The 56,027-nt window shown below is 71.3% G+C and carries 55 protein-coding genes (1 of these 55 cut by a window edge); 30 read left to right on the top strand and 25 right to left on the bottom strand.

Going from position 1 to position 56,027, the window contains the following annotated elements:
* The 9 genes in view from ABH920_RS28930 to ABH920_RS28890 are tightly spaced (at most 10 nt apart) and all read left to right on the top strand, a layout consistent with a single transcriptional unit that may run on beyond the window.
* A protein-coding gene (locus ABH920_RS28930; protein WP_370352322.1) for a cobalt-precorrin-5B (C(1))-methyltransferase crosses the window boundary here: on the top strand, positions 1-548 show its 3' end. The gene continues 673 nt to the left of window position 1, outside the view; 548 of the gene's 1,221 nt are visible here — the last part of the coding sequence; its start codon lies beyond the left edge, outside the window; it ends in the stop codon at positions 546-548.
* Positions 545-1,720: a precorrin-6y C5,15-methyltransferase (decarboxylating) subunit CbiE gene (cbiE, locus tag ABH920_RS28925; protein ID WP_370352321.1), complete on the top strand. Its 1,176-nt coding sequence runs from the start codon at positions 545-547 to the stop codon at positions 1,718-1,720. The genes ABH920_RS28930 and cbiE overlap by 4 nt, the downstream gene beginning before the upstream one ends.
* Positions 1,717-3,720, top strand: a complete 2,004-nt coding sequence (gene cobJ, locus ABH920_RS28920; RefSeq protein ID WP_370352320.1) for a precorrin-3B C(17)-methyltransferase — start codon at positions 1,717-1,719, stop codon at positions 3,718-3,720. The genes cbiE and cobJ overlap by 4 nt, the downstream gene beginning before the upstream one ends.
* Positions 3,717-3,911, top strand: a complete 195-nt coding sequence (locus tag ABH920_RS28915; RefSeq protein ID WP_370352319.1) for an indolepyruvate ferredoxin oxidoreductase subunit alpha — start codon at positions 3,717-3,719, stop codon at positions 3,909-3,911. Before cobJ ends, ABH920_RS28915 begins: the two co-directional genes overlap by 4 nt.
* Positions 3,908-4,522: a precorrin-8X methylmutase gene (locus ABH920_RS28910; RefSeq protein ID WP_370352317.1), complete on the top strand. Its 615-nt coding sequence runs from the start codon at positions 3,908-3,910 to the stop codon at positions 4,520-4,522. Before ABH920_RS28915 ends, ABH920_RS28910 begins: the two co-directional genes overlap by 4 nt.
* Positions 4,519-5,385, top strand: a complete 867-nt coding sequence (locus ABH920_RS28905) for a sirohydrochlorin chelatase (RefSeq protein ID WP_370352316.1) — start codon at positions 4,519-4,521, stop codon at positions 5,383-5,385. The genes ABH920_RS28910 and ABH920_RS28905 overlap by 4 nt, the downstream gene beginning before the upstream one ends.
* Complete coding sequence (gene cobC, locus ABH920_RS28900; protein ID WP_370352315.1) at positions 5,378-6,415, top strand: Rv2231c family pyridoxal phosphate-dependent protein CobC; 1,038 nt, start codon at positions 5,378-5,380, stop codon at positions 6,413-6,415. The genes ABH920_RS28905 and cobC overlap by 8 nt, the downstream gene beginning before the upstream one ends.
* A 10-nt stretch (positions 6,416-6,425) precedes the next feature.
* Positions 6,426-7,862, top strand: a complete 1,437-nt coding sequence (locus ABH920_RS28895; protein ID WP_370352314.1) for a TldD/PmbA family protein — start codon at positions 6,426-6,428, stop codon at positions 7,860-7,862.
* Positions 7,859-9,262 carry a TldD/PmbA family protein gene (locus tag ABH920_RS28890; RefSeq protein ID WP_370352313.1) on the top strand — a complete coding sequence of 468 codons (1,404 nt, stop codon included), beginning with the start codon at positions 7,859-7,861 and terminating at the stop codon, positions 9,260-9,262. Before ABH920_RS28895 ends, ABH920_RS28890 begins: the two co-directional genes overlap by 4 nt.
* A gap of 52 nt (positions 9,263-9,314) precedes the next feature.
* On the opposite strand, the gene ABH920_RS28885 is transcribed toward ABH920_RS28890, so the two are convergent.
* From ABH920_RS28885 to ABH920_RS28870, 4 genes are read right to left on the bottom strand one after another with little or no spacing between them, the layout of a single operon-like run.
* Positions 9,315-10,448 carry an NADAR family protein gene (locus ABH920_RS28885; RefSeq protein ID WP_370352312.1) on the bottom strand — a complete coding sequence of 378 codons (1,134 nt, stop codon included), beginning with the start codon at positions 10,446-10,448 and terminating at the stop codon, positions 9,315-9,317.
* 33 nt (positions 10,449-10,481) lie between these two features.
* A complete protein-coding gene (locus ABH920_RS28880) occupies positions 10,482-11,261 on the bottom strand; it encodes a 1-aminocyclopropane-1-carboxylate deaminase/D-cysteine desulfhydrase (RefSeq protein ID WP_370352311.1) in 780 nt (259 codons plus the stop codon).
* Positions 11,258-13,489 carry an ATP-dependent RecD-like DNA helicase gene (locus tag ABH920_RS28875; protein ID WP_370352310.1) on the bottom strand — a complete coding sequence of 744 codons (2,232 nt, stop codon included), beginning with the start codon at positions 13,487-13,489 and terminating at the stop codon, positions 11,258-11,260. Before ABH920_RS28875 ends, ABH920_RS28880 begins: the two co-directional genes overlap by 4 nt.
* A gap of 16 nt (positions 13,490-13,505) precedes the next feature.
* Complete coding sequence (locus ABH920_RS28870; protein WP_370352309.1) at positions 13,506-14,438, bottom strand: EamA family transporter; 933 nt, start codon at positions 14,436-14,438, stop codon at positions 13,506-13,508.
* A 90-nt stretch (positions 14,439-14,528) separates the two neighbouring features.
* On the opposite strand from ABH920_RS28870, the gene ABH920_RS28865 reads away from it, so the two are divergent.
* Both ABH920_RS28865 and ABH920_RS28860 read left to right on the top strand, forming a co-directional pair.
* On the top strand, positions 14,529-15,425 hold the full coding sequence (locus tag ABH920_RS28865) for a LysR family transcriptional regulator (protein WP_370352308.1): 897 nt from the start codon (positions 14,529-14,531) through the stop codon (positions 15,423-15,425).
* Positions 15,422-16,987: a cobyric acid synthase gene (locus ABH920_RS28860; RefSeq protein WP_370352307.1), complete on the top strand. Its 1,566-nt coding sequence runs from the start codon at positions 15,422-15,424 to the stop codon at positions 16,985-16,987. Before ABH920_RS28865 ends, ABH920_RS28860 begins: the two co-directional genes overlap by 4 nt.
* Positions 16,988-17,232: 245 nt before the next feature.
* Here the strand turns inward: ABH920_RS28860 and ABH920_RS28855 are convergent, their stop codons facing one another.
* Entirely contained in the window at positions 17,233-18,192 is a 960-nt protein-coding gene (locus tag ABH920_RS28855; RefSeq protein WP_370352306.1) for an ArsR/SmtB family transcription factor, read from the bottom strand.
* A gap of 130 nt (positions 18,193-18,322) precedes the next feature.
* Between ABH920_RS28855 and ABH920_RS28850 the strand changes: the two genes are divergently transcribed.
* A complete protein-coding gene (locus tag ABH920_RS28850) occupies positions 18,323-18,850 on the top strand; it encodes a hypothetical protein (RefSeq protein WP_370352305.1) in 528 nt (175 codons plus the stop codon).
* Between the two features lie 76 nt (positions 18,851-18,926).
* Here ABH920_RS28850 and ABH920_RS28845 read toward each other — a convergent pair whose 3' ends face one another.
* From ABH920_RS28845 to ABH920_RS28825, 5 genes are all read right to left on the bottom strand, one after another.
* On the bottom strand, positions 18,927-19,946 hold the full coding sequence (locus ABH920_RS28845) for an acetamidase/formamidase family protein (protein ID WP_370352304.1): 1,020 nt from the start codon (positions 19,944-19,946) through the stop codon (positions 18,927-18,929).
* A 44-nt stretch (positions 19,947-19,990) separates the two neighbouring features.
* On the bottom strand, positions 19,991-21,142 hold the full coding sequence (locus ABH920_RS28840) for an MFS transporter (RefSeq protein WP_370352480.1): 1,152 nt from the start codon (positions 21,140-21,142) through the stop codon (positions 19,991-19,993).
* Positions 21,143-21,467: 325 nt separating this feature from the next.
* Complete coding sequence (locus ABH920_RS28835; RefSeq protein ID WP_370352303.1) at positions 21,468-21,917, bottom strand: MarR family winged helix-turn-helix transcriptional regulator; 450 nt, start codon at positions 21,915-21,917, stop codon at positions 21,468-21,470.
* A gap of 143 nt (positions 21,918-22,060) precedes the next feature.
* Positions 22,061-22,402 carry a hypothetical protein gene (locus ABH920_RS28830; protein WP_194919537.1) on the bottom strand — a complete coding sequence of 114 codons (342 nt, stop codon included), beginning with the start codon at positions 22,400-22,402 and terminating at the stop codon, positions 22,061-22,063.
* A 16-nt stretch (positions 22,403-22,418) separates the two neighbouring features.
* On the bottom strand, positions 22,419-23,183 hold the full coding sequence (locus ABH920_RS28825) for a hypothetical protein (RefSeq protein ID WP_370352302.1): 765 nt from the start codon (positions 23,181-23,183) through the stop codon (positions 22,419-22,421).
* 97 nt (positions 23,184-23,280) lie between these two features.
* Here ABH920_RS28825 and ABH920_RS28820 point away from each other — a divergent pair, with 97 nt between their 5' ends.
* From ABH920_RS28820 to ABH920_RS28810, 3 genes are all read left to right on the top strand, one after another.
* Entirely contained in the window at positions 23,281-24,081 is an 801-nt protein-coding gene (locus tag ABH920_RS28820) for a DNA alkylation repair protein (RefSeq protein WP_370352301.1), read from the top strand.
* Between the two features lie 106 nt (positions 24,082-24,187).
* The gene (locus ABH920_RS28815) at positions 24,188-24,577 is read left to right on the top strand and encodes a hypothetical protein (protein ID WP_370352300.1); all 390 of its coding nucleotides are present in this window, start codon (positions 24,188-24,190) and stop codon (positions 24,575-24,577) included.
* A gap of 59 nt (positions 24,578-24,636) precedes the next feature.
* Positions 24,637-25,794, top strand: a complete 1,158-nt coding sequence (locus ABH920_RS28810; protein ID WP_370352299.1) for a winged helix DNA-binding domain-containing protein — start codon at positions 24,637-24,639, stop codon at positions 25,792-25,794.
* Between the two features lie 112 nt (positions 25,795-25,906).
* Here ABH920_RS28810 and ABH920_RS28805 read toward each other — a convergent pair whose 3' ends face one another.
* Entirely contained in the window at positions 25,907-26,992 is a 1,086-nt protein-coding gene (locus ABH920_RS28805) for a phosphodiester glycosidase family protein (RefSeq protein ID WP_370352298.1), read from the bottom strand.
* Positions 26,993-27,112: 120 nt separating this feature from the next.
* Between ABH920_RS28805 and ABH920_RS28800 the strand changes: the two genes are divergently transcribed.
* Together ABH920_RS28800 and ABH920_RS28795 are read left to right on the top strand one after the other, a co-directional pair.
* The gene (locus tag ABH920_RS28800) at positions 27,113-27,694 is read left to right on the top strand and encodes a DUF4365 domain-containing protein (protein WP_194906525.1); all 582 of its coding nucleotides are present in this window, start codon (positions 27,113-27,115) and stop codon (positions 27,692-27,694) included.
* Positions 27,691-28,503, top strand: a complete 813-nt coding sequence (locus tag ABH920_RS28795) for a hypothetical protein (RefSeq protein ID WP_370352297.1) — start codon at positions 27,691-27,693, stop codon at positions 28,501-28,503. Before ABH920_RS28800 ends, ABH920_RS28795 begins: the two co-directional genes overlap by 4 nt.
* 332 nt (positions 28,504-28,835) lie before the next feature.
* Here ABH920_RS28795 and ABH920_RS28790 read toward each other — a convergent pair whose 3' ends face one another.
* Positions 28,836-30,197 (bottom strand): MFS transporter, encoded by a 1,362-nt coding sequence (locus ABH920_RS28790; RefSeq protein ID WP_370352296.1) that lies wholly within the window; start codon positions 30,195-30,197, stop codon positions 28,836-28,838.
* 115 nt (positions 30,198-30,312) lie between these two features.
* Between ABH920_RS28790 and ABH920_RS28785 the strand changes: the two genes are divergently transcribed.
* The 3 genes from ABH920_RS28785 to ABH920_RS28775 all read left to right on the top strand — a co-directional run bounded on the left by ABH920_RS28785 (position 30,313) and on the right by ABH920_RS28775 (position 32,099).
* Positions 30,313-30,846 (top strand): MarR family winged helix-turn-helix transcriptional regulator, encoded by a 534-nt coding sequence (locus tag ABH920_RS28785; protein ID WP_370352295.1) that lies wholly within the window; start codon positions 30,313-30,315, stop codon positions 30,844-30,846.
* Positions 30,847-30,961: 115 nt separating this feature from the next.
* Positions 30,962-31,528, top strand: coding sequence for a YbjN domain-containing protein (locus ABH920_RS28780; protein ID WP_370352294.1), 567 nt, complete (start codon positions 30,962-30,964; stop codon positions 31,526-31,528).
* A 181-nt stretch (positions 31,529-31,709) separates the two neighbouring features.
* Entirely contained in the window at positions 31,710-32,099 is a 390-nt protein-coding gene (locus tag ABH920_RS28775) for a hypothetical protein (RefSeq protein ID WP_370352293.1), read from the top strand.
* A 255-nt stretch (positions 32,100-32,354) separates the two neighbouring features.
* Here the strand turns inward: ABH920_RS28775 and ABH920_RS28770 are convergent, their stop codons facing one another.
* On the bottom strand, positions 32,355-33,380 hold the full coding sequence (locus tag ABH920_RS28770; protein WP_370352292.1) for a DMT family transporter: 1,026 nt from the start codon (positions 33,378-33,380) through the stop codon (positions 32,355-32,357).
* A gap of 95 nt (positions 33,381-33,475) precedes the next feature.
* Between ABH920_RS28770 and ABH920_RS28765 the strand changes: the two genes are divergently transcribed.
* Complete coding sequence (locus tag ABH920_RS28765) at positions 33,476-34,456, top strand: hypothetical protein (RefSeq protein WP_370352290.1); 981 nt, start codon at positions 33,476-33,478, stop codon at positions 34,454-34,456.
* 98 nt (positions 34,457-34,554) lie between these two features.
* On the opposite strand, the gene ABH920_RS28760 is transcribed toward ABH920_RS28765, so the two are convergent.
* From ABH920_RS28760 to ABH920_RS28730, 7 genes are all read right to left on the bottom strand, one after another.
* Positions 34,555-36,393 (bottom strand): SpoIIE family protein phosphatase, encoded by a 1,839-nt coding sequence (locus ABH920_RS28760; protein ID WP_370352289.1) that lies wholly within the window; start codon positions 36,391-36,393, stop codon positions 34,555-34,557.
* 270 nt (positions 36,394-36,663) lie between these two features.
* Complete coding sequence (pknB, locus tag ABH920_RS28755) at positions 36,664-38,487, bottom strand: Stk1 family PASTA domain-containing Ser/Thr kinase (protein WP_370352288.1); 1,824 nt, start codon at positions 38,485-38,487, stop codon at positions 36,664-36,666.
* An 86-nt stretch (positions 38,488-38,573) separates the two neighbouring features.
* Positions 38,574-39,851: a DUF4157 domain-containing protein gene (locus ABH920_RS28750; RefSeq protein WP_370352287.1), complete on the bottom strand. Its 1,278-nt coding sequence runs from the start codon at positions 39,849-39,851 to the stop codon at positions 38,574-38,576.
* A 206-nt stretch (positions 39,852-40,057) separates the two neighbouring features.
* Positions 40,058-40,873, bottom strand: coding sequence for a thiazole synthase (locus ABH920_RS28745; RefSeq protein ID WP_370352479.1), 816 nt, complete (start codon positions 40,871-40,873; stop codon positions 40,058-40,060).
* 16 nt (positions 40,874-40,889) lie between these two features.
* Positions 40,890-41,123: a sulfur carrier protein ThiS gene (thiS, locus tag ABH920_RS28740; RefSeq protein ID WP_370352286.1), complete on the bottom strand. Its 234-nt coding sequence runs from the start codon at positions 41,121-41,123 to the stop codon at positions 40,890-40,892.
* A complete protein-coding gene (thiO, locus tag ABH920_RS28735; RefSeq protein WP_370352285.1) occupies positions 41,120-42,295 on the bottom strand; it encodes a glycine oxidase ThiO in 1,176 nt (391 codons plus the stop codon). Before thiO ends, thiS begins: the two co-directional genes overlap by 4 nt.
* A gap of 102 nt (positions 42,296-42,397) precedes the next feature.
* Positions 42,398-43,633, bottom strand: a complete 1,236-nt coding sequence (locus ABH920_RS28730) for a low temperature requirement protein A (RefSeq protein WP_370352284.1) — start codon at positions 43,631-43,633, stop codon at positions 42,398-42,400.
* 50 nt (positions 43,634-43,683) lie between these two features.
* Here ABH920_RS28730 and ABH920_RS28725 point away from each other — a divergent pair, with 50 nt between their 5' ends.
* From ABH920_RS28725 to ABH920_RS28705, 5 genes are all read left to right on the top strand, one after another.
* The gene (locus ABH920_RS28725; RefSeq protein WP_370352283.1) at positions 43,684-44,856 is read left to right on the top strand and encodes an NAD(P)/FAD-dependent oxidoreductase; all 1,173 of its coding nucleotides are present in this window, start codon (positions 43,684-43,686) and stop codon (positions 44,854-44,856) included.
* A gap of 52 nt (positions 44,857-44,908) precedes the next feature.
* Positions 44,909-45,289, top strand: a complete 381-nt coding sequence (locus ABH920_RS28720) for an Rv2175c family DNA-binding protein (protein ID WP_370352478.1) — start codon at positions 44,909-44,911, stop codon at positions 45,287-45,289.
* A complete protein-coding gene (gene thiE, locus ABH920_RS28715; RefSeq protein WP_370352282.1) occupies positions 45,286-45,942 on the top strand; it encodes a thiamine phosphate synthase in 657 nt (218 codons plus the stop codon). The genes ABH920_RS28720 and thiE overlap by 4 nt, the downstream gene beginning before the upstream one ends.
* Before the next feature lie 294 nt (positions 45,943-46,236).
* A complete protein-coding gene (locus ABH920_RS28710; RefSeq protein ID WP_370352280.1) occupies positions 46,237-46,689 on the top strand; it encodes a ribonuclease domain-containing protein in 453 nt (150 codons plus the stop codon).
* Positions 46,686-47,111 carry a barstar family protein gene (locus ABH920_RS28705; RefSeq protein WP_370352279.1) on the top strand — a complete coding sequence of 142 codons (426 nt, stop codon included), beginning with the start codon at positions 46,686-46,688 and terminating at the stop codon, positions 47,109-47,111. The genes ABH920_RS28710 and ABH920_RS28705 overlap by 4 nt, the downstream gene beginning before the upstream one ends.
* Here ABH920_RS28705 and ABH920_RS28700 read toward each other — a convergent pair.
* The 3 genes from ABH920_RS28700 to ABH920_RS28690 are packed head-to-tail and all read right to left on the bottom strand — an operon-like array spanning position 47,083 to position 49,701.
* On the bottom strand, positions 47,083-48,429 hold the full coding sequence (locus ABH920_RS28700; RefSeq protein ID WP_370352278.1) for a sensor histidine kinase: 1,347 nt from the start codon (positions 48,427-48,429) through the stop codon (positions 47,083-47,085). The two genes, ABH920_RS28705 and ABH920_RS28700, sit on opposite strands and share 29 nt — an antisense overlap.
* Before the next feature lie 30 nt (positions 48,430-48,459).
* The gene (locus ABH920_RS28695; RefSeq protein WP_370352277.1) at positions 48,460-49,146 is read right to left on the bottom strand and encodes a response regulator transcription factor; all 687 of its coding nucleotides are present in this window, start codon (positions 49,144-49,146) and stop codon (positions 48,460-48,462) included.
* A 54-nt stretch (positions 49,147-49,200) separates the two neighbouring features.
* The gene (locus ABH920_RS28690) at positions 49,201-49,701 is read right to left on the bottom strand and encodes a hypothetical protein (protein WP_370352276.1); all 501 of its coding nucleotides are present in this window, start codon (positions 49,699-49,701) and stop codon (positions 49,201-49,203) included.
* Between the two features lie 265 nt (positions 49,702-49,966).
* Here ABH920_RS28690 and ABH920_RS28685 point away from each other — a divergent pair, with 265 nt between their 5' ends.
* A complete protein-coding gene (locus tag ABH920_RS28685; protein ID WP_370352275.1) occupies positions 49,967-51,871 on the top strand; it encodes a glycosyl hydrolase family 18 protein in 1,905 nt (634 codons plus the stop codon).
* A gap of 598 nt (positions 51,872-52,469) precedes the next feature.
* Complete coding sequence (locus tag ABH920_RS28680) at positions 52,470-53,057, top strand: hypothetical protein (protein ID WP_370352274.1); 588 nt, start codon at positions 52,470-52,472, stop codon at positions 53,055-53,057.
* 49 nt (positions 53,058-53,106) lie between these two features.
* Here ABH920_RS28680 and ABH920_RS28675 read toward each other — a convergent pair whose 3' ends face one another.
* On the bottom strand, positions 53,107-53,922 hold the full coding sequence (locus ABH920_RS28675) for a class II aldolase/adducin family protein (protein ID WP_370352273.1): 816 nt from the start codon (positions 53,920-53,922) through the stop codon (positions 53,107-53,109).
* An 85-nt stretch (positions 53,923-54,007) separates the two neighbouring features.
* On the opposite strand from ABH920_RS28675, the gene ABH920_RS28670 reads away from it, so the two are divergent.
* Positions 54,008-54,622, top strand: a complete 615-nt coding sequence (locus ABH920_RS28670) for a TetR/AcrR family transcriptional regulator (RefSeq protein ID WP_370352272.1) — start codon at positions 54,008-54,010, stop codon at positions 54,620-54,622.
* Between the two features lie 84 nt (positions 54,623-54,706).
* Here ABH920_RS28670 and ABH920_RS28665 read toward each other — a convergent pair whose 3' ends face one another.
* Positions 54,707-55,072: a MerR family transcriptional regulator gene (locus ABH920_RS28665; protein ID WP_370352271.1), complete on the bottom strand. Its 366-nt coding sequence runs from the start codon at positions 55,070-55,072 to the stop codon at positions 54,707-54,709.
* Positions 55,073-55,130: 58 nt separating this feature from the next.
* On the opposite strand from ABH920_RS28665, the gene ABH920_RS28660 reads away from it, so the two are divergent.
* On the top strand, positions 55,131-56,012 hold the full coding sequence (locus ABH920_RS28660) for an NAD(P)-dependent oxidoreductase (protein ID WP_370352269.1): 882 nt from the start codon (positions 55,131-55,133) through the stop codon (positions 56,010-56,012).
* Positions 56,013-56,027 lie beyond the last annotated feature (15 nt).

The raw sequence follows: 56,027 nt of genomic DNA, 5'->3' as shown, positions 1-56,027 counted from the left end.
GAGCCAGCGTCGAGCAGGCCGTCTCCGTCCTCGCCGCGCAGGCCGCTGAGACGTCACAGGACCCTGTCCTGGTCCTGTGCACCGGCGGCCGGACCGAGAAGGGCGCGATGCTGCTGTTCCCGGACCTGCCGGAGGTCAGCTTCGTCGAGGTCGGCGACTTCACCGGCGCGGCGCTGCGGCGGTGCGTCGAGCACGGGGTGCGGCGTGTCGTGTTCGTCGGGATGGCCGGCAAGCTGACCAAGCTAGGCGCGGGCGTGCTGATGACGCACTACACGCGGTCCAAGGTCGACTGCTCGCTGCTCGGCGACATCACCCGCTTCGTCGGCGGCCCTTCCGAGCTCGCGGACACCGTCGGCGTCGCCAACACCGCCCGGCACGCCTACGAACTGTGGGACGCCGCCGGGCTGTTGCCCGTCGCAGGGCTCGAACTCTGCCGTCGGGTCGCCGCCGTTCTGGAGCGCTTCGCCGCCGCCGAGTGCGGCGGCACGATCAGCGCCGAGGTCGCGATGGTCGACTTCAGCGGCCTGGAAGTGGTGGCGCGGACGTGATCACCGTCATCGGCTTCGACGGCGGCCCGCTGTCCGAGCCGGCCCGCGCCGCTCTGGCCTCGGCCACCCTGGTCGCCGGCGGCCGGCGTCACCTGGACGCGGTCGAGGTCCCGCGCGGCGCCGAACGCATCGCGCTCGGCGCTCTGGACGCTCTGTACGCGGCGCTGCCCTCACACGAGAACGTCTGCGTGATAGCCAGCGGCGATCCGGGTTTCTTCGGCATCGTCCGGCAGCTGCGCGAATACGGGCTCGAAATCAGTGTTCTGCCGGCGCCGTCCTCGGTCGCCACGGCGTTCGCCGCGATCGGCCTGTCCTGGGACGACGCGATCGTCGTCAGCGCGCACGGTCGTGAGCTGCGGCCGGTCGCGAACGTCTGCCGCGCCTTTCCGAAGGTCGCCGTGCTGACCGGCCCCGGCGCCGGTGCGCGGGAACTCGGCGCCGAACTTCCCGACCGCACCTTCGTGGTCGCCCAGCGCCTCGGCCATCCTGATCAGCGTATTGATACGCTCAGCTCGCACGCCGCGGCGCATGCCGAGTTCGCCGATCCGCACGTCCTGCTGTGCCTGGACGAGTCCCGACTGACCTCCGAACGCGGCTGGATCGCGGGCTTCGGCGGCGTGCCGGGCACCTGGGCACTGCCGGAGTCGGACTTCGCGCACCGGGCCTCGATGATCACCAAGTCCGAGGTCCGCGCCCTGGCTCTGAGCAGACTCGCCCCGCGCCCCGGCCGCCTGGTCTGGGACATCGGCGCGGGTTCGGGCTCGGTCGGCGTCGAGTGCGCACGCTTCGGCGCGGCGGTGGTCGCGGTCGAGCGCGACGCGGAGTCCTGCGACCGCATCCGTGCCAACGCCGCCACGCACGGCGTCGCCGTCGAGGTGGTCACCGCCGACGCCGCCCTCGCCCTGGACCGGCTGCCGCCGCCGGACGCGGTGTTCGTCGGCGGCGGCGGCGTGGACGTGATCGCCGCCTGCGCCGCGACCCCGGCCGCCACCGTCGTCGTGGCCCTCGCCGCCATCGAGCGCGTGCCGGAGGCGATCAGCCTCCTGACGAAGTCCGACCGCGCGGTCGACGGCGTGCTGCTCCAGTCCTCGCGCCTGTCCGCCCTTCCGGGCGACGCCCACCGCTTCGCCGCCGCCAATCCCGTGTTCCTGCTCTGGGGAGAACGACGTTGAGCCACGACACCCCTTCGCCCCGCACCCCGATCGGCGTGGTCGCCGCCACCGCCGCCGGCCGCCGCGCCGCCGAGGCGCTGGCCGCCGCCTGGCCCACGGAGGTACACGTCTACGGCGGCGCGTCCGAACTGCGCACCGCATTCGAAGCCTGCGATGCGGTGGTGGCGTTCCTCGCAGTCGGCGCTGCAGTTCGCACCCTGGCCCCCGCCCTGGGTCACAAGAGCACCGACGCGGCTGTGGTCTGCGTCGACGAGTCGCTGCGCCACGCGGTCGCCGTCCTCGGCGGCCACCACGGCGCCAACGAGCTGGCCGAGCGCGTCTCGACGGTGCTGGGCTGCACCCCGGTGATCACGACGGCCTCGGACGCGTCCGGCGCGCAGGCGCTGGACTCCTACGGTGCGGACCTGGGCTTCACGGTCGAGAATCCCGCGCTGCTGGCCCCGGTCGGCGCAGCGCTACTGTCCGGTGCTCCGGTCGCGCTGATCGGCACAGATAACTGGCCCCTTCCGTCGCTACACATCAACGGCGAGGGCGACCCGGAAGCAACGCTCTCGGTGAGTGATGCGGCGGAAGTCGATGGACTGGTCTACCGGCCGCCGTCGCTGGTGGTAGGCGTGGGTGCATCGCGAGGAGTGACGGCCGACGAGGTCCTGGACGCGGTGGACCGCGCGCTGGCCGCCGGGGGCCTGAGTGCCGCATCGGTGGCTCGCCTGGCATCGGTGGACGCCAAGTCTGACGAGCCGGGCATCCTCGAAGCGGCCCGCCGCCGTGGCTGGCAGGTCGTCTTCCACCCGGCCGCCGAACTGGCAAAGATCGAGGTCCCCAATCCGAGCGCCGTAGTACTCGCCGAAGTCGGCACCCCCTCCGTCGCCGAAGCTGCCGCCCGCTACGACGGCCCGAACCGCCCCCTCGCCGACCTGCTTGTGCCGAAGACCAAGAGTGTGCCGGCTCCACCGCCCGCCGCCGACTGCGCGCCAGCTTCCGCCCAAGCTCCCGCTCCGGAGCCAGCCCAGCCTGTTGCCGCACCGGCCGCCGGAGTGCTGCCCACCGCCGGTGCCGCGCCGCTCTCGGCGCAGGTTTCTGCCTCGTTGTCACGCCAGCCCGCCACCGCACTGGCCGCCACCGGCGACGCTCAGGCCGCGGGCCGGCCATCTGTCGTACCGGCCGCCGACCACGCGCCGGCTTCGCCCGAATCCGCTGCCACCACCGGTGCTGCCCCGGCCCCCATGGCCACCGCCGCCATCGCCCGCCTCGCCCCCCGAGGCCGCCTCGCCCTCATCGGCCTCGGCCCCGGCGCGCGCGACCTCCTCCCGCCCCGCGCCGTCGCCGAGTTGCGGCGCGCCTCCGTCGTCGTCGGCCTCGACCAGTACCTCGACCAGATCCGCGACCTCCTTCGCCCGGGCACCGAAGTCCGCGCCACCGGCCTCGGAAGCGAGGAGGCGCGCGCCCGCGATGCCGTGCAGACCGCGCGCGAAGGCCGGGCCGTGGCGCTGATCGGCTCCGGCGACTCCGGGCTCTATGCCATGGCCAGTCCGGCGCTCGACCTCTTCGGCGACCTCGATGACGTCGACGTCGTCGGCGTCCCCGGCATCACCGCCTCGCTCGCGGCGGCCAACGTCCTCGGGGCGCCGCTCGGGCACGACCATGCCGTCATCTCGCTCTCCGATCTGCACACGCCGTGGCCCGCTATCGTGCGGCGCGTCACCGCCGCGGCGGAGGGGGACTTCGTCACCGTCTTCTACAACCCGCGCAGCAAGGGCCGGGACTGGCAGCTCGGCCATGCCCTCGACATCCTGCGGCAGCACCGGCCGGGGACCACGCCTGTCGGCTGTGTGCGGGACGCCTCGCGGCCGGGGCAGAGGGCGCGGATCAGTACCCTGAGCGAGTTCGATCCCGCCGACGTCGACATGTACACGATCGTGCTGGTCGGCAGCTCCCACACCCGCGTCGCGGCCGGCCGCATGGTCACGCCGCGCGGCTACACCTGGAGCGGCGAATGAGTGTCCTGATCGCCGAGGTGCGTGCGTGCCAGGGGTGCGGCGCCTGCCTGCTTACGTGTCCGGAGCACGCCATCCGCCCCCGCGCCGGAACCCTCGTCGTGCATCCCGACCGCTGTACCGGCTGCGGTGAATGTGTCGAGGTATGCCCAGTCGACGCCATCGTCCTCATCGAGCCGGAGCACACGCCATGACCGCCCGCACCGTCCACCCCATCGAGGCCGAGTCCTACCGCATCCTGCGTACGCACTTCGACACCTCCGCCCTCCCGCCCTACACCCGAGCGGTCGTCGAACGCGTCATCCACGCCAGCGCCGACTTCGACTACGGCACCGACCTGGTCGCCGACGAGGCCGCGCTGGCCCGCGCCGCCGCCGCGCTGGGCGCCGGCGCCCCGATCGTCGCCGACGTCGAGATGGTCGCTGCCGGGATCACGCGCCGCGACGCCCTGTGCGCCATCAAGCACCCCGACGCTCCGGGCCTGGCCGCCGCCGAGGGCATCACGCGCTCCGCCGCCGCGCTGCGCATCGCCGCCGAGCAGGCCGGCCCCGGCGCCGTCTACGTGATCGGCTGTGCGCCGACCGCGCTGTTCGAGCTCGTCGCGATCGCCGAGCAGGCCCGGCCCGCGCTGGTCATCGGGCTGCCCGTGGGCTTCGTCGGTGCGGCGGAGTCCAAGGCCGCGCTGCGGGACTCCGGGCTGCCGGCCGTGTCGAACGTCTCCGGCAAGGGCGGTTCGGCCGTCGCCGCCGCCGCGCTCAATGCTCTGATATACCAGGACCTGGTGAAAGAAGGCAACGCATCATGACCGCGCTCCTGATCGTCGGCCACGGCACCCGCGACGCCGACGGCGCCGAGGACTTCCGCGCCTTCGTGCAGCGCGTGGCCCGCCGCGCGCCGCAGGCCGTCGAAGCGGTGGACGGCGGCTTCATCGAGCTTTCCGCGCCGCCCGTCGGCGAGGCCGTGACCCGCCTGGCCGAGGCCGGGCACCGGCGCGTGGCCGCGGTGCCGCTGGTCCTGGTCGCCGCCGGCCACGCCAAGGGCGACATCCCCGGCTCCCTGAACCGCGAGCGCCTGCGGCACGCGGCCCTGTCCTTCGCCTACGGACGTCCGCTCGGCGTCCACCCGACCATCCTGTCGCTGCTCGAAGCGCGCCTGGACACCGTCCTGCCGCGCGAGGAACGCGCCGAGGCCGCCGTCCTGCTGGTCGGCCGCGGCTCGACCGACCCCGACGCCAACGCCGAGGTCTACCGCGCCTCCCGCCTGCTGTGGGAGGGTCGCGGCCTCGGCATGGTCGAGACCGCGTTCGTCTCGCTCGCGCACCCGTCGGTGGAAGAGGGCCTGGAACGCTGCCGTCGCCTCGGCGCGAAGCGCATCGTGGTCCTGCCCTACTTCCTGTTCCGCGGCGTGCTCCCGGACCGCATCGCCGAGCAGGCCGCGGGGTACGACGTCGCCCCGGTCATCGGCGACTGCGACGAACTCGCCGACCTGGTCCTGGAACGCCACGCCGAAGCCGTCGCCGGCGACATCCGCATGAACTGCGACACCTGCGTGTACCGGATCGCCATGCCGGGGTTCGAAGACAAGGTCGGCGCCGCGCAGACCCCGCACCACCACCCCGACGAGGACGGCCACAGCCACCATCACCCGCACGCGCACTCCCATGGGTGAGGACCTCGGCCACCACGGTGACGCCGAGGTACGGGACGCGGCCATCCGGCACGACTTCGCGGTCAACGTCCGCGTGCCGGAACCGCCGCGCTGGCTCCGTGACCGCCTCACCGCCGGCATCGAAACGCTGGCCGCGTACCCCGATCCCCGGGAAGCCACCGAAGCGGTCGCCGAACGCCACGGCCGCACGCCGGACGAAGTCCTCCTCACCTCCGGCGCGGCCGAAGCCTTCGTCCTGCTTGCCAGGGTCCTGACACCCCGCCGCGCGCTGGTCGTGCATCCCCAGTTCACCGAGCCCGAAGCCGCCCTACGCGCCGCCGGCCACCCGGTCGAGCGCCACATCCTGACCGGCGACTTCACCCTCGACCCGGCACGCGTCCCCGCCGAACCCGACCTGGTCATGATCGGCAACCCGACGAACCCGACCTCCGTCCTGCATCCGGCGGCGGCCATCGAACGCCTGCACAGCAAGGGCCGCACAATCGTCGTCGACGAGGCCTTCATGGACGCGATCCCCGGCGAGACCGAGACCCTGGCCGGCCACCCCGGCGTCGTCGTCATCAGAAGCCTGACAAAGACGTGGGGCCTGGCCGGTCTTCGCATCGGTTACGTCCTCGGCCCGGCGCCTCTCATCAGGGCCCTGAAAGCCGCCCAACCGCTCTGGTCCGTCTCCACCCTCGGCCTCATCGCCGCGCAGGCCACCACCGAGCCCGAAGCCCTGGCCGAGGCCGAAGCCCTCGCCAAGCAGGCCGACCAGGACCGCGACCACCTCCTGGCCCGCCTCGCCGAGCTCCCCGGCCTTACCGTCCCGGCCGTCTCCCGGGCCCCGTTCGTGCTGGTCAGGGCGTCGAACGCGGCCGAGCTCCGGGCCGGCCTGCGCGCCGAGGGCATCGCCGTCCGGCGCGGCGACACCTTCCCTGGCCTGGGCCCGGGCTGGCTGCGCCTGGCCGTGCGCGATCGGACCGCCACCGACCTGCTGATCGACCGCTGGCAGCAACTCACCGCGACGCCCTGGTCGGGGCCGGGATAAGGTCGGGGCCATGAGCAGCTACCTCGACGCCGCCGACCAGGCCGTGGAGCACGCGCTCGCGCTGGGGGCCCGCTACGCCGACGCCCGCGTCATGCACCGCCGCACCGAGTCCATGTCCGCCCGCAACGGTGCCGTGGAGGCGCTGGAGCAGGGCGAGACGGTCGGTATCGGGGTGCGGGCGCTCGTGGGGTCCAGCTGGGGTTTCTTCGCGACGCCGCACCTGGACGCGCCCTCGGTCCGGGCGGCCGGCCGACAGGCCGTGGAGATCGCCACTGCCTCCTCGCGGGTGCCGGGTCCGGCGGCCATGATCCCGGCCGACCCGGAGGTCGGCAGCTGGGCCAGCCACTGCGAGGTGGACCCGCTGGACGTGCCGGTGTCGGACAAGGGCGACCTGTTGACCGCGGCCACCGCCGAGATGCGCGCTCAGGGTGCTGACATCGCCACCGGCCTGTACCAGATCTGGGACACCCGCAAGTGGTTCGTCTCCTCCGAGGGACACCGCATCGACCAGCACATCCGCGAGTGCGGCGGCGGCATCTCGGCGACCGCGGTCGGCGAGCGCGAGACCCAGGTGCGTTCCTACCCCTCGCGCCGCGGCCAGTACGGCACCCGCGGCTGGGAGCTGGTCACCGAGCTGGACCTGGCCTCGCAGGCGGCCCGGATCGCCGACGAGGCCCAGGCGCTGCTGCGCGCTCCGCAGTGCCCGTCCGGCCAGACCACGCTCATCCTCGGCGGCGAGCAGCTGGCGTTGCAGATCCACGAGTCCGTCGGCCACGCCATCGAGCTGGACCGCATCCTGGGCTGGGAGGCGGCGTACGCCGGCACCTCGTGGCTGGACCTGGCCGAGCTCGGCACGCTGCGGTATGGCAGTGAGCTGATGAACATCGTCATCGACGCCACCCACCCCGGCGCCCTGGGCTCCTTCGGCTACGACGACGAGGGCACCAAGGCCGGCAAGCGCGACGCGGTCCGTAACGGCATCTGGACCGGCGTGCTGGCCGGCCGCGAGAGCGCCGCCGTCGCAGGGCTCGACTACGGCGGCAGCGTCCGCTCCATGGACTGGTCGCGGCTGCCGATCGTGCGCATGACCAACGTGGGCCTGGAACCGGGCCCGCACACCCTGGACGAGATCATCGCCGCCACCGGCGACGGGGTGTTCATGGACATGAACCGGTCCTGGTCGATCGACGACAAGAGATTGAACTTCCAGTTCGGCTGCGAAGTCGGCTACGAGGTGAAGAACGGCAAGCTCGGCCGGATGGTGAAGAACCCCACCTACACCGGCATCGGCCCGACGTTCTGGCAGAGCATGGACATGCTCTCCAACGAGATCGTCGCCTGGGGCACGCCGAACTGCGGCAAGGGCCAGCCCGGCCAGGTCGGGCACACCGGCCACCCGGCGGCGCCGGCCCGGTTCCAGAACGTGCGAGTGGGGGTGCGCGGATGAGCCCGGACGCCACGGCGCGGACCGAGACCGCCGAGCGGGTGCTCCAGGCCGCGCGCACAGCCGCCGGAGGCTCGGCGGACGTGGACGTGACGGTCGAGCACGAACACGTCGCGCTCACCCGCTTCGCCAACTCCTACATCCACCAGAACGTCGCCAGCGACACCGACACGGTCACCCTGCGGATCCACGCCGACGGCCGCACCGCGCTGAACTCCACCACGGTCACCGACGACGCGGGCCTGGCGGCCCTGGTCGAGCGCACCGTGGCGGCCGTCCGGCTCTCGCCGGCCGACCCCGGCTGGGCCGGCCTGTCCGGCCCCGCCGGACTCCCGGCGCCCGCCGACGACCCGGACCTGGCGACCGGCGGCGCCGGCCCGGAGGCGCGGGCCGAGCAGGTGAAGGCCTACGTCGACGCGGTCGGCGAGCTCACGGCGGCCGGGTTCTACCGGAACCGGCTGGTCGTCACCGCGTATACGAACTCTGAGGGTCAGAGCGCCCACGGCACGGTCGTCGAGGCCACGATCGACGGCATCGCCAAGACCGAGACCTCCGACGGCGCCTCGCGCCAGGCCTCGCGCCGGATGAGCGACCTGGACGGCGCCGCGATGGGCGCGCGGGCGGCGGCGAAGGCGCTGGCGTCGCAGAACCCTGTCGAGATCGAGCCGGGCGAGTACGAGGTGGTGCTGGAGCCGACGGCGGTCAGCGACGTGCTGTGGGCGCTGGCCGACTTCGGCTTCAACGGCAAGTCGCTGATCGAGGGCACCTCGTTCGCGCGGCTCGGGGAGCAGCAGTTCGACCCGTCGGTGACGCTGATCGACGACCCGCTCTCCGGACCCGCGGCCGGCCCGCTGTTCGACGCCGAGGGCACCCCGCGCGAGGTGCTGGAACTGGTCCGCGACGGGCTGACGCGGGCCGTCGCGCACGATCGCCGCTCGGCGCGCGAAGCCGGAGCGGGAGTCGCGAGCACCGGCCACGCCAGCGCGTTCAGCGCGGTGGAGGGAGCCCAGCCGATCAACATCCGGCTGGAGCCGACGGTCGGCCTGGCCCCGACCGAGGTCGAGGGACCGGCGGCGGACTCCTCGGTCCAGGCGCTGGTCACGCAGGTCAGGCGAGGCTTGTTGGTGACAGACCACTGGTATACGCGCTGCCTGGACCCGCGGCGGCTGGTGATGACCGGGCTGACGCGCAACGGTGTCTGGCTGATCGAGAACGGCGAGATCACCCGCCCGGTGAAGAACCTGCGCTTCACGCAGTCCTACCCCGAAGCGCTCGCGCCGGGGCGCGTGCTGGGGATCGGTACGTACGCGCCGGCGTTCGCGTCGAAGTACGGGGCGTTCTCGGCGATGGCGCCGGCGCTGCGACTCGCGGGATGGAACTTCACGGGCGGCGCGAGCGGCTGAGCTGTGAGCGGCCGAGCTGCGGGCGGCTGAGGCGCGGGCGGACGGCGGCCGTTTACCAGTCCGCGCCGAGGTTTTTCAGAGCGAGCTCGGCGCGGACCTCCTCCAGCAGCCGGCCCATCCAGTTGCGGCCCCGTGTACCGCGCTCTCCCCAGAACAGCGACTCACCGTCCTTGAACAGGATCCGTGCCTCGCCGGTCGCCGCGAGGACGGCGGCGAGGTCGGGGTTCTGCGAGAACTTCGCCCGCAACAGCAGGGCCATGACCGCGAGCCGCGTCTGGGGCCAGCCATCGCGGACTGCCGCCTCCCTGACGATGCTCCGTACCAGGCGCGCCGGCTCGGCGGCGAGAACCGCCTCCCGGACCGCGTCGTCGGTCACGGCGAGCGCCCAGTACGCCTGCAGGACGGTCGGGTAGGCCAGGCCGCCGATCTCGATCGGCGACGGGTACTCGTTGCGCAGGACCCACACGTCCAGTTCCTGGGGCCAGCCCTTCGGGTAGACGATCTCCGGGACGATGACGCTGGTCGGCTCGGACTCCGCGTGGTCCGGGCCGTCGGCGGGCACACGTGCGCGGTACTCCGCCGTGGCTTTCGCCTCCTGGGCGAAGTAGTCCAGAACCCAGGCGTAGGTCTTTTCGGTGACGACGGCCGGGCTGCCGGCCCGGGTCGTGTACGGCGCACCGACGCCGCCGATGAGGATCTGCACGGGAACGTCGTTCTGGTCCATGTCGCCGAGCATGTAGACGCGCATGTGCTCGGGGACCGCCTCGTAGGCGGTCCGCAGTGCCTGCCGGTTCTCGTCGGTCTGGTCGGCGAGGAACACGTCGACGGCGGCGCGGCACCGGGCTGATGAGTTCGGGCGCTGGTTCAGGTCGTCGATGGTGTCGCGGACCTCGCCGAGGAGCATCTCAGGGGTCAGCCACGTCTTGGGCTCGGCGAACTTCCACGAGGCGAGATGGTGGGCCGAGGCCCGGGCGCCCTCGGTCAGCTCGGTGGCGACCCAGCCGGAGCGGAGTTTCGCGGCGAACCCGTCGAGGGTTTCCAGCCCCCAGCAGTCCACCATGCCGTCGGCGTAGATGATCAGGTCGGTGAGGTGGTAGCTTCCCGCGTTGCGGATGAACGCCGGCCGCCAGGTCCCGGTGATACGCTCCCCGTCCACGTCGCGCCAAGTCGGCTGATTGATCCCCATGGCGGGCAGGCTATCGGTTTCCGAGCCGCCGGTTCAGCCGGTGGTGATGACCGCGACGATCCGCGTGCCGGGCTCGAATCTCCCGGCCTCGATCATGTCCGTGATGCCGTACAGCATCTTGGCGACGTAGATCCGATCGACCTCGAAGCCGTGCTCCTCGCCGAACTTCGCTGCGAAGGCATCCAGCTCCGGAGGCACCTTCGCGTAGCCGCCGAAGTGGAAGTCGTCCTCGATGTGCCAGTTGTCGAAGACCCTCTGGTAGGTCTGCCGTTGCAGTTCGGCGACTTCCTTCGTCAAGAAGCCGCCCTTCAGCGTTGCGAACCCGATCGCCCGCTGCCCCGGCCCGAGCCCGGCAGCGATCCCCGCGAGCGTCCCGCCGGTTCCGACCGGGCAGCAGATCACGTCGAAGGGCTCTGCGATCTCCTGCGGCAGCTCCGCGCAGCCCTTCACCGCCGCCGGATTCGATCCACCCTCCGGGATCAGGTAGAAATCCCCGAAGCAGCTCTCCAGGAACCGCCGCATGTTGTTCGATTTCTTGGTCCGGTACGTCTCCCGGTCCACATACATCAAGTGCATGCCCTGCGATCTCGCGAACGCCAGCGACTCGTTCAGCGGCTCATGCGGCTCGCCCCGGATCACCCCGATCGTCTTGAGTCCCTCGGCCCGCCCGGCCGCCGCGACCGCCCGGATGTGGTTCGAGTACGCGCCGCCGAACGTCAGCAGCCTCGTCGCGCCGGCCCGGCGTGCCTTCGCCAGGTTGTACTTCAGCTTCCGCGGCTTGTTGTTGTCGAAGTGCAGGATCAGCTCTGTCATCGCAGCCGGTGGTCCAATCCCGTGAACCGCTTGCCCGCCGACATCGTCCGGATCGCCTGCGCCAGCGCACGCTTCGAGCCGACCAGCACCACCAGCTTCTTGGCCCGCGTCACGGCCGTGTACAGCAGGTTCCGCTGCAGCATCATCCACGCGCTCATCGTCACCGGCACCACGACCACCGGGTACTCAGAGCCCTGCGACCGGTGCACGGTCATCGCGTACGAGTGCTGCAGCTCGTCGAGCTCGGCGAACTCGTACGTCACGTCCTCGTCCTCGTCGGTCCGCACGACCAGCGTCTGCTCCTCCGGCACCATCGACATGATGACGCCGCCGGTGCCGTTGAAGACTCCGTTCTTGCCCTTGTCGTAGTTGTTGCGGATCTGCGTCACCTTGTCGCCGACCCGGAACGTGCGCCCGCCGAACCGCTTCTCCGGCCGCGAGGGCTGCGCCGGCGTCAGCGTCTCCTGCAGCAGGCCGTTCAGCGTCCCGGCGCCGGCCGGCCCGCGGTGCATCGGGGTCAGAACCTGGATGTCGCGGCGTGGGTCGAAGCCGAAGCGCTTCGGGATGCGGGTCGTGACCAGTTCCACGGCCACCCGCGCGGCGTCCTCGGTCTCGTCCTCGACGAACAGGAAGAAGTCGTCGAATCCCTCCAGCTGCAAGGGTTTCCCGGAGTTGATCCGGTGCGCGTTCACCACCACGCCGGACTGCTGCGCCTGCCGGAACACCTGTGTCAGCCGCACGCGCGGCACCCGCGGCGCGGCCAGCAGGTCGCGCAGCACCTCGCCGGCGCCGACCGAGGGCAGCTGGTCCACGTCCCCGACCAGCAGCAGGTGCGCGCCGGGGGCGACGGCCTTGGCCAGCTTGTTGGCCAGCAGCACGTCCAGCATCGAGGCCTCGTCCACCACCACCAGGTCGGCCTCCAGCGGCCGGTCCCGGTCGTACGCCGCGTCGCCGCCGGGCTTGAGCTCCAGCAGCCGGTGCACGGTCATCGCCTCGGCGCCGGTCAGCTCGGTGAGCCGCTTGGCGGCCTTGCCGGTCGGCGCGGCGAGCACCACCCGCGCGCGTTTGGCCTGCGCCAGCTCGACGATCGAGCGCACGGTGAACGACTTGCCGCAGCCCGGCCCGCCGGTCAGGACACTGACTTTCGACGTCAGCGCCTGCTGCACCGCCGCGGTCTGCTCCGGCGCGAGATCGGCACCGGTGCGGTCCTTGAGCCAGCCCAGCGCTTTGTCCCAGTCCACGGAGGCGAACGAGCCCAGCCGGTCGTCCGGCGCCTCCAGCAGCCGCCGCAGCTGCGCGGCCAGCGAGACCTCGGCGCGGTGGAACGGCACCAGGTAGATCGCGCGGATTGGCTCGTCCGGGTCGTAGCCGTCCGGGTCCGGGATGTCCTCGGCGACCACGCCCTCGGCCTCGATGAGCTCGTCCAGGCACCGGGAGGCCAGATCGAGCTCGACCATGAGGATCTTGACCGACTCCTCCAGCAGCTTCTGGCGCGGCAGGTAGCAGTTGCCGGCGTCAGAGCTCTGCGACAGCGCGTACTGGATGCCGGCCTTCACCCGCTCCGGGGAGTCGTGCGGGATCCCGACGGCCACCGCGATCGCGTCGGCGGTCTTGAACCCGATGCCCCACACGTCGGAGGCGAGTTTGTAAGGCTCCTGCTTCACGACGTCGATCGAGGCGTCGCCGTACTCCTTGTAGATCCGCACCGAGATCGAAGTGGTGACGCCGACCGACTGCAGGAAGACCATGACCTCCTTGATGGCCTTCTGCTCGACCCAGGCCGCCGCGATCAGCTTGGTGCGCTTGGGCCCCAGGGTCGGCACCTCGATCAGCCGCTTCGGGTCCTCCTCGATCACCGCCAGGGTGTCCACCCCGAAGTGTCCGACGATCTTCTCGGCGGTCTTGGGCCCGATGCCCTTGATCAGCCCGGAGCCGAGGTACTTCTGGATGCCCGCGACGGTGGCAGGCAGCACCGTCGTGTAGTTCTCGACGGTGAACTGCCGGCCGTACTGCGGATGCGAACCCCAGCGCCCGCGCATCCGCAGCGACTCCCCGGGCTGCGCGCCGAGTAGCGCGCCGACCACCGTCAGCAGGTCCGCGGCGCCGTGGCCGGTGTCGACGCGGGCGACGGTGTAGCCGGTCTCCTCGTTGGCGAAGGTGATGCGTTCCAGGACGCCTTCGACGACGGCGAGGTTGCCGTGCGGCTCGGTGGTGGGTGCTGCGGCCAAGGGTCCTTCCCCTGTACTACGCGGCCTGTATGGACTCCTCGACTCTAGCGGCGGGCACGGACGACTCCGGCGCGATCCGCGCCGCCGCCGGCTTGCGGCGCGGCCACACGATCGCGACCAGCCCGCCCAGCACCACCACCGACCCGGCCATCTCCAGCGCGGTCATCCGCTCGCCGTTCGCGATCAGCGCCGCGAGGATCCCGATCGGCGGGACGCCGAGCGTGTAGGGCGCGACGGCCGAGGCCGGGTACTTCGTGATCAGCACCACCCACGCCCCCATGCCGATGAACGTCGACACCAGCACCACGTACAGCAGCCCCAGCACCGGCCCGGCGTGCAGATGCGCGAACGCGTGCCCGATCCGGTGCGGCCCCTCGGTCACCAGCGAGACGGCCAGCAGCGGGGGAGTGGCGTACAGGCTCGCCCACACCATCAGCGCGAACCCGTTGGCGGCGCCGGCTTTGCGGTTGCAGATCGAGCCCAGGGCCCACGACGCGCCCGCGCCGATCACCAGCAGCAGCGAGCCCAGCGGCACGTTCCCGCCGCGTCCGGCGCCGATGACTCCCAGCCCGGCCACCGCCGCCGCGATGCCCAGCACCTGCCGCAGGCCGGTCCGCTCCCCGAGCAGCAGCGCGGCCGCCAGGACCGTGAACGGCGCCTGGGACTGCAACACCAGCGAGGCCAGGCCGTCCGGCATGCCGTGCGCCATCCCGGTGAACAGCAGCACGTACTGGCCGAAGAACATGAAGGTGCTGATACCGGCGATCCAGTACCAGCGGACCTCCTTCGGGCGCGGGAGGAACAGGGTCGCCGTCCCCGTGAGCGCGAAGCGCAGGGCGGCCAGCAGGATCGGGGGGAAGCCGTCCAGGGCGTTGCTGATGGCGATGAAGTTCACGCCCCAGATCACGACGATCGCAAGGGCCAAGGCGATGTGGCGGGGATTACGCATGATGCCAGTGTCCGGGCGCGCTATCGTTCAGCACTAGCGAATGATTTTGCGTGGAACCGTTAAGCTGGCCTTAACGATTGAGGAGGCCCCATGATCGACGTGCGCCAACTGCGGACCCTGCGCGCCCTGGCCGACCACGGCACGGTCTCGGCGGCGGCCGAGGCCCTGTACCTGACGCCGTCGGCGGTCTCCCAGCAGCTGGCCGTCCTGAGCAAGAGTACCGGCTGCGAGCTGCTGGAACGACGGGGACGCAACGTGGTGCTGACCGAGGCGGCGCGGGTCCTGGTCGGGCACGCCGACGCGGTGTTCGCCCAGCTGGAGCGCGCGCAGTCCGAGCTGCGGGCCATCTCCCCGGCGCCGATGACGGTGCGCATCGCGGGCTTCCCGACCGCGATCATGGCGGTCATCGCCCCGGCGATGAAGGTGCTGCGCGAGGCGCACCCGGAGTGGGGCTTCGAGATCGCCGACACCGAGAGCGAGGACTCGGTCGCGCACCTGATCGACGGCTCGATCGACGTCGCGGTGGTGATGGCGGCGCCGAACCGGCCGCTGCTCGGCGATCCGCGGATCAGGATCCTGCCGTTGCTGGAGGAGGTCTACCACGCGGCCGTGCCGGCCGGGCACCGGTTGGCCGGGGCGGCGCAGATCTCGCTGACCGAGCTGGTCGAGGACCCGTTCGTGCTGGCCGCCGAGGGGCTGTCGTGCCACGACCAGGTGACGGCCATCTGCGCGGACGCCGGGTACCAGCCGCGCGGGCGGTACCGCGCGACGGACTTCAGCGCGGCGCTGGCGCTGATCGCCAACGGGTTCGGGGTGACGCTGCTGCCGACGCTCGGGGTGCCGCCGCAGGTGCCGGAGGGGGTCGTGCTGGTGCCGTTGAAGGAGGACTGGCCGCGGCGGGTGAGCCTGATCGCGGTGCGGAACGGTGCGGAGTACCCGGAGGTGCTCGCGGCGCTCACCGCGGCCGCGGCTAAGCTGGTCCGATGATCGTTTCCCGGGGCGGGGCCGGCGGCACGGGCGGCACGGGCTCGCTGCTCGTGTCCGGTACGACGTCCGACGCCGGCAAGAGCTTGCTTACCGCGGGGATCTGCCGGTGGCTGGCGCGGCAGGGGGTGCGGGTGGCCCCTTTCAAGGCGCAGAACATGTCGAACAACTCGATGGTCGTCGGGGTTGGGGGCACTTCCACCTCCGGCGCGGAGATCGGGCGCGCGCAGGTGATGCAGGCGCAGGCCGCCGGGGTCGAACCGGAAGTGGCGATGAACCCGGTGCTGCTCAAGCCGGGCAGCGACCGGACGAGCCAGGTCGTGCTGCTGGGGAAGGTGTTCGCGGAGGCGTCGGCCACGTCGTACCAGGACCTGAAGCCGCGGCTGCGGGAGGCGGTGCTGGCCTCGTACCAGGACTTGAAGTCGCGCTTCGACGTGGTGATCTGTGAGGGCGCCGGGTCGCCGACCGAGATCAACCTCCGGGACGGGGACCTGGTCAACATGGGGCTGGCCCGACCGCTGGGGATGCCGGTGGTGGTGGTCGGCGACATCGACCGGGGCGGGGTGTTCGCGGCGTTCCACGGGACGGTGGCGCTGCTGGACGCCGAGGACCAGCGGCTTATATCAGGGTTCGTCATCAACAAGTTCCGCGGCGATCCTTCGCTGCTGACACCGGGGCTGCGGCAGATCGAGGGGTTCACCGGACGGCCGGTGCTCGGCGTGGTGCCCTGGCTGCCCGGCATCCGGCTGGATGCGGAGGACGCGCTGCCGATCGAGGCGTACAGGTCCGAGAGCACTGTGGACGGCTCGCGCCTCCGGGTCGCGGTGGTGCGCTTCCCGCGCGTCTCGAACTTCACCGACCTCGACGCGCTGGCGATCGAGCCGGGCGTGGACGTGGAGTTCACGGCGTCGGCCTCGGCCGTGGAATCGGCGGACCTGGTCGTGCTGCCAGGCACGAAGTCGACCGTCGCGGACCTGGCCTGGCTGCGCGAGCGCGGCCTGGAACCGGCACTGGCCAAGCGCGCGGCCGAGGGTCGCCCCATCCTCGGGATCTGCGGCGGCTACCAGATGCTCGGCACCGAGATCGAGGACGACGTCGAGTCGCGGCGTGGCACCGTCGCAGGACTCGGACTTCTCCCGGTGCGCACAGTGTTCGACCCGACCAAGACCCTGACCCGGCCCACGGGCCTCGGCCTCGGCGAACCGGTGGCCGGCTACGAGATCCACAACGGCCAGGTCCAGGTCGAGGGCGGCGAAACCCTGTTCACCGACACCGCCGGCGCGGCGCTGGAGGGCTGCCGCCATGGCGCGGTCTGGGGCACGATCTGGCACGGCGCGCTGGAGAGTGACGGCTTCCGCCGCGCATACCTAACGCAGGTCGCGACGGCATGCGGACTGCGCTTCGAGCCGGACCCGACGATCTCGTTCGCCGCCGAGCGCGAGAAACAGCTCGACCGCCTCGGCGACGCGGTGGAGGAGTACCTCGACACGGACCGACTGTGGCGGCTGATCGAGGACGGGCCAACGGCGGGGCTGCCGCTGCTGGCGCCGGGGGCGCAGATCTAGCGCACGCGATTCAGAACCCTCAGTTTTCGCTACGGCCGACCGCCAACCGCACCGCCGAGTGCGAACCGCGCCATCGAACGCTGACCGCCGACCGCGAGCCGCCGCCTGCCGCCCGCCGCCTGCCAACCTGCGACCGCCAGGCCATCGCGAACCGGCGTGCGGAGCCGGTCGACCTGCCGCAGCTGCCTGCAAGCCGGCGACCGCCAGGTCATCGCAGATCAGTCCGACCGCACATCAGCCCACCCCTACCGAGCCCCCGTCCGCAGCAACTCCGCCCCCAGCGCCGTGCACCCGTGCCACGCCGCCTTCCCCTCCCGTCGCGTCGCCACCAGCCCGGCCTCGCGCAGTGCCGTCGCGTGCTGGGAGGCCGAGGCCGCGCTGATCCCCAGGTCCTGCGCCAGGTTCCCGGTCGTCCGCTGCTCCGCGAGCGCCTCCAGGACCTGCGCGCGGGTGCGGCCCAGCAGTGTGCCGAGCGGGTCGGCGTCCTGGGGTTCCGGCAGGAGCGGCAGTGGGGTGAGGGCCGGGTAGACGAGCAGCTTCGCGCCGTCCGGGGCCGTGGCGATCAGCGGTGATCCGCTCCATGTCGCCGTCGGGTAGAGGGTCAGGCCGCGGCCGTCGAGGTGGAAGTCGACGCGCTTCTCCGGCGCCATGTGCCAGACCAGGCCGTCGAGGCGGGAGCCCGGTAGCAGGGACTCCAGGCCCGCGCCGAGGCCGAGGCGGCCCCAGCGGCTGGTGCGCCAGGCGACCTCGGCGTGGAAGCCGGCTCGGAGGCGCCGCCAGGGCTCCGTCAGGACGCTGTCATACGCGTCGTGCAGCCCCGTCACGAGTTCGGTCCACGCCGCGCGGTCCCGGGCCGCGATGCGTCGCGTCCACGGCGTCGGCGCCTGGCCGAAGCCTGCGACCCGCGCCATCTCGCGGCGTACCTGGCCCGCCGAGGCTGCCGCCACCCGTTCGAAGCCCTCCTGGACGTCCGGCACCACCGGGTCCACGAACTGCGGTCCGCGGCCGCAGGGCGGTATCAGCTCCAGCAGCGGACGCGCGCGTCCCGGCAGTTCGCGGGCCGCCTCCCGGCGCCAGCGGGTGAACACCGGGTCGGACGCCGGACGGTGCAGCGTCGCCAGCGTCATCGCCAGTTCCAGCAACGGTGCCGGCTCGTCGGCGAAGCGTATGCGCAGCAGGTCGTCGGGCGTGAAGTGGATCCGCATCTCGTCCTCACGTTTCAGCGTGGGCTGAATCGATCGCCCCGGCGCGCGGGGGCTTCCAGAGTGAAGACGTGTCCCGCACCTTTCGGGGACGCGGTTCGACGACAGGAAACGACACGAAGGGACAACCCTCATGCGCAAGCGCATCCTCGGCGTCGCGATCACGGCCGGCTTGGTGGTGGCGGCGTTTCCGGCGGCGGCCTCGGCCGACGCGGGCACCACCTCCGCCGCCGCTGGCGGCTGGACGCCTGTGAGCTACGGGTCGCTGGACCAGCCGGCGGGCACGGACTGCTCGTTCGAGCTGAAGATCGACTTCCCCACGCAGGGAGTGGAGCAGCGGATCTCCGCCACCTACCCGAACGGAAGCCCGCTGCGAACCGACTTCCGAGGGCCGCTGATCGCGCGCTACACCAACGGGGCCACCGGCGCGTCCGTCGACGAAGACCTCAGCGGGGTCGGCACGCTGTACAACTTCCCGGACGGCTCAAGCCTGTGGAACATCCCGGACAACTTCGGGGTCAGCATCAAGCCCGGCGACCCGTACCACGCGCAGGGCGAGTACGTGCTCAGCGGCGGCGAGGTGATCGCGATCACGCCGAAGCACCAGGTCGCGGTCCTGTACCAGACCAAGGTCACCGACGTCTGCGCGGCGTTGTCGTGATCAGCTCCGACCTGGCACGGTTCGCGGCCCAGCCGGCAGCCCGGTCGGCAGCTCAACTCGTGCCTCAACCCGCAGCTCAGCCTGCCAGATAAGCCGCCGCCCGCTGACGCAGCACCTCGTGCACCCCGTACGCCGAAGTCCCCGAAGGCAGGAACGCCTTGCGCATCTTGGCGACCGACGTGTAGTTCGTGTCGCACACGTTCGCCAGCGGCGACTCCACACCCTGCGTCACCAGCTGGTACGCGTCCAGCTCGCTCAGGCCGTAGTCACGGGCGATCCACTGCACGAGATCGACCTGCGCGATGCGGAACGCGTCCTCCAGAGGCCGCGCCGATCCCGCCGTCATGATGTACGCGTCCGACTCCAGCCGGGGCCACGGCGTCGGCACGCCCTTCACCAGCTCGATGGTCACCACCGTGTTCATCGCGGTCTCCACGGCCACCCCGCAGGTCTCGCCCTCGCCCTGCCGGGCGTGGCCGTCCCCGAGGCTGAACAGCGCGCCCTCGACGTTCACGCCGAGGTAGCACGTGACCCCGGCGCGCATCTCGGGGGTGTCCATGTTGCCGCCGTGCGCGTCGGGCACCAGCGCCGAGCGCACTTCGAGGTTGGCCGGGGCGACGCCGACGGTCCCGTGCATCGGGTCCATCGGGAGTTCGACCTCGACGTCGCTGTCCTTGGCCCGGAACAGCGCCGTGCGGCGCTCGCGGTCCAGCTGCCAGATCCAGACCCGCTCCGGCAGCGGCGGCTGGAGGGTGGCGGTGGTGTGCGTTGAGGTCAGGGCGCCGAACAGCGGGACGGTGGTCGAGGCGGCCCAGTCGCGGGCCGGCTCGATGGACACGAAGTGGATCGCCAGCGTGTCGCCGGGTTCGGCGCCCTCGACGTAGAACGGGCCGGTCTGCGGGTTGAGGAACGGGAACTCGCAGACCTCGGTGACCAGGTCCTTCTCCGAGCGCACGCGGCCGGCGAAGCAGTCCTCGGTGAACAGCTCCAGGGTGTCGCCGGGCTTGACGCGGGCCAGCGGCGGCGCGCCGCCGAAGGTCCAGACGTATTCGCCGACGGAGGGGGTGAACTTGTGGACCGGGAGCGAGTTCGCCATGACTAGCACTGTAGCCAGGCGGACCCGCTCCGGGGGAGCGCCGGTTACGGTTTGGCCTCGGCCTCGGTCAGCAGCCGGTGCCCGGAGGCCAGGATCGCGATGCCCAGCACCACCACCACGGCCGCGACGTAGAACGCGACGTGGATGTTGTAGTGCTCGGCGAGCCGTCCGGCGACGTACGGCGCCAGGCCGCCGCCGATGAAGCGGACGAAGCCGTACGACGCCGAGGCGATCGGCCGGTCGACCGGCGAGACGGTCATCACGGCCTGCGTGGTGATGGTGTTGTTCACGCCGATGAAGACGCCCGCGACGATGACCGCCGTGATCAGCACCGCCTTGTGGTCCACGAACAGCCCGACGACCAGGATGTTGACGGCGAACAGCGTGAGGTTCGCGTAGAGGGTCCTGGCGATGCCGAACCGCGCCTGCAACCGCGGGGCGCCGAACACCGCGAACACCGCGACCAGCACGCCCCAGGCGGTGAACACGTAGCCGAGTTGGTGCGTATCCAGCTTCATCGGGAACGGCGCGTACCCCAGGAGGGTGAAGAAGCCCCAGTTGTAACACAGGGCCGTGAGCGCGAGGGTGAGCAGGCCGCGGTGTCGCAGGGCCTTGATCGGCTCGGTGATCGACACCTTGCGGGCCGGCGGCGGCGTCGGCGCCACCAGCACGAGCGTGGCGATCAGGGCGATCAGCATCAGCACCGCGACGCCGAAGAACGGCCCGCGCCAGCTGATCCCGCCGAGTTCGCCGCCGACCAGCGGGCCCAGGGCGATGCCGACGCCGAGCGCGGTCTCGTAGAGGATGATCGCGCCGGAGAAGCCGCCGCTGGCCGAGCCGACGATGACGGCCAGCGAGGTGGCGATGAACAGCGCGTTCCCGACGCCCCAGCCGGCCCGGAGGCCGACGATCTGGCCGACGGTGCCCGACGCGCCGGCGAGCGCGGCGAAGACCACGATGATCGCCAGGCCCGCGACCAGCGTCCGCTTGGCGCCGATGCGGCTGGAGACGAAGCCGGTGAGCAGCATCGCCACCGCGGTCACCACCAGGTAGCTGGTGAACAGCATGGTGACCTGGCTCGGGGTGGCCTTCAGCTGGGAGGCCAGGGCCGGCAGGATCGGGTCGACCAGGCCGATGCCCATGAACGAGATGACGCAGGCGAAGGCCACGGCCCAGACGGCCTTCGGCTGGTGCAGGAGGCTCGGCGGTTCGGGGTGGCCGGGGTGGCCAGCGTGGCTTGTATGGGCTGTATGGCCCGCGCGGCCCGGGTCGTGCCCGCTGCCGGAGCCGCCGAGGGTGCCTGGAGCGTCCGGAACGCCCGGAGCACGCAGCGCATCCGGAGCATGCGCCGCACCCGGGCCGCCGGGATTCGCAGTGGTCGCGACGGGCGCCGCGGAGGCGTCGGAGCGCAGGGTGGATGACAAGGTTCTTCCTTCCACGCGGTCGGACTACGGTCCCGCTCGCGCGCAAGGCTCCCTCTTCGTAGAGCGTCCCCGGGTCAGCGACCCGGGCCCGAAACGCTCAGTAGCGTGCGGCGAGCGAGTGGACCAGCTTCTGCGCCACCGGAAGGGCCTCCTCGGCGGCGCGTTGCAGCGTCGCCCGCTCCTCGTCGGTGAGCGTCTGCAGCACCTTGTCGAGGTGTTCCAGGCGGGTGTTCCACCGGGTGCGCAGCGTCTCGTCCCCGGCGGCGGTGAGCTCCACGAGCACCACGCGGCCGTCGGTGGGGTCGGCGACCCGGGCCACCAGGCCGGCGTCCTCCAGGCGGCGCAGCAGCTGGGTCATCGAGGGCTGGGTCACGCCCTGGGCGGTGGCCAGCGAGGTGATGCGCTGCGGTCCGCGCCGTTGCAGGGAGCCGAGGGTGGCGGCGGCGGTGAGGCTGAGCCCGTCCGGGGCCGGCACGTGCCGCATCATCAGCACTGTGACGGTCTCGAAGAGTTCGCCCACCGCGGCCGGGTTCTGATCCACGCTCATAATTGTATCGTCCATCTATATAGTTTGCCTATGTAATTGGGATCACAGTCGGCCGGCGGGGGCGACATCGGCGGCGCACCTGGCGTATCTCGCGCGCCCGGCGCGCCCGGCGCACCCGCCGCACCCGCGGCCGGCCGCCCGGCTCACTCCCAGGGCGCGCCCTTTTCCAGCAGCGTGCGGCCGAACTCGGCCATCTTCGCCGCGTACTCCTCGGTCCACCCGGTCAGCAGCGCCAGATCCGCCACCGGCATCCGGTCGAACCGCCGCGGGTCGGTGAGCTTGGCCGCCGCCACGGCCTGGTAGTTCTCGGCCCGGCTGGCGGAGGCGCGGAAGGCGTCGGCCAGCTCGGTGCTGCGCGAGAGCAGCTGCAGCGGGTCCTCTATGGAGTCCAGGCCGAAGAACGACTCGGTGTCGATCGGCACGCCTGCCGGCGGGTCGCCGATCAGGTGCAGCGGCCGCTTCTTGGGTTCGGGCTTGGAGGGCATGCCTTGATCGTAGGACTTACTTCTTCAGCTGGAAGTCCGCCGCGCGCTTGGCGGCGGCCTGGGACGCCGAGAGCGTGAGGTCGTCGTTGGTGTGGCCGTCGACGCGGGTCTGCGCGATCAGCAGGACCAGGTCGTTCTGCCGGATCAGGACGACGTTCATCTCCATCGAGGCGATGCCGAACGTGGCGGAGGTGTGCCAGGCGTGCGAGGCGTCGCCGACCTTCGGCAGGTTCAGCGGGGTCGCGTGCAGGGTGACCGACAGGCCCTCCTCGGTGACCTTCACCGCGCCGCAGGCGGTCAGTGCGCTGGATGCCTTGTCGACCAGGCTCGCCGCGGTCTCGCCCTGCGGCTGGATGATCGCCTCGTCCACGTAGTCGTCGAGCGCGCCCTTGGTCCACTCGGCCTGCGCCTGGTCGCCGATGTTCGACTGCTGAAGCACTTCCAGGCCCGCGCAGCCCTTGATCAGCGAGGGGAGGTTGCGCTGCGTGAGGCCTTCGGAGCGGAAACCCGCCGGGAGGTCCGACAACTGGATCAGTGCGGGGGCCAGGCGCGTGCTGGAGGTGGAGGGGCCGCCGGAGGGGGTCGAGGAGTCGGCTGGCGTCGTCGGAGTCGCTGCGGTCGCTGGACTTGCGGGTGTCGTCGCCGTCGCACTGGTCGGCGCGGTGGTGGCGACGTTCAGCGCGCTACTGGCGCCGGACCCCTTCGAGGCGCCGCAACCGGTCAGCATCGCGAGTGCCGCGGTGGCCGCCGTGGCCGTGCCGAGCAGCGTCCGTATCCGCACGGTCGTCCCTCCTGACGGTGAACACTGTTCGTCCATCCTGCCCGAACGGCGCAGCGGATGCCGCCGGATCGGGTCGCGCGATCGTTAGGCTCACGGCGTGACAGATGCGACGACCACCCCGATCCCCGCCCTCGTGTCCGGGTTCGACCACGACCTGGACGGCCTCGGCACCGCCGCCCGCGCCACCTACGACCAGCAGTACCACAAGAGCGAGTTCGCTCACATGGGCGTCCCGGTGCCGGACCTCCGCAAGCTGGTGAAGGGCATGTACAAGGAGATCGGCGGCCGCCGCGCGACCCACGACGACGTCACCGGCCTGGCCGCGGCCCTGTGGGACACCGACATCTACGAGCGGCGCCTGGCGTCGGTGTTCGTCCTCGCGCAGGGCGTCCGCCTCCTGACCGCGGCCGACCTGCAGGACCTGACCCTGATGCTCCGCGACGCCCCGATGTGGTCCCTGGTGGACCCGATCTCGGGCGACGTCGCGGGCAAGATCGTCCTGCGCGACCGCGAAGGCACCTCCCGCACCCTGGACCTCTGGGCCGACGACGGCGACTTCTGGCTCCGCCGCGCATCCCTGCTGGCGCTGATCCCGGCGATCCGCGAAGGCAAACCCGACCTCGTCCGCTTCACCCGCTACGCCGACCCGATGATCGAGGAACGCGAGTTCTTCATCCGCAAGGCACTCGGCTGGGTCCTGCGCGAGATCGCGCACAAGGACCCGACCTGGGTCGCGGCATGGGTCACCCCGCGCCTGGACCGCCTGTCAGGCGTGACGTTCCGCGAGGCGGTGCGACGCCTGCCGGAGGACACCTCGACGCGACTGACGGCGGAGTACAAGGCGGCCGGGGGCGGGCGGGGGAAGGCTACGGTGGAGCGGGCTGTGGCGGTGGTGTGAGGGGCTGGGCCGATCGAGGGAGCTCTCGCAGAAGCTCGCATACGGCTCAACCTGCCAGGTCGGAGCCTTTGACGGTCTCGCGGGACCGCACCACCAGGAGGAACCAGTGTCATACCCGCAACTGCGCACCCCCGAGGAGAGGCTCGCCGACGCGAAGAAGCTGTTGAGCCTCCCGCGTATCGTCGTGATCTGCGGCTCCACCCGCTTCATGGCCGAGATGAGCGAGGCCGATCTGCGAGAGACCAAAGCCGGGAAGATCGTGGTCAAACCGGGCTGCGACATGAAGTCGCCGCACGAACTCTCGTCCGATCCTGTCGAGGCCGAGGCGCTGAAGGTTCGACTCGACGATCTGCACCGCGCGAAGATCCGGCTCGCCGACGAGGTGCTCGTAGCCGGCGACTACATTGGAGACAGCACCCGAGCCGAAATCGCCTACGCCCGGTCGCTGGGCAAGCCCGTGCGGTTCACGCACCCCGAAGTCGACCCCGGTGTCTGACGCGTCGATCGGTTGCTCGTGCCGGTGCGGCGTGGGCGCGGCACCGTAGGTTTGGGGCCATGCGGAGCTTGAGCGCGGACGAAGTGCGGTGGCTGCGAGTCAGGGCGCAAGGGCTGGCCGGTGATCGTGTGGGCGTCGGCGACGAGCCTGCTGGCCGCACCGCCGCCGTAGCAGCCGCCGTCCGCACTGCGGCGGCGCTCCAAGCGCAGGCGGCCGGTCCGGTACGCCTCCAGGTCTGGGCGCGTACGCGCGGCCTGCACGCCGCCGACGTCGACGCGGCCGTCGCCGAGGTCGCGGTCGTGCGTACCTGGCTCATGCGCGGCACGATCCACATGGTCGCCGCCGACGACCTGCGGGCCTACCTGGCCGTGCTCGGGCCGGTGAATCTGCGCGCGGATCGGCGGCGGCGGGAGCAGTTGGAGCTCGGCGACTCGGTGTGCGCCCGGGCGATGGACGCGCTGGCGAAGATCCTCGGTGGTGGCAGGGCTCTGACTCGGGCGGAGATCGTTGCCGAGTGGGCCGGGCACGGGGTCGTAGTCGATCTGAAGAGCCAGCAGCCGCCGCACCTGCTCGCGTTCGCCGCCAACAGTGCTCTGATCTGCCGTGGCCCGGACGCTGCGCGCGATGAGCCCACGTACGTCCTGCTCGACGACTGGCTGGCGTCAGCCGCCGCCCCGCCGCCGCATCGGACCGGCCCCGACCGCGAAACCGCCCTGACCCGCCTCGCCGAACGCTACTTCGCTGCCTATGGCCCGGCGACCACCGCCGACCTCGCCGCGTGGTCCGGCCTGCCCGCCGCCGATGCGAAAGCCGCCGTCACGCTCGTCCGCGACAGCCTCGAAGAAGTCGAGCACGACGGCCAGCGCCTGCTCCTTCAACGCGGCGCCGAAACCACACCCACCCCGCCCCGAAACCCGCACCGCCTCCTGCCCCGCTTCGACCCCTACCTCCTCGGCCACCGCTCCCGCGACCTGATCCTGGCCCCCGCCTTCGCCAAGCGCGTCAACGCCGGCGGCGGCATGATCGCGCAGACGATGCTCGACGCCGGCCGCGTCGTCGGCACGTGGAAGCCGAACCTGCTCGAACCCTTCGAAGACCTGCCGTCCGATCTGCCGCCCGATCCGCCGCCCGGTCTGCCATCCGGTCTGCCGCGCGGCCTACCGTCCGCCGCCGCAAACGCCTGGCAGCGCGAAATGGACTCCGCCGCAGCGTTCTGACCACACCGGTATCCCTCAAGAGGAGTAATCCCGCACCCCACCGGGCATCTGCCACCTGGCAGCAAACGCAGTTACGCACCAGCCACGAACAGACAACGAAGCAGCCACGAACTCAGCGCGTATAAACGGCGACGAAGTCCCGCTCGTTGCCAGACGTGAAGCGTCCCGCCGGCCCGAGCCACGGCGCCGGCTCGGTCCAGCGTCCGTCCGCGTAGGTCCCGAAGATCGGTCGCGTGAAGTTGATGTCCAACTCCATGGCGCGCACCGCGCCGGCCCGCTGGAGGTACTGCGCGAGCTGCAGGGGCGAGGCGTTGTGCACCGCCGCGTAGACCACTTTCCCGTCCGCCGTCACCCCGATCCCGGAGCGGTTGCCGTGTACGTCCGCCGAGTTGTTGGTGAAGCCCCACGTCCGCTCGTCCGCCGCGGTCCCGTCGTTGAGGTCCGCCGCGAGCTTCCCCTCGTTGATCAGCAGGGCCAGGTTCTGCCGCACGCCGACCACGTCGGTGCTCGGCAGCCCGCCGGGCCACGCCAGGACGTCCATCGAGCCGTCCTGGTAGAAGACCTCCGAAGCCGTCCCCGTGCGCAGCGGTCCGAAGGCCGTGTGGCCGCCTAGGTAGAACCCACCCCAGGAAGCGTTGTTGGCCATGAGGAACCCCCCGTTCCATCCGGCGAGGAGCCCGCTCGTGCTCGCGGCGTTGCCGCCGGGCCAGCTGCTCCCGCCGGGGACCTGCGAGCCGGCGTGCAGCACGAAGCGCACCGCCGCGGGGTCGAACCGTGCCGCGAACGCGTCGACGTCTCCGCTGACCTCGACGCTCGGCGTGCCCACACGCCACGCCAGCGGCTCCCCGGCCGGCGCGGAGTCGGTGTATCCGGGCAGCTTCGTGGTCGGGCCGGTGGCCGAGGAGCCCGGTACGACCGGGACGTGGGACGGCGCGGTCGGCGACGGCGTTGCCGGCGTCGTCGGCGCCGACGTTGAGGATGTTGAGGACGAAGCGCCCGCCGACGAACCGCCCGAAGCCCCGGCGGCCCCCGACGTGTTCGACGCCCCGGTCGGGGAAGCGCCTCCCGAACCCTTGCCCGCCGGCGTGCTGCCCATGGCGGAGCCCGTACCACTCGACGAACACCCTGATACGGCGACCACGACCGTCGCGACCGCCGCCGAGGCGACACTGAAGCGTTTCCCGAAACTGCTGCTCACGGGGATCACCTTAGATGTTCACCCGGAGTCAACGCTGAGTGACCTACCGATGACGGATAGTCCAGGTTACTCTTGTATCAGGACCCGATAACCCCGATGAGAGCGCGTATAAGGGAAACCATGACGGGGACCATCGACCAAGGGTTCCAGGCCAACGAGAACAAGACCGGGGGTGCCGGACGCCCCCTGAGCCTCGGCGACTCCGGACACCAGGGCGACTTCGGTGAGACGTTCATCAGAGCCCTGGCCGCCGCGGCCAACCTCGACGCCCTGCGCTCCGACCGCGACCGGGTCGGAGTGGACTGGACGCTGCGCTATCCCGCCGCGGACGGACGCCGCGGGTTCCCCCTGATAGACGCCCAGGTGAAGTCCTGGTCCGATCCGCGCGGAAACGACGTCGCCTGGCGTTATCCGCTGGAAGTGAAGAACTTCAACTGGCTCGCCGGGCGCGACTACCTGGTGCCCCGGTTCCTGTTCCTGGTGGTCGTGCCGCGCGCCTCCTCGGCGTGGACGGACATCACCACGGACCGGCTAATCCTCCGCCACGCCGCGTATTGGGCGTGTTTCCACGACGCGCTCCCGTTGCCGGGAAGAAACCGGTCAAGTACGTATACAGTGCGCGTCCCGCGTGAGAATCTGCTTACTATCAGGGCCCTCCACGGGCTGTTCGGCGATGGGTTCCGGGAGATGCTCACGTCATGACCGCCCCCACATCCGCATCCGGCCGGGCCGCAAGGCTCCGGCCGGATGACGTACTCCGCTATTTGGCAGCAACGGGCTGGCGCAGAGGCCGCGACTACGGGCGCGGCCAGATCTGGGAGCTCGACCCGCCGCCCGGGGTCGCGAACCCGCACCCGTACGAGGTGCTGGTGCCGCTGGACCAGCGGTTGCGCGACTATCCGCTGCGGATGACCGACCTGCTGGAGACCGTCGCGAACGCCGAACAGCGGGACGCGAACTCGGTCCTCGGCGACCTGGACCTCAAGTGGGCGGACGTGCTCTACGTGCGCCTCAACGAGTTCTCGCTGGCCGATCTGGCGCCGGCGATGACCGGCCTGCGCGATCTCGCCCTGGCGGCGGCGCGCGCCGTGGACGCCAAGCACGCCTGGGACTTCGTGCGCGGTGCCGAGGTGGGGTCCTCGCGCACCGGCGTGCCGGTCCTCACGGTGCGGACCGTCCTCACCCCGGACATCGGGGAGCCGATCGAGCGCAAGGTGACCCGGACGATGTACGAGGGCGTCCTGGGCGCCTTCCGCGCCGCCATAGGGGATCACGAGTCGCAGGCGTACTTCCCGATCGTGAACGGCTACAGAGCGACCCGTCCGACGCTCGCCAGAGAGGTCTGCGCGGCCCTGGCGCGGATGGGAGGTCGCAAACGGTCCGGCTACGAGCTGCGCTTCACGTGGTCGCCGGACGTCCCGTTCAAAGGGGACCAGGCGGTCTTCGAGTTCACTCCGCACGTGCTTGGGGAGGTGGCACGAGCGGCCAAGGAGCTGCGCGACTTATCGTGAGTTGTATGTCCTCCATCCGCGGCGCGTACGAAGAGTTCGGTGCGGAGGAGTACTACCGGCGGTTCGGAGCCGACTACCGGAACCCGCATGAGACCGCCGTGCGCGCCGTCATCCAGGAGAGCGTGAAGCGGAACGCCTTGGATCTGCGCCACGTGCTGGACTTGGCGTGCGGCAGCGGAGAGGCGACACGCGCACTCCTTGAGATCGGCGCTAAGGAGATCGACGGAGCGGATCCCTATACGGCGGCCGCGTACAGCGCCGCTATAGGGATCCCGGCCGAAGAGTTGAGCTTTGAGGACGTCGCGGCCGGCGCTCTGGCCGGCCGCCACTACTCACTGACTGTGTGCAGTTTCGCGCTGCACCTGGCCGACGTCTCTCGCCTGCCGCTGCTGGCGTGGCAGCTGGCCCAGGTGTCCGACGCGCTGCTGATCGTCACTCCGCACAAGCGTCCCGATCTGCGGGCCGAGTGGGGCTGGCGGCTCGGCGACGAGTTCGTCCGGGACCGGGTGCGTGCCCGGGTCTACCTGTCGTACGGACACGGCCAGGGTGAGCAGGCAGACGGCCAATAGGCCGCCGAACGCATAGCGCGAGCCGAGTCCGTTGTCGTGGTGCGCGAACGCTATAGCGGTCGTCACCAGATAGATGCCGCCGGACGTGCCCAGGCTGCGAGCCGTGCTGAGCAGGCCGCTGACGACCCCCGAAGCCCGCTGCGGGACCGCGGCCATCACTTGCGCGTTGTTCGCCGGGGCGTAGGCGCCCAGGCCCAGGCCCAGGACGCCGAGCAGCGGGACCAGCACCGCCGGCTCGAACGGCAGCACCAGCAGCCCGGCCAGGGCCGCCACGGCCAGGCCCAGCCCGGCTCCGGCCCGGCACTTCAGGAACGAGGCACCGATCGCGAAGCCGACCGGCAGGGTGGTCAGCACCAGGCCGGAGGTCAGCGCGCTGCTGCCCCGGGCGGCCATGATCACCGGCACCAGCACCAGCGGCCCGAACAGGACCAGGTAGCCGCCGGCCGCGCCGAGCAGGCCCCGGCGCACGTCGTGCTGCTTCAGCGGGCCCAGATCGAGCTTGAGGCCCGGGTTGCGCTCGCGGGTGCGCGGCAGCATCAGGACGCCGCCGACCAGGGCCACGACGCCGACCGGGACGTTCACCCAGAACACCCAGCGCCAGCCGAGGGTGTCCACCAGCAGGCCGCCGACCGCGGGGCCCAGGCCCAGGCCGAGCGCCTGCGCCGCGGCCTGGACGCCCAGGGCCTGGCGCAGCTTCTCGCGCGGGGCGGCGTTGGAGATCAGCGCGATGCTGTTGGCCTGGAGCATTGCCGCGCCCAGGGCCTGGACCACGCGGAAGGCGATGAGGGTGTCCAGGCCGGGGGCCAGCGCGCAGGCGGCGGAGGCGGCGGTGAAGACGGCGAAGCCGTAGACGTAGAAGAGCTTGCGGCCCAGGGCGTCGGACAGACGGCCGGTCGGGACCAGCAGCAGGGTGAGCGTCAGCAGGTACGACAGGGAGACCCAGGAGACCGCGGACAGCGACGCGTGGAACTCGGTGCGCAGGGCCGGGAAGGCGAGCGTGGTGATCGAGGCGTCGAGCTGGCCCATGAAGGCGCCGAAGCAGACGGTCAGGACGGCCAGACGCCAGGCCCAGGGCAGGTTGCGTATGCGTTCCGGACGAGGTCGCTCGCGAAGGAGGACGTTCACGATTTCCAGCGTACTCCGAAAGTTTCGGACACCGAAATATTCGGTCGGCCGACACTGTGTCTCAACCGTGCGGAGGCACAGGCGCAACCGGGCCTTCGTCTTCTAAGGTCTGGACATGCCTACGCCGGAGACCCCCGCGACGCCGCAGCAGTTCGAGGCCCAGACGTACCAGCCGCCCGCGACCGGCGACGCGACCGCGCAGCAGCTCACCGACGTGGTGACGCGGCTGCGGCGCGCGCTGCGCACGTCGATCCGCACGGAGTACCCGTGGGAGGCGCTGCCGATGGCGCAGATCGAGCTGATGCAGGCGCTCAGCGACCGGTCCCCGGCCCGGGTCGGCGACCTGGCGGCGCGCCAGCGGCTGTCCACCTCGACGGTCAGCGGGCTGATCGGGCAGCTGATGACGGCGGGCCTGGTGGTGCGCGGCACGCACGCCGACGACCGCCGGGTGGCGGTGGTGGAGCTGACCGAGGCCGGCCGCAACCAGCTGGCCGACTGGCAGGCGGCGCACCAGCGGCGGATCGGCGCCGCGTTGGAGCGGCTGGAGCTGCCGGAGCAGGACGCGGTGGCCGCAGCCCTGCCGGCGCTCGCGAAGCTGGTGGAGTACTTGTTCGCGGGGTCGGGGCTGGGCGCCGACGACGAGGCGTGAGCGCGCTTCCGGCCGGGCGCCGTCATCGGTTGCGTGCGGCCAGGAGTACAGCCTCGCTGCCGGGTGATGACAGGATGGAACAGCCAACTTCTGAATCTGCCGCTGAGGACAACGCATGACCATCGATCCGGGAGCCATCCCGAACTTCGGCCCGCAGGAGCCGCCGCAGGGTCCGCCGCCGATCATCAAGCCCGACGCCAAGCTGATCGGCGACCTGTTCGAGCAGGTCGGGATCAAGTACGGCACCGACGACGAGGGCGACATCGTCGCCTCCTGGCCGGGCTTCCGTGTCTACGCGATGTTCCGTGGGGAGAACAAGGAGCTGTTCGCGGTGCGCGCCTTCTACGAGCGCGCGTACCCGCTGGAGGAGAAGCAGGAACTGCTCGACGTCATCGACGAGTGGAACCGCGACTCGCTGTGGCCGAAGGTCTACACGCACACCAACGAGGAGGGCGTGCTGCGGCTGGTCGGCGAGTCGCAGATGGTCGTGCCGCAGGGCGTGAACGTCGACTACTTCGTGGCCAGCGTCATGAACTGGGTGCAGGCCTCGATCGGCTTCAACGGCTGGCTGGCCGAGCGGCTCGGGCTCGAGGTCGAGGTGGACTCGGTCGGGCAGGGCGGCGACGACGATGACGACGACTCCGACGGGCCGGGCAACAACCCGGGCGGGATCAACAACTGATCGGCGAGTGTTTCGGCAGTGACCGGCGGCTGACGTTTATGCGTCAGCCGCCGCTTCAGTGTTGAGGGGTCGATTTCCCCTAAGGGCGTCTTCCCAGGCCTGGGGGTCGCGCAAAACGCCAGCGGATTTCGGACCCTGCGTTGTCCGCGCGCCAACCGCGACGGAGTGCCAGAATCAGGGCATGGCGACGGGGCTGAGCAGCATCCGCATTGAGATCGGCGGATCGGAGCACTGGGGCGTCGAAGCGGCAGTCCACCCGCTGATCGACGGCCGCGACATAATCCGCGAGTCCTTCGTCTCCGGCCCCGGACTCCCACCCGACATCCTGCTGCGCCCCGAAGGCGGCCTGCGCGCCGCCCCCGAGCCGCGCGAGGTGGTCCTCGCCGAGGCCGACTGCACCCCGGAGTGCTGCGGCGCACTGGCCGTGACCATCAGGCGCGACGGCGAGCAGGTCGTGTGGGGCGGCTGGCGGGACCTGAACGGACCGGCCCCGGTGCTGCCCGAGTTCCGCTTCGACGCGGGGGAGTACGACGCGGAGATCGCTCGGGCTGAGGGCGCGGCGCTGCACTAGCCGGCGCCGACCACGGCCAGGCACCCGTCGCACGGCCCAGCGCCGCCGCAGCTCCGAACGCCGCCTACCGTCGCCGCAGCCCGAACCTCGCCAGCGCCGCCGCGGCTTCGGCACCGGCTCTGCGGCCTAGCGCCGCCCGCTGTTCCGAACGCCGCCGGCTGCCGTCGCCGCGGCCCGAACCTCGCTAGCGCCGCCGCAGCTCCGGCGTCGGCTCCTTCCGCATAGTGCCGCCGCAGGCCGCCCCTGCCCCGGCTCCTACCGCCGCCGCGGTCCCAACTCCACCGCATACATCGCCGCGAGCACCAGCGCGGCCCCGATCCACCCGCGCACCGCCAGCGTCTCGCCGGCCAGCACTCCGGTCACGCCCGCGAACACCGGCTCCATCGTCAGCACCACGGCGGCGCGCGTGGCCGGCATCCTGGCCTGCGACCAGGTCTGCAGGAAGAAGCCCGCCGCCGTGCCGAGCAGGGCCGTCACCGCGACCGCGGCCCAGCCGGCGGCGTTCGGGGGCAGCGTCAGGACGTGGCCGCCGGTGCTCCCGTGGCTGATCACCGCGAGCAGCAGCGAGACTGCCGCGACCGTCCCGATCTGCACCACCGCCAGCGCGTACGCGTCGTGCCGGTGCGACCACTCGCCGAGGCCCACGATGTGCAGTGCGAAGAAGAACGCGCCGACCACCGTCAGCAGCTCCCCGCGCCCGATCGACAGGCCGTGCAGCGAGATCAGGCCGAGTCCGACCGTCGCCAGCGCCACCGCCGCCCACACCGCCGGCGGCACGCGCCGTCGTAGCAGCACCGCGCCGATCAGCGGCGTGAACACCACGAACAGTCCGGTGATGAATCCCGACACCGACGCCGACGCGGTCCGCAGCCCGAACGTCTGCGCCGCGTACCCCGCCGCCAGCACCAGCCCGAGCAGCACGCCGTGCCGCCACCCGGCGCGCCCGAGCCCCGCCAGCGCCCGCGGGCGCACCGCCAGCATCGCCGCGCACGCCACCGCGAACCGCAGCGCCAGGAAGTCCAGGACCGGTACCGAGGCGATGGTGTCCTTCACGACCAGGAACGTCGAGCCCCACACCGCCGTGGTGGCCACCAGGCCGGCGGTCGCCAGCAGGCCGGATCGGCGGGTCGCCGCGTACTGGTGCGCGGGGGACAGCGGTGACGACGCTGAACCCGGCGCCGGCGATACGCTCAGCGTTGACTCGGAGGCGGGGACTGAGCCGGGGACTGAGGCGGGGACTTCGGTGTTCACGTCCGCCAGCTTCTCATAAGTTTGCCGCATGCCGGATTTATATTCGGCCGGCGAGACGGAGCTCGATCACAGGACCTTGGTACAGTTTCCGTTCGAACCTGAATGCGAAGTGGGGGGATTCCACAGTGCTCGAAGCGTTGGCCGAATTCGTTCGGGCACGGACCACCGCCGAGGAGATCGAAGCCCTCGCCGACGGCCAGGGCCTGTTCCTCCCGCCGGACGCCGGGGCTGAGGTGTCCGAGCTGATGGCGTCGCAGGACCCCGCCGAACTCACCGCCAACGTCGTCTCGCTGCGCAACCTCATGCCGGGCGGCGACCTGTTCCACACCGCCGTCCTGGCCCTCATGTGCGGCACCCTGGTCGAGCGCGGAGCCGACGCCGGCGCCGCCATCGACGCCACCCTGGAGCTGTTCGTCCAGCAGCTCGACGCCCTCGCCGACGAGCGCAACCGCGGCGACGAGATGGTGACCACCGCCGGGCAGCTGACGTTCATGGCGACCATGACGATGCTCTGCCGCTCCGTCGGGACCCGCAAGCGCTGGCGCGCGCGGCCGGAGCTGATGGCGCGGCTGGACGAGCTCGAGGAGGCCGGCCTGGTCCCCTGGTTCCTGCGCGAGGTGTTCACCCTGCACGACGACGTCGACCTGCTCGTGCTCGACGCCAAGAACCGGCGCGCCTTCCAGTTCCGCATGATCGGCGTGCGCGACCGCCTCTATCACTGCTACGCCCTGCTCCAGGACGCGCTCCTGCGGCACGCCGGGCCCGGCTACCTCGACGCCGAGCCCGTCGACCCCGAGATGGTCCGCTTCGCCCGCAACCGCGACCTCGCCGAGGACGACTTCGCGGACCAGGACCTGCACGACCACCTGCGGTTCAACTTCGCCCTGCCCGGCACGCTGTTCATGCCCGGCTCGGCCTCGCCCTCCGAGCTGCCGACGATCGACGGCCTGCCGCTGCTGATGGTCGAGCCGAAGGGCATGTCGATCAACTGGAACCCGGCCAACATGTACGGGGTCGTGCACGAAGCGCTCCAGGCCTCCGTGGAACTCGTCCGCGAACTCGACCGCGCGCAGGCCGACGCCCTGTTCGCGAAGTGCGGCGTGTAGATCTGGCGAGCCCGACCTCGGCGAGCCTGAGCTCGGCGAACCTAGGCCCGGCGACCCCGAGCCCCCGAACCAAAACCCCCGAACCAACCCCCCCGAACCTAAGCCGCCACAGCCAACGCCTCCAGCGCGAACCACACGACCTTCCCCGTCGACGTCCGCCGCGACCCCCAGTCCGCCGACAGCTCGCTGACCAGGAACAGCCCCCGGCCGCTCTCCTCCAGATCGTCCGGCAGCGCCGCCGGCCGCGGCTCCGCCCCGACCTGGTCGGCCACCTCGCACGTCAGCCGCTCGTCGTACGACAGCCGGATCTCGATCGGCCCGGGCCCGGCCGCGTGCCGCACCGCGTTCGTCGCCAGCTCGCTGACCAACAGCTCCGCGGTGTCGACGGTGTCCGCCGGCAGCCCCCACGAGCCGGCCTGCTGCCGCACGAAGTGCCGCGCCTCGCGCACCGCGTAGGACTCCGCCGGCAGCTCCCACGACGCCGAGCGCGACGGCGCGCGCCCGATCCGCGCCACCAGCAGCGCCAGGTCGTCGCGGTCGCCCTCCAGCACCAGCGTCCGGGTCAGGGTGTCGCAGATCTCTTCCAGGCCCGCTTCGGGATCGCCGAGGTTCTCCAACAACAGATGTAATCCGTCTCCGATGTCGCGGTTCTTCGACTCCACCAGGCCGTCCGTGCACAGCACCAGCAGCGAGCCCTCCGGCAGGTCCAGCGTCCAGGACTCGAACGGGTCCGAGACGAACCCCAGCCCCAGCGGCCGGTTCGCCGGCACGTCCTCGATCCGCGGCTTCACCGCCGGGTCCGGGTGCACGATCACCGGCGGCACGTGGCCGGCCCGCACGATCTCGCACGTGCGCGCCTCAGGGTCGTGCACCGCGATGATGCACGTGGCGAACAGGTAGCTGTCGGCCATGTCCGGCAGCAGCGCGTCCAGGTGCCCCATCAGCTCGGTCACCGGCAGCTCCAGCCGGGCCAGCGTCCGCACCGCGGTGCGCAGCTGCCCCATCACCGTGGCCGCCTGCATCCCGTGCCCCATCACGTCCCCGACCACCAGCGCCACCCGGCCGCCGGTCAGCGGGATCACGTCGAACCAGTCGCCGCCGACCTCCGCCACGTCGCTGCCCGGCACGTACCGGTGCGCGACCTCCATCCCCGGCGGCGGCTGCACCCGCTTGGGCAACAACGAACTCTGCAACGTCAGCGCCTGCGACTTCTCCAGGTTGTACAGCCGCGCGTTGTCTATACACAGCGCCGTGCGCCGCGCCAGGTTGTCCGCCAGCTCCACGTCCCGGCCGCAGAACTCGGCGCGTGCCGCCGGGTCGCGGTTGAACGCCAGCAGGCCCAGCACCCGGCCGCGAGCCATCAAAGGGCTGAGAAGCAGGGAACGCCCCGCTATCGCCTGGTAGAAGTCCGGCCGTCCGAAGTCCTCGGAGGTGCGCAGCGCCAACTCCTCCGGGACCACCGGGAAGAACAGCGAGCGCCGCTCGGCCATGCACCGCGCGAACGGGGAGGCCGGCGGGCACACCGCGGTCTCGCCGATCGGCAGGGTGGACAACCAGAACTCCACCGGCAGCGGGTCCTTGTCCGAGACGCCCAGGGCCAGCCGGCGCACCCGCGCGCCGCCGTCCTTGAACGGCGCCGGGATCTCGTGGTGCGTGGCGACCCGCTCCTGCAGCAGCACCCACGTGGTGTCGGCGAAGTCGGGTATCGCGATGCCGACCAGTTCCTCGGCCGTGCGCACCAGATCCAACGTGGTGCCGATCTCCTCGCTGGCCCGGTTCAGCAGGGCCAGTCGCAGGCGCACCGAGTCGGCGGTGTCGTGCCAGTCGTGCGGCGGTGCCGCGTGCCGGGGGGTGCGCTTGTCACCCCCCGCTCCGGCCGCGCCCGCGTCCGGGGCGCCGGGTGTACCGGAAAAAGGAGTGGCGACTTGATCCGCCACCGTCCGATCCACTGCTCGCTCCCACCCTCTCGCTGCCTGCCCACCGCGTGCCGTCCGGCGGTCCGGGGTCAGCACCCACCGACTCCGCCGCGGCTCGCGTCCACTCATCCTCTTACCCGCGCCGGACGCCGCTGACCATCACTGACGTTCCGTCACCGGACGGCCACTGTCGAGTATGGACATCCCTCGTCCGTGAACGTACCGAATCCCCGAAGTACCGGGTCCTCGCAGGCGGGGCCGGGGGCGCGCGGACCCGCCGCGCGCTCCCGCTCAGGACAGCGGGTTCTCGAAAAGCGCCACGGGGTCCTTGTGCCGTGCATACGTCCCCGCCTCAGGCTGCTGTGAATGGATCGTGTTGCCGAAGAACCACTTGTTGACTTCTACGTTGGTGAAGCCCTGGGCCGCCAGCTTTGCGCGGGCGTCGTCCTCCGAAAGTCCGGTCACATCCGGTACCGGGAAGGTCGCGGCGCCCTTGGACAGCGTCAGCGTCACCGTGCTCCCCGGCTGTGCCGAGGAGGGGTTCACCGACACCACGGAACCGCTGGCCACGGTCTCGGAGAAGACCTGGTCCGGGGCGATCACCACCTGGAAGCCGGCCGACCGCAGGGCCTCGACGGCCGAATCAGGGGTCTGACCCGACTCGTCCGGCACCAGGACCGGCTTGGGGCCGCGGGAGACCGTGATCTTCACCGGGCCGCCCTTCTTCACCTTGCCGGACGGATCCGGCGAGGAGGTGATCACCTGCCCGGACGGCACGCTGTCGCTGTAGTCGCTCAACACCTGCGGGTGCAGGCCGTCGCGGGTCAGCTCGGCCAGCGCGGCGTCCTGGGTCTGCCGGATCACCGAGGGCATCGAGCGGAACTGCCCGCTGGTGGTCCACCACGCCACGATCCCCAGGATCACCGCGAGCACCAGGATCACGGCCAGCGCGTAGTGCCCGCGCCGCGGCCGCCAGGGCTGGTCGGCCGGGATCAGCTGGCGCGGCTGGTTCGGGGAGGTGCGGGCCTTGTAGACCTGCTTGCCGCCGGGTTTGGTGGCCCGGGCCGCGTGGTCCACCCGGGTCGGGTTGGTCGGCAGCGGCGGGGGCGGCGGCACCGCGCGGGTGTTCTCCGGCGCCGGCATGACCCGGGTGCGCGCGGTGTGGCGCTGCCCGGCCAGGGCCGCGAACTCCGCGGTCGCGGTGTTGTCCGGGTCCCGGTCCTCCGGGATCGCGCCGAAGTCCAGCGCGGCGTCCGGCAGGCTGCCGATGGTGCGCAGCACCTCGGCGTGCAGGACGTTGGCGTCGCCGGGCCGCTCGCCCGGCTCCTTGGCGGTGGCCCGGGCGACCAGCGCGTCCAGCGCCGGGTCCAGGCCCGGCACGGCGGCCGAGGGGGCCGGCACGTCGTCGTGGACGTGCCGGTAGGCCACCTGGATCGGGGAGTCGGCGACGAACGGCTTGGCGCCGGTGAGCATCTCGTAGAGCACGATGCCGGCCGAGTACACGTCCGAGCGGGCGTCGCAGATCCCGGACTTGACCTGCTCGGGGGCCAGATACGAGGCGGTGCCGACGATCATCCCGGCCAGCGACACCGTGGCCCCGGCCGCCGCCGAGCGCGCCAGCCCGAAGTCGGCGACCTTCACCGCGTGCGCGTAGGTCCCCTCCTTGCCGATCAGCACGTTCTCCGGCTTCACGTCCCGGTGCACCATCCCGGCGCGGTGCGCGGCGCCCAGCGCCGAGAGCACCGGCGCCAGGATCTCCAGCGCCTCGCGCGGGGTGAAGCGGCCGCGGTCGGACAGCAGCTCGCGCAGCGTCTGGCCGTCGATAAACTCCATGACCAGATACACGTGCCCGCCGTCGGCACTCTGGTCGAACACCGCGACGATGTTGGGGTGGGTCAGGCGCGCGGCGGTCTTCGCCTCCCGGATGAAGCGCGACACGAACTCGTCGTGCCGCGCCAGCTCAGGATGCATGACCTTGAGCGCGACCACGCGGTCGAGCCGCCGGTCGGTGGCCAGGTAGACCGTCGCCATGCCCCCGCGAGCAATCAGGGAGTCGACCCGGTAGCGCTCGTCGAGGACCTGCCCGACCAGCGAATCGTCCAAAGTCTTGTCCACGCAGCAGAGTCTAGAACGTGTACGGGGTGGTGGTCGGGCGGGAAACTGTGGGTTTTCGCCCGGCCACCGGCGAAAGTCCCGGAAGGTCAGCCCGCTTCGATCTCGATGCCGGCCGCCTGCATGTCGCTGATCGCCGCCCGCGAGGCCGCCCTGGCCTCGCTGCCGCGCATGTGGTTGGGCCGGTACAGGTGGTCGGCCTTGATCTTGATTTTGATGCGCTGCTTGCGGTCGTTCCCGAACTTCATCCTGGCCAGGTAGATCAGGCGCTCCGCGCAGCCGTCCTCGCCCTCGTGCTTGGTGGTCGTCCCCCGGCGTGTCGAGCACGGGCTCGCGGACAGCCGGATGCGCAGCGTGTGCGAGTTCTTTCCCTCGTTCATGCGGCGGGTCAGGGCGCTCAGGACGTCGCCGCCGGCCTCGGACGTCGCCGTGGCGAGGTGGCCGGAGCTGGCGAAGTAGATCGCCTTCTCGATCTCGTCGCACAGCTGGTCCTCGGCGTGGTCCCGGGGCGACCAGGTGGAGGTCTCGCTGGTGTAGTGGCCGAGGTGGACGCCGTTCAGGCTCGCGCTGAGGATGACGCAGAAGCCGCGGTGCGCCGTCACTTCTTCGGTGGGCTCGTAGCGGGCACGCTGGATGCCGTCGGCGTGCGCGGCCGTCGACTGCTGCACTCCGGACTGCTGCGCGCTCGACTGCTGGGTGCCGGCCTGCTGTCCGCCTGCCTGCTCCCCGCCGGCCGCGGCGCGGCTCGGCCCCAGCAGCGACGGCCCGCCGCTCATCACCTGGCGGGCGTTGGCCTCGGCCTGGCGTTCGAACCGGTCGGAGGGATCGGACATCTTCAGACCCGAGGCGCCGACGGTCCCGGCGACCGGGCCCTGGCGCTGCTGCAGCACGTGCGTCAGCTCGTGGATGAGGGTGTGCGTGTTCTGCCCGCCCTCGCCGAGCACGATGTGGTTGCCGGAGGTGTAAGCGTGCGCACCGATCTCGGCCGCCGAGGCCTTGGCGGCGGCGTCGTCGTGGAGGCGGACGTCGGAGAAGTCCGCGCCGCCCATCTTGGTCTGCACCTCGGTGCGAGTGGACGAGTCCAGGGGACGGCCGGAGCGCTTGAGCACCTCAGGTACGGACGAGCGCTGTACCGCTTGCTCTGCCTCGTGATGGCCGCATCCGGCGCCGTGCTGGTGCTTCTCGGCCTGCCAGGGATCGCCGGCCTCCCGCAGCAGCTGCAGCACCGTGCTGTTGCCGACCGTCGACTGCAGCTTCAGGAGCTGCGCGGCGGTCCCCGGGTGCTGCGACGACTGCTGCGATGGTCGGGCAGAGGACTTCTGCACCAGTGTCCGTCGGTCGTCGGCCTTCTCACCGTTCGCGTGCATCGCCCACCTGTCTCCACGGTTCGCCGACGCTTGCTGTCGGGGGTCCTCGGTACCGAGTAGACACCCGACCGGCAGTTCCTTGACACGGTCGTGCGGGCGTTGGTGGCTGCCCTTGGGGGCAGAGATGCGCGACTGTCGCTGTGGTCGGCGCCGCACCGACGCCAAGTGCCCGCTCAGACGCCCAAGCGCCCATGCACCCAGGCGCCCTAGTCGAACGCAGGAACCTCATCGCGCAGATGAGCCCGGCCGTCCATGGTCGACGAAGCCTGCGCGTGGTACCGCTTCGGCATCCGCCCGGCGGCGCGCGCCAGCCGGCCGGCCTCGATCGCGTGCCGCATCGCCGTGGCCATCGCCACCGGGTGCTGCGCGCGGGTGACCGCGGTGGCGAGCATGACCGCCGAGCAGCCCAGCTCCATCGCCAGCGTGGCGTCCGAGGCGGTGCCGATGCCGGCGTCCAGGATCACCGGGATCGAGACCGCGTCCACCATCAGCTCGATGTTGTGCGGGTTGCGCACGCCGAGCCCGGAGCCGATGGGGGCGCCGGCCGGCATCACCGCGGCGCAGCCCAGCTGTTCCAGGCGCTTGGCCAGGACCGGGTCGTCGGAGGTGTACGGCAGGACCGTGAAGCCGTCGTCGACCAGCGCCTCGCAGGCCGCGACCAGCTCGATCGGGTCCGGCAGCAGGGTGTGCTCGTCGGCGATCACCTCGACCTTGACCCAGTCGGTGCCCAGCGCCTCGCGGGCCAGGCGGGCGGTGAGGATCGCCTCCCCGGCGGTGAAGCAGCCGGCGGTGTTCGGCAGGACCTGGATGTCGTTGCGGCGCAGCACGTCCAGCACCGAGCCGCGGGTGGCCGTCGACACCCGGCGCAGCGCCACGGTGGTCAGCTCGGTCCCGGAGGCCAGCAGCGCCTGCTCCAGCACCTCCAGCGAGGGCGCGCCGCCGGTGCCCATGATCAGCCGGGAGGTGAAGGTCTTCCCGGCGAGCTCGAAGCTGGCGGCGGCGGTTCCGGTGGGTTCCAGCAGTGCGGTCACGGCGGTTTCAGCCTCCTTGCACGGCGGTCAGGATCTCGACCCGGTCGCCGGCGTTGAGCGGGGTGCCGTCCCAGGACGCGCGGGGGACGACGGTTTCGTTGACGGCGACCGCGATCCCGCCGCGGTTGCCCTCCCGCGCCGCCTGGACCAGCGAGACGACCAGATCGGCGACGGTGGTGCCCTCGGCGATCTGCGAGGGCTCGCCGTTCACTGACAGCTGCATGATGTGCTCAGCGCTCATTTCTCCGGACGCGTCCCGGACACGGCGAACCTCTGGGGACTGAAGGGGGCCAGCGCCTCCGGGACGGTGCCGGTCGCCAGGATCTCCGCGACCCCGTCGGCGGTGGCCGGGGTGAGCAGCACGCCGTGCCGGTAGTGCCCGGTGGCGTACAGCAGCCCGGGCAGCGCGGTGGGGCCGATCAGCGGGGCGTTGTCGGGGGTGCCGGGGCGCAGCGCCGCGCGGCTCTCGATCAGCGGCAGCTCGGTGATGCCGGGGACCAGTTCGCGGGCGTCGCGCAGCAGCTCGTAGACGCCGCCGGCGGTGACCGCGGTGTCGTAGTCCTGCTCCTCGACCGTGGCGCCGAGCACCAGCTCGCCGTGCTCGCGCGGGACGAGGTAGGCGTGGTTGTTGCGCACGACGTAGCGCACCGTGCGCGACAGGAACGGCCGGAAGACGTCCGGCACCGCCAGCCGCAGGATCTGGCCCTTGATCGGACGCACCGGCGGCAGCAGTTCTGCGGGGATGCCGGCGAGCTGCCCGGACCAGCAGCCGGCCGACAGCACTACTTGGTCTGCGGAAAGCGCGGTGCCGTCTTCCAGCACCACGCCGGTCGCGCGGTCCCCGGCCGCGGACACCGTCAGCTCGGCGACCTTCGTGCGCACGATGGTCGCGTTCGGATCCCGCTCCAGCGCCGCGAACAACGCGGCCAGCAGCATCCGGTTGTCGACCTGGTGGTCGCCGGAGACCAGCAGCCCGCCGCGCACGCTCGGCGCCAGCATCGGCTCCAGCCGCCGCGCCTCCCGGCCGTTGAGCCATTCCGCCTTCAGCCCCAGCGACTGCTGGAAGACGTGCAGCTCGGAGAGCACTTCGCGGTCGTCGGCGTCGAAGGCCACGGCCAGCGTCCCGGCCTCGGTGTACCCGGGATCCAGACCGCCGGAGGCCTCGCGCAGCTCGGCGACGAACGACGGATACCGCTTGGCCGAGGCCAGGTTCAGCCCGAGCAGCGTCTCCTCGCCGTAGTGCAGCTCGGTGACCGGCGTGAGCATGCCGGCCGCGGCGAACGACGCGTTCGCCCCCGGCGCCGGATCGCACAGCGTCACCGACAGACCCCGGGCCGCGGTCCGCCACGCGGTGGCCAGACCGATCAGGCCGCCGCCGATGATCAGGACGTCGGAGCTGGCAGGCGCAGGCATGGTCATCAGTCTAGATCCGACGTCCGATGTACGGCGGGGCCCGTCTCCCGGGACGCCGGTTGAGCAGCGGATCGACACCGGATCTTCACCGTCTTCGCCCTTTCACCGGCCGGCCGCGCCCTGCCAGAGGTTCACCAGCATCAGCGGTTTCCCGGTACTCACCCAGTAGAACTCGAACGCGTTCAGGGCGATCACCAGAGCGGCCAGCAACGCCAGCGGCACGATCGCCGGCAGCCCGGGAGAGGCGACCGTGACCACGATCGCGAGCAGCGCGGCCACCACGCGCGTGTAGGAAGCCCCGCCGAACATCATGATCCGCGTGTAGCAGAAGGTCGCGACGTACAGCGAGACGCCGCTGCCGAGCACCAGCGCGTGCACGCCGTGCAGATGCGCCTGGGGAGCGGCGACCGCCTGCGACATCCCGGCCGCGGCCAGGATGATGCCCAGCACGAACAGCATGTGCCCGTAGGAGAACGAGGACCGGACCAGCAGCGCCGGGACCTTCGCCACCTTCAGCGCGTGCTCGGTCGCCGAGGCGCCGTACTGGAAGTACGTCCACCACAGTCCGCACGACAAAAGAAACGCCACGAACAGCGTCACGGCCTCCTCGCCGTGCAGCGCGTTGCGCGTCCCGCCCTGCCCGATCCCGACCAGCGTCTCGCCGAGCGCGATGATGATGAACAGCCCGAACCGCTCCGGCAGGTGCGAGGCGTCGAACTGCATGTAGTCCAGCCGGTGCCCGAGCACTATCGGGACCGCGAGCTCGACCAGCGCGATCGCCAGCCACACCCACTGCCGGGTGTCGGCCGGCAGCAGCCCGGCCAGCGTCCAGGCCAGTCCGGCCAGCACCCCGACCGTGAACGGGTTGAGCCGGACCTGGAAGGCGTCGCGCTCCTGCATGATGATCCCGAGCAGGATCCGGGTGGCCAGGTACGCCGCGCCGAACAACACGCCGCGGTTGCCGTAGGCGTCCGGCACCGAGATGCACATGACGAACGCGCCGCCGGCGATCGCCAGCAGCACCAGGTGCCGCCGGGTCGCGGAGATCACCAGGCCGTTGAACAGGATGGCGCAGCCGACCCAGGCCCACCAGAACGGCACGAACAGCAGGACCGAGCGGCCCAGGTCGGCCCAGCCGGAGCCGACGTAGACCGCGTGCGCGACCTGCGTGACCGCGAACACGAAGACCAGGTCGAAGAACAACTCGGCCCAGGTCACACGTTGCACGGCGTGCGGGGAGCGGCCCCGGTCCGGACCGCCGTCGTCGGCCGCTATGTCGGCGCTGCCGTCCTCGTCGTCGGGATCGATCGGGGTCTCCCGGTAGTCCTCGCTCGCCACGGCGACCATGATGGCCCATAGAGGAATTCCACGGGATACAGTGGCGGACGATGAAACTGGAACGTGTTCTGGTCGTCGGTGGCGGCATGGCGGGACTGCACACCGTGCGGTCTCTGCGCGAAAAGGGTTTCCCAGGCGCGGTCACGTTTCTGGGCGAGGAACAGCACGCGCCCTACGACAGGCCGCCGCTGTCCAAAGCCGTGCTGGCCGTCAACGGCAGCGGCACCGTCGAGAAGGTCGAGGAGCTGGCCTTCGCGTTCGACTTCGCCGACTCCGGCGTGGAGTGCCGCTTCGGCGAGCGCGCCGTCGGCTGGACACCCGGCGCGGTCACCACCGACACCGGCGTGGAGCTGCCCTACGACCGGCTGATCGTGGCCACCGGCTCGACGCCGATCCAGCTCGGCTTCGGCGAGACGCTGCGGACCTACGAGGACTCGCTGCGGCTGCGCGAGCGCATCACCGGCGGCACGCGCATTGCCATCGTCGGCGCCGGGTGGATCGGCGCCGAGGTGGCCACCGCCGCCCGCAACGCCGGGACCGAGGTCGTGGTCCACGAGGCGCGCGAGAGGCCGCTGGCCCTGGTGTTCCCGGCGGCCGTCGGCGAGGCCATGGCCGGCTGGTACGCCGAGGCCGGGGTCGACCTGAAGTGCTCGGACCCGGTCACCGGACCGCCGCCGGGCGCCGACCACACGCTGGTGGCGGTCGGGGCGCGCCCGGACACCCGCTGGCTCGGCGAGGCGTTCCACCGCGCCAAGGACGGCTCGCTGCTGGTCTCCGAGCACCTGGAGACGAACGTGCCCGGCGTGTTCGCGGTCGGGGACGTCGCGGCGTATCGCAGCGTGCGCTACGGCGGCCGGCACATCCGGGTCGAGCACTGGGACAACGCGCTGCGCGGACCCCAGGCCCTGGTACCCAACGTGCTGGAAGGCGTCGGCGCGGCCGTGTACGACCCGGTGCCGTACTTCTGGAGCGAGCAGTTCGGACGGATGGTCCAGTACGTCGGACACCACACCTCCGCCGACCGCATGGTGCTGCGCGGCGACCTGGCCGCACCGACCTGGTCGGTGTGCTGGCTCGACCCGCACGCCCGGCTCACCGCGGTGCTGGCCGTTGGCCGCCCCCGCGATCTGGCGCAGGGCCGCCGCCTGGTGACGGCCGGAGCGGTCATGGACGCCGCCCGGGTGGCCGATGCCGGGGCGGCGTTAACGTCGGCGGTTCTCTAGAAGAGCTGGCATGCTTGGGAGCGTGACTGAGAAGAACACCGCAGTTGGCACCATGAACGCCGAGGCCCACCGCGACTCGATCGACCCCGCCCTCGACGTGCTCGTGGGGGAGTGGCTGACCCTGCCGGACATCGCCGAGCGCTTCGGCGTCCAGGTGACCCGCATCCGCCAGCTGCTGCGCGACAACCAGCTGATCGCCGTCCGCCGCGGCGAGAACAACGCCCTGCACGTCCCCGCCGGCTTCATCGTCGAGGACCACACGGTCAAGGGCCTGACCGGCACCCTGACCCTGCTCAAGGACGCGAAGTTCTCCGACGAGGAAGCCCTGCGCTGGCTGTTCACCCCCGACGACTCCCTGCCCGGCACCCCCGTCGACGCGCTGCGCGAGAACCGAGGCACCGAGGTGCGCCGGCGCGCGCAGGCCGAACTGTGAGGGCTGGCACAGACCCCCGCGAGAAACTGGCCGACGCCCGGCTCTACCTGTGCTGTGACGCCCGGGAAAAGCAGGGCGACCTGCCGGAGTTCCTGGACGCCGTCCTCGTCGGCGGCGTGGACATCGTCCAGCTCCGCCAGAAGGGCATCGAAGCGCGCGAGGAACTCAACGCGCTAGAGGTGTTCGCCGACGCCTGCAAGCGCCACGGCAAACTCCTGGCGGTCAACGACCGCGCGGACATCGCCTACGCCACCGGCGCGGACATCCTGCACCTCGGCCAGGACGACCTCCCGGTCCCGATCGCCCGCCGCATCATCGGCGACGGCCCGATCATCGGCCGCTCCTGCCACGCGGAGTCCGAAGTCGATGCGGCAGCGATCGCACCGGGAGTGGACTACTTCTGCACCGGCCCGGTCTGGCCGACCTCGACCAAACCCGGCCGCCCGGCCCCCGGCCTCCCCCTGGTCGAGTACGCGGCCCGCCTGGCCCCGGAAGGCGCCCGCCCCTGGTTCGCCATCGGCGGCATCGACGCCGGCAACCTCCCCGAGGTGCTGGCGGCCGGCGCGCGCCGGATCGTGGTGGTGCGGGCGCTGACGGAGGCGGAGGACCCGCGGGCTGCCGCGGCGGAGCTGAGCGGGATGCTTCGGGGGTAGTCGCGAGGGCCAGCGCGGGACAGGTGCGCTGGCCCGGCCGCGCTGCTCTTGGTTCTGGCTGCTGCCGACCGAGTTGAGCGGGATGCTCCGCGTTCTGGCTGCTGCAGGCGCTGGAACTCGGCGTGTCAGCGGCGTGCGCTATACGTATAAAAGGGGCGAAAATGTCCTAACAGAATGCGCGCCAGCCAGCCAGTCGGCCATCGGGTGCCTGCCCGACCGTTGCCCGTGCCGCGTTGCCCGCGCCCCACCGCTCGACCGCGTGCCCTGATGATCACCGTGAGTTAGGCTCCGACCGTGACCCCGTCCGCGTCGCCCCGCCGCCCCAAACCCCTCGTGGCCCTGCTCGCGCTTCTGATCGTGGCGGTGCTCGGACTCGCGGGGTGCGGCAGCTCGTCGAGCAAGAGTTCGAGTTCGAGTTCGAAGGCGAGCTCCAGTTCGGCGGCGGCCAAGCCGGCCGGCATGGCCTCCGTCGCCGAGGCGAGCCTTCCCGCCGAGGCCCGCGACGTCATCAAGCGCATCGACGACGGCGGCACCTTCCAGTACCGCCAGGACGGCGTCACCTTCCAGAACCGCGAGCGCCGCCTCCCGGCCGAACCCAGCGGCTACTACCGCGAGTACACGGTCGCCACGCCCGGCGCCGCCGACCGCGGCGCGCGCCGGCTCATCCTCGGCCGCGGCGGCGAGCTCTACTACACCCCGGACCACTACAAGTCCTTCCTCTGGGTGCTGCGAGGTGGTGCGACATGACCGCGTTGGCCCACGTCCTCGGCGAGTTCGGCCCCGGGGTCCACGTCTGGAACTCCGAACGCCCCGCCTCCGACATCCGCGTCGAGGCCGAGGAGATCGCCTGGCGCTGCGTGTTCGTGGACTGCTCCCGCGTCCGCGACAAGGCGCAGTTCCTGGAGGAGTGCGAACGCTCCTACCGCTTCCCCGCCTACTTCGGCCACAACTGGGACGCCCTCGCCGACTGCCTCGCCGACCTCCAGTGGCTGCCCCCGCCGGAGCCCGGCAGCGGCGGCGGGATCCTGACCGTCGTCGAGGACAGCAACACCTTCGCCTTCGCCGACCTGGACGCCTACAGCATCGCCCTGGAGGTCTGGGAGGAGGCCGCCGAGGCCTGGCGCCGCATCGGCGTCCCGTTCACGGTGCTGCTGCGACAGGGAGAGTGATCCGCAGCAACGCCCCGACCGGCCGCGGCACGGCCTCGACCCGGCCGCCGTGCGCCTCGGCGACCTGCTTGGCGATCGCCAGCCCCAGCCCCGATCCCGGCAGCGCACGCGCGTCCGGCGAGCGGTGGAAGCGGTCGAAGACGTACGGCAGGTCCGCCTCCGGGATCCCCGGCCCGTCATCCGTGACCTCGACGACCGCCGACGCCGAGCCCGCCGACGTCCGGACAGTCACCACAGCCCGCGTCCCGAACTTCAAAGCGTTGTCGACCAGATTCCCCACAGCCCGTTCCAAAGCCGCCGGATCCCCCCGCACCACCACCGCCGCATTCCCCCCATCCACCTCCGCCCCACGCCGCCCCGCCAGATCCGCACACAACAGATCCAGCCGCACCACCTCACTCCGCACCGGCGCCTCCCCGAACCGCGCCAGATCCACCAGATCGCTCGTCAACTCCGCCAACGCCAACGCCTGATGCAACGCCTCGCCGATCAACGCCGGCGCCTGCGGATCATCCGGCCGCTCCGCCAACAACTCCAGATTCGTCACCAACGACGTCAAAGGCGTCCGCAACTCGTGCGAGGCATCCGCCACCAACCGCCGCTGCGCCCCGACCGACCCGTCCAACGCCGCCGTCATCGCGTTGAACGCCACCCCCAACCGCGCCACCTCGTCCCCGTCCCGCCCGGCGACCGCGATCGGCGCCGACAGATCCCCGGTGACGGCGATGTGCTCGGCCGCCGCCGTCAACCGCGCGACCGGACTGAGCACCCGCGCGGCCAGCAGGCGCGCGCCGACCGCGGCCAGCAGCCCGGCGGCCGGGATCAGCAGCACCAGCAACCATTTCAGCCGGTTCAACGTCCCGGTCGGGTCCGACTCCGGGGTGGAGGCCCGGACCAGCACGCCCGGGTGCCCCGGCAGTTCCGCGGTGTAGCGGCGATACAACACGCCCCCGCTGCGCACGTCGGCGAAGTACGCGGGCGCCGTCCCCGCGGCTACCGCCCGGTCCCGCTCGTCGACCGGCGTGCCCTTGCCGGCCGTCTCTGGAATCAGAGTATTGACAAGCTCCATGAACCCCTTGCCGACCGCGATCTTCGAGCTCGCGTTCAGGCCGCCGAGCCCGAGCTTCTCCTTCGCGCTCGCCACGGCCAGCAGCTTCCCGTACGCGCTCGGCGCGCCGTCGGCGGTGGCGACCAGGTCGGCGTCGGTGTTGGCACGCAGCCCGGCGCCGATCGCGGGGTACTCGATCGCCCCGACCAGCGCCACCGCCGCGACCACCGTCACGCCGCCGCCGATCGCGACCCGCGTCCGCAGGTTCACGGGTCCTCCCGCCTCACGACTCCTGCCGCCTCACGGGTCCTCCCGCAGGACGTACCCCAGGCTGCGCACGGTCTGGATCACCCGCGGCGCGCCGTCGGCCTCCAGCTTGGATCGCAGACAGCTGATGCTCACCCACAACGCGTTCGAATCCGGCCCGAAGTCGTAGCCCCAGACCGTCTCGAAGATCTGTGTCCGGCTCAGAACCCGCCGCGGGTTGCGCAGGAACATCTCCAGCAGCGCCAACTCCGTCCGGGTCAGCCCGAGGCTCCGCCCGGCGCGGGTGGCGCGGCACGCCGCGCTGTCCAGCACGATGTCGCCGAACGCGAGGTGCTCGGTCGCAGCGGCGGTGGCGGTGGCGGTTGTCCGACGCAACAGAGCCCTGAGCCGGGCCCGCAATTCGGCCAGGGCGAAGGGTTTCACGAGGTAGTCGTCGGCCCCGGCGTCCAGCCCGGCGACCCGGTCGTCGATCAGGTCGCGCGCCGTGAGCAGCAGGATCGGCGTGCCGTCGCCGGCCTCGCGCAGCCGCCGGCAGATCTCCAGCCCGTTCGGCTCGGGCATCATGACGTCCAGGACCAGCGCGTCCGGCGGGTTCTCGGCGTGCTCGCTGAGGGCCTCGGTACCGGAGGCGGCCAGGGCGACCTGATAACCGTCGCGCCGCAACGCGTGTTCCAGCGCGCGGCGGACGGCCGGGTCGTCGTCCACTACCAGGATGCGCATGGTCGGCAGTCTGGCTTCGTGGGCTGAGACCGTGCTGAGAGGATCACGCCCGGATCACGCGCCGGGCTTCACGGCGACGTGCGTGAAACCGCCGAGCAGCGAAGTCACCTTGGAAACCGGCACGTGCAGCAAGTCGGCCAGGTGCTGTTCGACCTGTGCCACCGAGGGCTTCGTCGACGAGCCGACGGCCCACTGCTCGGTCTGCTTCAGCGCCAGGGTGAGCGCGGACTTCGACACGCCGAGCTTCGCGGCGACCGCGTCCAGACGGACCGTCGCGACCTTCTTCTTGCACGCGGCCAGAGCGTCCCCACCCCCGCCCTCGGCCACGATCCGACCCTTGCCTGTGATGTGACCCTTGCCCGCGATCTTGGCTTCGATGTCGTTCTTGAGGGTCGTGCCGCCGAGCTCGACCTTGCAGCTCGCCCCCTTCCGCACCTTGTCGGCGCCACCGCCGCTGCCTCCGCCGGTCTCCGCAGCAGTGGCCGCACCGGCCGCCGAAGCGCCGATCGCCACCACCAGCGCGGCGACCGGGATCAGCCTTCTGCGAAACGTCATGGGAGTTCCTTCCGGTTCCGGTCCGCGACGGCTCCTGCCGTCGCGGGATCACGGAACCAGGCAGGCTTCTCGCCGAGCCGTGGCGAACCTTTGCATTCCCTTAGGAATCGCCAGGGGTTCAGACTCTTGACACCCCGTCTGGTCTACACCATTTTGAACACAGCCCCTGTGGTGTAGACCACTAACCCCACAAGATCACAGGAGTCTTCCCCGTGAGAGGTGTGCTTTGACCTGTGCGAGAACGCGCCTTCGTGCGTTCGCGGCCATGCTGGCCGCAGTCCTGATAGCCGCCACGATGTCCGTCGCCCTGAGCGCGTCCCGCGCCCGGGCCGACAGCAACCTGGTGGTGAACCCAGGCTTCGAGACCGGAAGCCTGAGCCCGTGGACCTGTGACGCCGGTACCGGCAGTGTCGTGTCCTCACCCGTCCACAGCGGCAGCCACGCGCTGTCCGGAGCCGCGAACAACTCCGACGACGCGCAGTGCACACAGACGATCGCCGTGCAGCCGAACTCGGCCTACACGCTGTCGGCCTACGTCGAGGGCGCCTACGTCTACATCGGCGCCACCAACTACAGCTCCACGTGGACCCCGTCCGCGACCTCCTACCAGCAGCTGAGCACCAGCTTCACCACCGGCGCCTCGACCACGAGCGTCCAGATCTACCTGCACGGCTGGTACGGGCAGGGCACGTACTACGCCGACGACGTCTCGCTCGTCGGACCGGGTGGCCAGACTCAGGTGCCCCCCGTGCCGACCGGCCTCGCGGTGAGCGGGACGACGTCGAGTTCGGTGTCGTTGTCGTGGAGCGCGTCCAGCGGCGCGACCGGCTACAACGTGTACCGCGGCGGTTCGAAGGTCGGGAGCGTGTCGGGCACGTCGTACACCGACTCCGGCCTCAGCGCCTCGACCAGTTACAGCTACACGGTCACCGCGACGAACTCTGCAGGGGAGTCGGCGCAGTCCGGGGCTGTCACGGGCACCACGACCGGAGGCGGTCCCTCCGTCCCGCCGACCCCGACCGGTCTGTCGGTGAGCGGGACGACGTCGAGCTCGGTGTCGCTCTCGTGGAGCGCGTCCAGCGGCGCGACCGGCTACAACGTGTACCGCGGCGGTTCGAAGGTCGCGAGCGCGTCCGGCACGTCGTACACCGACTCCGGCCTCAGCGCCTCCACCACCTACAGCTACGCGGTCACGGCGACCAACTCCGCCGGCGAGTCCGCGAAGTCCTCGGCGGTGAGCGCGACGACCGCGAGCTCCGGCGGCGGCAACGGCTCGCTGCCCAAGCACGTGCTGACCGGCTACTGGCACGACTTCGTGAACGCCGCGCAGCCGCTGAGCCTGGCCGCCGTGCCGGCCGGCTACAACCTGGTCGCGGTGGCCTTCGCCAACGCCGACCCGAGCAACCCCGGCGGCGTGACGTTCAGCGTCGACTCCGGGCTGTCCTCGGCGCTCGGCGGCTACACCGACGCGCAGTTCAAGGCGGACATCGCGACGCTGCACTCGCGCGGCCAGAAGGTGATCATCTCGGTCGGCGGGCAGAACGGCGCGATCAGCGTCGCCGACTCGACGTCCGCGACCAACTTCGCCAACAGCGTCTACGGAATCATGCAGAGCTACGGGTTCGACGGCGTCGACATCGACCTGGAGAACGGCGTCAACGCCACGTACATGGCGCAGGCGCTGCAGTCGCTGTCGAGCAAGGTCGGCTCGAGCCTGATCATCACGATGGCCCCGCAGACGATCGACATGCAGTCCACCGGCATGGCGTACTTCCAGCTGGCGCTGAACATCAAGAACATCCTCACGATCGTCAACATGCAGTACTACAACTCCGGCACGATGAACGGCTGCGACCAGGGCGTCTACGCCGAGGGCACGGAGAACTTCCTCACCGAGCTGGCGTGCATCCAGCTGCAGAACGGCCTGCGTCCGGACCAGGTGGGCCTGGGCCTGCCGGCCTCGGGCAGCGCCGGCGCCGGCTATGTCTCGCCGTCGGTGGTGAACAACGCGCTGGACTGCCTGGCGGCCGGGACGAGCTGCGGCTCCTACGTCCCGCCGACCAAGTGGCCGACCATCCGCGGCGCGATGACCTGGTCGATCAACTGGGACGCCAGCAACGGCTGGAGTTTCGTGAACACCGTCGCCCCGCACCTGGCGGCGATGCCGTGACCGGGCGCTGAAACCGGACCGGCCCGCCCGGCGTGCCGGGTCCGGGCCGGATCCGGCCGGAGTCGGCGCTGACGTCCTGAGACAGGGCCGACGCCGGGCGCCGGCGGGCCACCCGCGGCGGTCGTCGGACTTCGGTCCGGCGGCCGCCGCTTGGGTGCGGGGTGCTGCGGGTGCGGACGGCCCGCGCTTCGGGGCGCTTGCGGTGCGGTGCGATGCGGGTGCGGTGCGCTCGCGCTGCGTGGCGCTCGTGAATCGGGCTGCTCGTGGTTCGGCGCCGCTCGCGGTCCGTGGCGCTCGCGGTGCGGTGCGCTCGTGGTGCGCTCGCGGTGCGGTGCGGTGCGGTGCGGTGCGGTGCGGTGCGATGCGGTGCGGTGCGATGCGCTCGTGGTGCGGTGCGCTCGCGCTGCGTGGCGCTCGTGAATCGGGCTGCTCGTGGTTCGGCGCCGCTCGCGGTCCGAGGCGTGTGGCCCCGAGGCGTGTGGTTCGGGCGCGGGCTCGGACAGCGCGCCGGCCCGGCGGTTGCCAGTTGTCTTTTGGCAACACTCACCAGGCAACAGCCGCCCACCTTCCTCAGCGTTCTGCGTTACCGTGAACCGATGTGATCCACGCCGTCGTAGCGGTGTTCTCCCTCGTGCTCACGCTGGTGCTGATCGTGCGGCTGACCCCGCGCGGGTGTGCGTGGGCCGTGCAGCGTGCGGTGGTGCGGCTGCCCGGGCCCCGGCGCTGGCACCTGTGGATCGCGGGCCACCAACGCGCGGCCCAGAGCGCGCGGATGCGGCTGGTGCGGCGGACGCGGATCGCGCCCGAGGTGCTGCAGGCCGTGTTCGTCAACGACACCACCGCCGAGTCGGTACGGATCGCCGTCGTCCGGCGCTGCGAGCAGTTGGGCGGGGTCGGGCGCGTGATGCCGTCGGTCGTGGGCGCCTGGGGTCCGACCGACTATGCCTGGCCTCTGACATACGCCGGCGACGCGGTCGTCGTGCAACATGCACTGCGCCGCTGCCTACGTCTGAAGAACCGCACGACGCTGCGCAGCGGCTACGCGCGCCTGGCCCAACTCGCCGGGCTCGAAGCCGTGTGGGCGTTGGAGTTGGAGCACGTCGGCTCGGTGGAGCTCATGGACCCGGTCGTGCGCAGCTCCATGCAGGCCGACGACACCGACGTGCTCCTGGAATGGCTCGACTGACAACACCTGCGCGCCAGTCGCATCGCCACCTCGATCGAAACGCGCTCCCTCAGCCGAACAGGTCCGGGTCCGAGACCGTGATCTGGTCCCACAGCGGCCGCGCCTGGAACCACCCCGCGAAGTGCCCGCCGATCTGTTCGCGCACCATCAGCGCGGTCTCCCGGTCGATCAGCTTCGGCGTCCCGGCCGCCATCGCCAGCAGCTGCGCCTGGCACGAGCGCTCCATCGTCACGAACCACCACACCGCCTCGGCCACCGACTCGCCGACCGTGATCAGACCGTGGTTCTGCAGGATCGCGGCCTTGTAGCCGGCCAGCGCGGCGCCGATGCGCTTGCCCTCCTCGACGTCGCTGGCCACGCCGCCGTACCCGAGGTACAGACCGTGGTCCTCGAAGAAGGCGCACGCGTCCTGCGTGATCGGGTCCAGCGGGATGCCCAGGGAGGCGAAGGCCTTGCCGTGCAGCGAGTGCGAGTGCGCGGCGGCGACGACGTCCGGGCGCGCGCGGTGCACCTCGGCGTGGATGACGAACGCGGCCCGGTTGACGTGGAAGCGGCCCTCCAGGACGTTGCCCTCGTGGTCGCAGCGGATCAGGTCGGAGGCCTTGATCTGGTTGAAGGACTGCCCGAAACCGTTGACCCAGAACGTGTCCGGGAACTCCGGGTCGCGCACCGTGATGTGCCCGGCCACGCCCTCGGAGAAGCCGAACCGCCCGAAGATCCGGAACCCCGCGGCCAGCTGCTCCTTGCGGTACTGGCGCTCGGCCGCGACGTCGTCGAAGGTCGGCGGGACCGGGAAGTAGAGCTCCTGGGCGGAGTTGCCCACGGCCTGCTCGACGTACTCAACGTCCGGTTCGGTGGTGGTCATGGCGGCCCTCCCGGTTATCGGATACATTTCCGTATCGGATGCGTTCCTGTATCGTTGCCGCACCAGGAGGAGGTGTCAAGAACCCGTGCCCAAGGGAACGACGAAGCGCCGGCCGCAGACGTTGGCCAAGCTTCTCGACGCGGCGCTCGAAGCGTTCGCAGAGAACGGGTTCGGCGGCACCCGCATCGAGGACGTCTGCGAACGCGCCGGCTACACGCGCGGCGCCTTCTACTCGAACTTCGCGAGCAAAGAAGAGCTCTTCTTCGCACTCTTCGACCGGCACGCCGAGCGCGTCCTGGAACGCTTCGAGAAACAGGCGGCGGCACTCGGCACGGGACCCCTGACGCTGGCGGACATCGCCGCGGCGCTCGCGGACTTCGACGAGGCCGAGCGCACCTGGTACCTGGTGACGACCGAGTTCACCCTGTCGGCGATCCGCGACCCGGATGCGGCGCAGCGGCTCGCGGAGCACGACGCCGGCCTGCGCGCCGAGGCGGTCCAGCTGCTGGGGGAGCTGCTGACGCGCGCCGGGATGCGGGTGCGTGCCGGAGTGGAGCTGGAGTCGCTGGTCAGGATGCTGATCGCGATTCGCGAGGGCGCGCTGGCGCAGAGCTATGTGGAGCCGGGGGAGCTGCCGCCGGGGACGCTGGAGCGGCTTTTTCTGCCGGCGCTGCTCGGGGCCGTAACCGAGGCTGTTTGACCGGGCTGCCGTACCTCGCCTCCGATATACCTCGCGATCGCTATACCTCGGCGCCGAGGTATAGCGACACCGAGGTATGCCGCTTCAGCCGGCGGCCATCACCAGCGGCCGCCCGATCAGCGAGTCCAGGATGTCCCGCGCCGCCTCCAAGTCCTCGATCTGCTTGCTGATGCGTGCACGCTCGACAGCCAGGCCCTCGTGCAGTTCCGGGCAGCGGCCGGTGAGGACGACGGAGTCGTCGTACACGTTCGGCAGGATCTCGCCGATGGCCGACGTGCCCAGCCCCGCGGAGAGCAGGATGCGGATGCGATGGACGGTCGCGACGCTGCGTTCGTCGTAGATGCGGTAGCCGCTGGGAAGCCGGGCCGGGGCGAGCAGGCCTTGCTCCTCGTAGTAGCGCAGGGCCCGGATCGAGGCGCCGGTGCGGCGGGAGAGTTCGCCGATCTTCATGAAATCAGGAGAACGCAGGGTTGACTCTCACGTCAATGTGAGGCTTTAGCTTCGCGGCATGGACAGTGATGCACAGCAGATCGCAGTACTCGGCCTCGGCCCGATGGGGCAGGCGTTGGCCTCGGCGTTCTCCCGCGCCGGGCATGCGGTGACGGTGTGGAATCGGACGCCGGGGAAGGCTTCGGCGTTGTTGGAGTCGGAGCCGGCTTTCGGGCCGGTCGCGGAGGCCGGCTCGGTCGCGGAGGCGGTTCTCGCGTCCGATGTCGTGGTGGCGTGCCTGATCGACGACGAGGCGGTACGTCGTGTCGTGGACGGCGTCGAGTTCGGCGGGCGTCCGTTGGTGAATCTGACGAGCGGGGATCCCGGCCAGGTGCGGGAGACGGCGGCCTGGGCGGCGTCACGGGACATCGCCTACCTGCCCGGCGCGATCCTCACGCCGACGCCCATGATCGGCACGCCGGCCGGAACGGTCCTGCTGAGCGGCGACCCGAAGGTCCACGCCGTCGTAGCACCGGCGCTGTCGGCCCTCGGCGGACGCGTCGTCCACCTCGGCCCCGATCCGGCCCGCGCGAGCGCCTTCGACGTGGCGCTCCTGGACCTGTTCGCGACCGCGACCAACGGCCTGCTGCATTCCTTCGCCCTGGCCGCCGCCGAGGGGATCGCGCCGACCGAGTTCGCGGCATTCGCCTCCGGCATCGGCGGCCTGCTGCCGGATATGGCGACGCGGTTCGCCGTCCAGATCGAAAGTGGGGACTTCCCCGGTACGCGCTCGACGATCGCCTCCGCGGCATCAAGCATCCGGCACATCGCTGCCGCGGTGCGTGCGCACGGCCTGGACACCGGCATGCTCGACGCCGTGCACGCCGCCATCGACCGGGCCGTCGCGCAGGGGTACGGCGCGGACGGCTTGGGCCGGTTGGCGACGATCTACGGCGCCTAGCCAGCTTTCGCACCT

Source organism: Catenulispora sp. EB89, from assembly GCF_041261445.1.
Lineage (GTDB): Bacteria > Actinomycetota > Actinomycetes > Streptomycetales > Catenulisporaceae > Catenulispora.
This window is presented reverse-complemented; position numbering and strand designations above follow the sequence as displayed.

Bases quoted from the DNA above. Each gene is read 5' to 3' on its own strand.
- ABH920_RS28770 (WP_370352292.1), bottom strand. From the start codon at position 33,380: ATGCGGCAAACTTATGAGAAGCTGGCGGACGTGAACACCGAAGTCCCC.
- ABH920_RS28870 (WP_370352309.1), bottom strand. From the start codon at position 14,438: ATGCGTAATCCCCGCCACATCGCCTTGGCCCTTGCGATCGTCGTGATC.
- thiS (WP_370352286.1), bottom strand. From the start codon at position 41,123: ATGAGCGCTGAGCACATCATGCAGCTGTCAGTGAACGGCGAGCCCTCG.
- ABH920_RS28880 (WP_370352311.1), bottom strand. From the start codon at position 11,261: ATGACAGAGCTGATCCTGCACTTCGACAACAACAAGCCGCGGAAGCTG.
- ABH920_RS28810 (WP_370352299.1), top strand. From the start codon at position 24,637: ATGCGGAGCTTGAGCGCGGACGAAGTGCGGTGGCTGCGAGTCAGGGCG.
- ABH920_RS28775 (WP_370352293.1), top strand. From the start codon at position 31,710: ATGGCGACGGGGCTGAGCAGCATCCGCATTGAGATCGGCGGATCGGAG.
- ABH920_RS28690 (WP_370352276.1), bottom strand. From the start codon at position 49,701: ATGACGTTTCGCAGAAGGCTGATCCCGGTCGCCGCGCTGGTGGTGGCG.
- ABH920_RS28905 (WP_370352316.1), top strand. From the start codon at position 4,519: ATGACCGCGCTCCTGATCGTCGGCCACGGCACCCGCGACGCCGACGGC.
- ABH920_RS28785 (WP_370352295.1), top strand. From the start codon at position 30,313: ATGCCTACGCCGGAGACCCCCGCGACGCCGCAGCAGTTCGAGGCCCAG.
- thiO (WP_370352285.1), bottom strand. From the start codon at position 42,295: ATGCCTGCGCCTGCCAGCTCCGACGTCCTGATCATCGGCGGCGGCCTG.
- ABH920_RS28750 (WP_370352287.1), bottom strand. From the start codon at position 39,851: ATGCACGCGAACGGTGAGAAGGCCGACGACCGACGGACACTGGTGCAG.
- ABH920_RS28895 (WP_370352314.1), top strand. From the start codon at position 6,426: ATGAGCAGCTACCTCGACGCCGCCGACCAGGCCGTGGAGCACGCGCTC.
- ABH920_RS28910 (WP_370352317.1), top strand. From the start codon at position 3,908: ATGACCGCCCGCACCGTCCACCCCATCGAGGCCGAGTCCTACCGCATC.
- ABH920_RS28855 (WP_370352306.1), bottom strand. From the start codon at position 18,192: ATGCGGATCCACTTCACGCCCGACGACCTGCTGCGCATACGCTTCGCC.
- ABH920_RS28860 (WP_370352307.1), top strand. From the start codon at position 15,422: ATGATCGTTTCCCGGGGCGGGGCCGGCGGCACGGGCGGCACGGGCTCG.
- ABH920_RS28835 (WP_370352303.1), bottom strand. From the start codon at position 21,917: ATGAGCGTGGATCAGAACCCGGCCGCGGTGGGCGAACTCTTCGAGACC.
- ABH920_RS28685 (WP_370352275.1), top strand. From the start codon at position 49,967: ATGCTGGCCGCAGTCCTGATAGCCGCCACGATGTCCGTCGCCCTGAGC.
- ABH920_RS28665 (WP_370352271.1), bottom strand. From the start codon at position 55,072: ATGAAGATCGGCGAACTCTCCCGCCGCACCGGCGCCTCGATCCGGGCC.
- ABH920_RS28675 (WP_370352273.1), bottom strand. From the start codon at position 53,922: ATGACCACCACCGAACCGGACGTTGAGTACGTCGAGCAGGCCGTGGGC.
- ABH920_RS28800 (WP_194906525.1), top strand. From the start codon at position 27,113: ATGACGGGGACCATCGACCAAGGGTTCCAGGCCAACGAGAACAAGACC.
- ABH920_RS28865 (WP_370352308.1), top strand. From the start codon at position 14,529: ATGATCGACGTGCGCCAACTGCGGACCCTGCGCGCCCTGGCCGACCAC.
- cobC (WP_370352315.1), top strand. From the start codon at position 5,378: ATGGGTGAGGACCTCGGCCACCACGGTGACGCCGAGGTACGGGACGCG.
- ABH920_RS28830 (WP_194919537.1), bottom strand. From the start codon at position 22,402: ATGCCCTCCAAGCCCGAACCCAAGAAGCGGCCGCTGCACCTGATCGGC.
- ABH920_RS28915 (WP_370352319.1), top strand. From the start codon at position 3,717: ATGAGTGTCCTGATCGCCGAGGTGCGTGCGTGCCAGGGGTGCGGCGCC.
- ABH920_RS28780 (WP_370352294.1), top strand. From the start codon at position 30,962: ATGACCATCGATCCGGGAGCCATCCCGAACTTCGGCCCGCAGGAGCCG.
- ABH920_RS28795 (WP_370352297.1), top strand. From the start codon at position 27,691: ATGACCGCCCCCACATCCGCATCCGGCCGGGCCGCAAGGCTCCGGCCG.
- ABH920_RS28695 (WP_370352277.1), bottom strand. From the start codon at position 49,146: ATGCGCATCCTGGTAGTGGACGACGACCCGGCCGTCCGCCGCGCGCTG.
- ABH920_RS28850 (WP_370352305.1), top strand. From the start codon at position 18,323: ATGCGCAAGCGCATCCTCGGCGTCGCGATCACGGCCGGCTTGGTGGTG.
- ABH920_RS28705 (WP_370352279.1), top strand. From the start codon at position 46,686: ATGACCGCGTTGGCCCACGTCCTCGGCGAGTTCGGCCCCGGGGTCCAC.
- ABH920_RS28885 (WP_370352312.1), bottom strand. From the start codon at position 10,448: ATGGGGATCAATCAGCCGACTTGGCGCGACGTGGACGGGGAGCGTATC.
- ABH920_RS28890 (WP_370352313.1), top strand. From the start codon at position 7,859: ATGAGCCCGGACGCCACGGCGCGGACCGAGACCGCCGAGCGGGTGCTC.
- ABH920_RS28725 (WP_370352283.1), top strand. From the start codon at position 43,684: ATGAAACTGGAACGTGTTCTGGTCGTCGGTGGCGGCATGGCGGGACTG.
- ABH920_RS28845 (WP_370352304.1), bottom strand. From the start codon at position 19,946: ATGGCGAACTCGCTCCCGGTCCACAAGTTCACCCCCTCCGTCGGCGAA.
- ABH920_RS28720 (WP_370352478.1), top strand. From the start codon at position 44,909: ATGAACGCCGAGGCCCACCGCGACTCGATCGACCCCGCCCTCGACGTG.
- ABH920_RS28660 (WP_370352269.1), top strand. From the start codon at position 55,131: ATGGACAGTGATGCACAGCAGATCGCAGTACTCGGCCTCGGCCCGATG.